The sequence below is a fragment of the Vibrio sp. Vb0667 genome (assembly GCF_033391095.1).
This window is the reverse complement of sequence record NZ_JAWPOL010000019.1, coordinates 1-57,671: the sequence shown is the minus strand read 5'-3', so window position 1 is coordinate 57,671 and position 57,671 is coordinate 1. Positions and strand designations below refer to the sequence as shown.

The 57,671-nt window shown below is 45.6% G+C and carries 48 protein-coding genes (1 of these 48 running past the window's edge); 23 read left to right on the top strand and 25 right to left on the bottom strand.

What is annotated here, in order from left to right; translation table 11 throughout:
• The 7 genes from R8269_RS16430 to R8269_RS16400 form a co-directional block, all read left to right on the top strand.
• Positions 1-1,176, top strand: the 3' portion of a protein-coding gene (locus tag R8269_RS16430; RefSeq protein ID WP_054730548.1) for an acyl-homoserine-lactone synthase. 9 nt of this gene lie to the left of the window's left edge; only the last 1,176 of its 1,185 coding nucleotides appear in the window; its start codon lies off the left edge, out of view; its stop codon occupies positions 1,174-1,176.
• On the top strand, positions 1,169-3,709 hold the full coding sequence (locus R8269_RS16425; RefSeq protein ID WP_115386165.1) for a hybrid sensor histidine kinase/response regulator: 2,541 nt from the start codon (positions 1,169-1,171) through the stop codon (positions 3,707-3,709). Before R8269_RS16430 ends, R8269_RS16425 begins: the two co-directional genes overlap by 8 nt.
• Positions 3,710-3,820: 111 nt before the next feature.
• Positions 3,821-4,063, top strand: a complete 243-nt coding sequence (locus R8269_RS16420; protein ID WP_017634694.1) for a hypothetical protein — start codon at positions 3,821-3,823, stop codon at positions 4,061-4,063.
• Positions 4,064-4,261: 198 nt separating this feature from the next.
• Positions 4,262-4,825, top strand: a complete 564-nt coding sequence (locus tag R8269_RS16415) for a septation protein A (RefSeq protein ID WP_005376769.1) — start codon at positions 4,262-4,264, stop codon at positions 4,823-4,825.
• A gap of 225 nt (positions 4,826-5,050) precedes the next feature.
• Complete coding sequence (gene yciA / locus R8269_RS16410; protein ID WP_005376768.1) at positions 5,051-5,446, top strand: acyl-CoA thioester hydrolase YciA; 396 nt, start codon at positions 5,051-5,053, stop codon at positions 5,444-5,446.
• Between the two features lie 115 nt (positions 5,447-5,561).
• Positions 5,562-5,858, top strand: coding sequence for a YciI family protein (locus tag R8269_RS16405; protein ID WP_017634695.1), 297 nt, complete (start codon positions 5,562-5,564; stop codon positions 5,856-5,858).
• A 3-nt stretch (positions 5,859-5,861) separates the two neighbouring features.
• Complete coding sequence (locus tag R8269_RS16400; RefSeq protein ID WP_054574761.1) at positions 5,862-6,254, top strand: GspS/AspS pilotin family protein; 393 nt, start codon at positions 5,862-5,864, stop codon at positions 6,252-6,254.
• Between the two features lie 133 nt (positions 6,255-6,387).
• Here R8269_RS16400 and metE read toward each other — a convergent pair whose 3' ends face one another.
• Positions 6,388-8,670, bottom strand: a complete 2,283-nt coding sequence (metE, locus tag R8269_RS16395) for a 5-methyltetrahydropteroyltriglutamate--homocysteine S-methyltransferase (RefSeq protein ID WP_213896695.1) — start codon at positions 8,668-8,670, stop codon at positions 6,388-6,390.
• 281 nt (positions 8,671-8,951) lie between these two features.
• Between metE and metR the strand changes: the two genes are divergently transcribed.
• Positions 8,952-9,863 carry an HTH-type transcriptional regulator MetR gene (metR, locus tag R8269_RS16390; protein ID WP_065274681.1) on the top strand — a complete coding sequence of 304 codons (912 nt, stop codon included), beginning with the start codon at positions 8,952-8,954 and terminating at the stop codon, positions 9,861-9,863.
• A gap of 21 nt (positions 9,864-9,884) precedes the next feature.
• On the opposite strand, the gene R8269_RS16385 is transcribed toward metR, so the two are convergent.
• From R8269_RS16385 to R8269_RS16375, 3 genes are all read right to left on the bottom strand, one after another.
• A complete protein-coding gene (locus R8269_RS16385) occupies positions 9,885-10,085 on the bottom strand; it encodes a DUF4250 domain-containing protein (RefSeq protein ID WP_005376762.1) in 201 nt (66 codons plus the stop codon).
• 152 nt (positions 10,086-10,237) lie between these two features.
• Complete coding sequence (locus R8269_RS16380) at positions 10,238-10,948, bottom strand: hypothetical protein (RefSeq protein WP_064354144.1); 711 nt, start codon at positions 10,946-10,948, stop codon at positions 10,238-10,240.
• Between the two features lie 86 nt (positions 10,949-11,034).
• Complete coding sequence (locus tag R8269_RS16375) at positions 11,035-13,491, bottom strand: EAL domain-containing protein (protein WP_206970718.1); 2,457 nt, start codon at positions 13,489-13,491, stop codon at positions 11,035-11,037.
• 425 nt (positions 13,492-13,916) lie between these two features.
• Between R8269_RS16375 and R8269_RS16370 the strand changes: the two genes are divergently transcribed.
• From R8269_RS16370 to R8269_RS16355, 4 genes are all read left to right on the top strand, one after another.
• Positions 13,917-16,250, top strand: a complete 2,334-nt coding sequence (locus tag R8269_RS16370; RefSeq protein ID WP_258476828.1) for a YgiQ family radical SAM protein — start codon at positions 13,917-13,919, stop codon at positions 16,248-16,250.
• A 262-nt stretch (positions 16,251-16,512) separates the two neighbouring features.
• Complete coding sequence (locus R8269_RS16365) at positions 16,513-20,019, top strand: T6SS effector BTH_I2691 family protein (RefSeq protein WP_318222595.1); 3,507 nt, start codon at positions 16,513-16,515, stop codon at positions 20,017-20,019.
• Positions 20,020-20,022: 3 nt separating this feature from the next.
• A complete protein-coding gene (locus R8269_RS16360) occupies positions 20,023-20,970 on the top strand; it encodes a hypothetical protein (RefSeq protein ID WP_138940436.1) in 948 nt (315 codons plus the stop codon).
• A gap of 3 nt (positions 20,971-20,973) precedes the next feature.
• On the top strand, positions 20,974-21,918 hold the full coding sequence (locus R8269_RS16355) for a hypothetical protein (RefSeq protein ID WP_206953372.1): 945 nt from the start codon (positions 20,974-20,976) through the stop codon (positions 21,916-21,918).
• 127 nt (positions 21,919-22,045) lie between these two features.
• Here R8269_RS16355 and R8269_RS16350 read toward each other — a convergent pair whose 3' ends face one another.
• The 3 genes from R8269_RS16350 to R8269_RS16340 are packed head-to-tail and all read right to left on the bottom strand — an operon-like array spanning position 22,046 to position 24,922.
• On the bottom strand, positions 22,046-22,468 hold the full coding sequence (locus R8269_RS16350; RefSeq protein WP_033905699.1) for a GtrA family protein: 423 nt from the start codon (positions 22,466-22,468) through the stop codon (positions 22,046-22,048).
• 4 nt (positions 22,469-22,472) lie between these two features.
• Positions 22,473-23,879, bottom strand: coding sequence for an ArnT family glycosyltransferase (locus R8269_RS16345; protein WP_033905700.1), 1,407 nt, complete (start codon positions 23,877-23,879; stop codon positions 22,473-22,475).
• 2 nt (positions 23,880-23,881) lie between these two features.
• Complete coding sequence (locus R8269_RS16340) at positions 23,882-24,922, bottom strand: glycosyltransferase family 2 protein (protein ID WP_258476830.1); 1,041 nt, start codon at positions 24,920-24,922, stop codon at positions 23,882-23,884.
• A gap of 152 nt (positions 24,923-25,074) precedes the next feature.
• On the opposite strand from R8269_RS16340, the gene R8269_RS16335 reads away from it, so the two are divergent.
• The 3 genes from R8269_RS16335 (at position 25,075) to R8269_RS16325 (ending at position 28,039) form a co-directional block, all read left to right on the top strand.
• Positions 25,075-25,752 carry a response regulator transcription factor gene (locus R8269_RS16335; protein WP_005389368.1) on the top strand — a complete coding sequence of 226 codons (678 nt, stop codon included), beginning with the start codon at positions 25,075-25,077 and terminating at the stop codon, positions 25,750-25,752.
• Positions 25,749-27,035 (top strand): sensor histidine kinase, encoded by a 1,287-nt coding sequence (locus R8269_RS16330; RefSeq protein ID WP_258476831.1) that lies wholly within the window; start codon positions 25,749-25,751, stop codon positions 27,033-27,035. Before R8269_RS16335 ends, R8269_RS16330 begins: the two co-directional genes overlap by 4 nt.
• Before the next feature lie 107 nt (positions 27,036-27,142).
• Positions 27,143-28,039 (top strand): 1-aminocyclopropane-1-carboxylate deaminase/D-cysteine desulfhydrase, encoded by an 897-nt coding sequence (locus R8269_RS16325; protein ID WP_206970722.1) that lies wholly within the window; start codon positions 27,143-27,145, stop codon positions 28,037-28,039.
• A 39-nt stretch (positions 28,040-28,078) separates the two neighbouring features.
• On the opposite strand, the gene R8269_RS16320 is transcribed toward R8269_RS16325, so the two are convergent.
• Positions 28,079-28,621, bottom strand: a complete 543-nt coding sequence (locus R8269_RS16320; RefSeq protein WP_005457944.1) for a hydrolase — start codon at positions 28,619-28,621, stop codon at positions 28,079-28,081.
• A gap of 150 nt (positions 28,622-28,771) precedes the next feature.
• Complete coding sequence (locus tag R8269_RS16315; RefSeq protein ID WP_017634710.1) at positions 28,772-29,632, bottom strand: LysR family transcriptional regulator; 861 nt, start codon at positions 29,630-29,632, stop codon at positions 28,772-28,774.
• Between the two features lie 99 nt (positions 29,633-29,731).
• Here R8269_RS16315 and R8269_RS16310 point away from each other — a divergent pair, with 99 nt between their 5' ends.
• Both R8269_RS16310 and R8269_RS16305 read left to right on the top strand, forming a co-directional pair.
• Positions 29,732-30,796 (top strand): HlyD family secretion protein, encoded by a 1,065-nt coding sequence (locus R8269_RS16310; protein ID WP_005376744.1) that lies wholly within the window; start codon positions 29,732-29,734, stop codon positions 30,794-30,796.
• A 9-nt stretch (positions 30,797-30,805) separates the two neighbouring features.
• Positions 30,806-31,825 (top strand): DUF2955 domain-containing protein, encoded by a 1,020-nt coding sequence (locus R8269_RS16305; protein ID WP_025767250.1) that lies wholly within the window; start codon positions 30,806-30,808, stop codon positions 31,823-31,825.
• A gap of 1,004 nt (positions 31,826-32,829) precedes the next feature.
• Here the strand turns inward: R8269_RS16305 and R8269_RS16300 are convergent.
• Both R8269_RS16300 and R8269_RS16295 read right to left on the bottom strand, forming a co-directional pair.
• Positions 32,830-33,858: a methionine synthase gene (locus R8269_RS16300; RefSeq protein ID WP_031780992.1), complete on the bottom strand. Its 1,029-nt coding sequence runs from the start codon at positions 33,856-33,858 to the stop codon at positions 32,830-32,832.
• Positions 33,859-33,888: 30 nt separating this feature from the next.
• Positions 33,889-34,863, bottom strand: coding sequence for a DUF1852 domain-containing protein (locus R8269_RS16295; protein WP_017636059.1), 975 nt, complete (start codon positions 34,861-34,863; stop codon positions 33,889-33,891).
• Between the two features lie 1,099 nt (positions 34,864-35,962).
• Here R8269_RS16295 and R8269_RS16290 point away from each other — a divergent pair.
• Both R8269_RS16290 and R8269_RS16285 read left to right on the top strand, forming a co-directional pair.
• The gene (locus R8269_RS16290; protein WP_005376731.1) at positions 35,963-36,880 is read left to right on the top strand and encodes a leukocidin family pore-forming toxin; all 918 of its coding nucleotides are present in this window, start codon (positions 35,963-35,965) and stop codon (positions 36,878-36,880) included.
• 75 nt (positions 36,881-36,955) lie between these two features.
• The gene (locus R8269_RS16285) at positions 36,956-37,639 is read left to right on the top strand and encodes a topoisomerase I (RefSeq protein ID WP_213872655.1); all 684 of its coding nucleotides are present in this window, start codon (positions 36,956-36,958) and stop codon (positions 37,637-37,639) included.
• A gap of 65 nt (positions 37,640-37,704) precedes the next feature.
• Here R8269_RS16285 and R8269_RS16280 read toward each other — a convergent pair whose 3' ends face one another.
• The 14 genes from R8269_RS16280 to R8269_RS16215 all read right to left on the bottom strand — a co-directional run bounded on the left by R8269_RS16280 (position 37,705) and on the right by R8269_RS16215 (position 51,790).
• Positions 37,705-38,409, bottom strand: a complete 705-nt coding sequence (locus tag R8269_RS16280) for an ABC transporter ATP-binding protein (RefSeq protein ID WP_025767247.1) — start codon at positions 38,407-38,409, stop codon at positions 37,705-37,707.
• A 22-nt stretch (positions 38,410-38,431) separates the two neighbouring features.
• The gene (locus R8269_RS16275) at positions 38,432-39,715 is read right to left on the bottom strand and encodes an ABC transporter permease (protein WP_215810334.1); all 1,284 of its coding nucleotides are present in this window, start codon (positions 39,713-39,715) and stop codon (positions 38,432-38,434) included.
• Positions 39,716-39,717: 2 nt separating this feature from the next.
• Positions 39,718-40,932 carry an ABC transporter permease gene (locus R8269_RS16270; RefSeq protein ID WP_215810321.1) on the bottom strand — a complete coding sequence of 405 codons (1,215 nt, stop codon included), beginning with the start codon at positions 40,930-40,932 and terminating at the stop codon, positions 39,718-39,720.
• Positions 40,929-42,200, bottom strand: a complete 1,272-nt coding sequence (locus R8269_RS16265; RefSeq protein WP_215810320.1) for a TolC family protein — start codon at positions 42,198-42,200, stop codon at positions 40,929-40,931. Before R8269_RS16265 ends, R8269_RS16270 begins: the two co-directional genes overlap by 4 nt.
• The gene (locus R8269_RS16260) at positions 42,193-43,326 is read right to left on the bottom strand and encodes an efflux RND transporter periplasmic adaptor subunit (protein WP_005385784.1); all 1,134 of its coding nucleotides are present in this window, start codon (positions 43,324-43,326) and stop codon (positions 42,193-42,195) included. The genes R8269_RS16265 and R8269_RS16260 overlap by 8 nt, the downstream gene beginning before the upstream one ends.
• Before the next feature lie 222 nt (positions 43,327-43,548).
• Complete coding sequence (locus R8269_RS16255) at positions 43,549-44,115, bottom strand: GNAT family N-acetyltransferase (protein WP_213892487.1); 567 nt, start codon at positions 44,113-44,115, stop codon at positions 43,549-43,551.
• A 3-nt stretch (positions 44,116-44,118) separates the two neighbouring features.
• Positions 44,119-44,544, bottom strand: a complete 426-nt coding sequence (locus tag R8269_RS16250) for a GNAT family N-acetyltransferase (protein ID WP_053349639.1) — start codon at positions 44,542-44,544, stop codon at positions 44,119-44,121.
• Between the two features lie 19 nt (positions 44,545-44,563).
• On the bottom strand, positions 44,564-45,319 hold the full coding sequence (locus R8269_RS16245) for a class I SAM-dependent methyltransferase (RefSeq protein WP_054866271.1): 756 nt from the start codon (positions 45,317-45,319) through the stop codon (positions 44,564-44,566).
• Between the two features lie 25 nt (positions 45,320-45,344).
• Positions 45,345-45,977 carry a class I SAM-dependent DNA methyltransferase gene (locus tag R8269_RS16240; protein WP_213892489.1) on the bottom strand — a complete coding sequence of 211 codons (633 nt, stop codon included), beginning with the start codon at positions 45,975-45,977 and terminating at the stop codon, positions 45,345-45,347.
• Between the two features lie 160 nt (positions 45,978-46,137).
• Positions 46,138-46,653, bottom strand: a complete 516-nt coding sequence (locus R8269_RS16235) for a protein disulfide oxidoreductase (RefSeq protein ID WP_213892491.1) — start codon at positions 46,651-46,653, stop codon at positions 46,138-46,140.
• On the bottom strand, positions 46,650-48,761 hold the full coding sequence (locus R8269_RS16230) for a protein-disulfide reductase DsbD family protein (RefSeq protein ID WP_206970732.1): 2,112 nt from the start codon (positions 48,759-48,761) through the stop codon (positions 46,650-46,652). The genes R8269_RS16235 and R8269_RS16230 overlap by 4 nt, the downstream gene beginning before the upstream one ends.
• 64 nt (positions 48,762-48,825) lie before the next feature.
• Positions 48,826-49,224: a hypothetical protein gene (locus tag R8269_RS16225; RefSeq protein WP_206970733.1), complete on the bottom strand. Its 399-nt coding sequence runs from the start codon at positions 49,222-49,224 to the stop codon at positions 48,826-48,828.
• Positions 49,225-49,326: 102 nt separating this feature from the next.
• Positions 49,327-49,929 (bottom strand): response regulator transcription factor, encoded by a 603-nt coding sequence (locus tag R8269_RS16220; RefSeq protein ID WP_213892493.1) that lies wholly within the window; start codon positions 49,927-49,929, stop codon positions 49,327-49,329.
• A gap of 25 nt (positions 49,930-49,954) precedes the next feature.
• The gene (locus tag R8269_RS16215) at positions 49,955-51,790 is read right to left on the bottom strand and encodes a sensor histidine kinase (RefSeq protein WP_225473350.1); all 1,836 of its coding nucleotides are present in this window, start codon (positions 51,788-51,790) and stop codon (positions 49,955-49,957) included.
• A gap of 180 nt (positions 51,791-51,970) precedes the next feature.
• Here R8269_RS16215 and dsrO point away from each other — a divergent pair, with 180 nt between their 5' ends.
• The 4 genes from dsrO to R8269_RS16195 form a co-directional block, all read left to right on the top strand.
• Positions 51,971-52,738, top strand: coding sequence for a sulfate reduction electron transfer complex DsrMKJOP subunit DsrO (dsrO, locus tag R8269_RS16210; protein WP_191116004.1), 768 nt, complete (start codon positions 51,971-51,973; stop codon positions 52,736-52,738).
• Positions 52,735-53,865, top strand: a complete 1,131-nt coding sequence (gene nrfD, locus R8269_RS16205) for an NrfD/PsrC family molybdoenzyme membrane anchor subunit (RefSeq protein ID WP_215810318.1) — start codon at positions 52,735-52,737, stop codon at positions 53,863-53,865. Before dsrO ends, nrfD begins: the two co-directional genes overlap by 4 nt.
• Positions 53,866-53,882: 17 nt before the next feature.
• Positions 53,883-56,975, top strand: coding sequence for a tetrathionate reductase subunit A (locus tag R8269_RS16200; RefSeq protein WP_318222594.1), 3,093 nt, complete (start codon positions 53,883-53,885; stop codon positions 56,973-56,975).
• Between the two features lie 277 nt (positions 56,976-57,252).
• A partial coding sequence (locus R8269_RS16195) for a c-type cytochrome (protein WP_412079957.1) occupies positions 57,253-57,671 on the top strand: 419 nt, incomplete at its 3' end.

The following is a 57,671-nucleotide window of genomic DNA, read 5'->3' as shown; positions in this document are numbered from 1 at the left end:
GAGCAATCTTTGGAATATCTCACCAAAATAAATTTGCCGATCGAATCAAAGCAGCAGGCCCTGGTTGACTCAGTTATTCTTACCCTAACGAAACAAAAACGAGATGCTCTTTTTCAACAGGTTGCTCTGTATCGAATAAAACTGCTTAAATCTCTCTTTCCTAAACACGCATCAAAAAGTCTTTCTGCACTATTTGAGTTAATGGATTATCGAGATTTAGTGCAACAGTATCCGACAGGTTTCTCCAAAGAGATTCGTTTACTTGAACAACTTGCCGCAGATTGTTACCCGCATTGGATGGTTTTCTGGTGTCAATGCGAGATCGAAGCAATCAAGCAAAAATATCCTTCAAACGAAGCTGCGATTCCTACTCCGCTTCCGTTTGACGACCACAGCTATACTAGCGTGTTAATTGAAGATATCGCAGATTGCGATCTTGAGGTAATGCTGCCAAATCATGCAGCGTTAATGCCGATTTCCGAAGCGATCACACTGAGTAATCTTGAGCTTTTCGTCCAAACTGAACAATGGTTTGAAATCTTGCCTCTTTTATCACTCTCGCAAAAAGGGCAGCACTTTGCCCTCTTGCTCAAATCGTCATCTTCACCAATCATGGTCTCCTCCGCTTTAGTGCAAAGCTGGCATCAACGAAATAACTGGCTCAGTTACTCACCACAGTTTAGTAACGAACAATGGCAGTTTTGCTTTCCTAATCATGGGTACAGTGTTCTCAATCAACTGGGTATTTTGGAGTGTCGTGCTCTAACTCATGAGCACACTCTTATTGAGTTTGATGCTCAGTTTCAATCTCGTGTAAAGAACAGTGAAGCGGTTTGCGAAGTACTGCGTCTTACGGTGGGAGGCAACATTCAACAAAAGCTGTATTTTTTGTATCTGGCGCAAAAAACTATGATGAGCGAGCTCTATAAAGCAGGCTATAAGCTCGGCTTTACCATTATTGAGCAAGTATTTATGTTAAATTTCTATCAATCTATTGATTTAAGTGCCTACTTTCACTCAGGATACCGCGACATTAACGGTGACGGTACCAAGACATACCGCGGTTTCTGGAATTTAGGTATGATGGTTGAAGCATTTCAAGACATACAATTTCGCGACTACAAACATTGCGTACGAACAAAAAGAATGGATAAAAAGGTGAATGAGCATGCTTGATGTTCATTTGCACGGTCTCTTTTACCCAAAAGCAATGGCATTGTACGCGACTGTACTAATAGTATTCGCTTGGCTACTGTATTACTGCTATCGCCTAAAACAGAAGAGTGAATCAATCTTAGGCTCGCATCACGCGCCTTACATCGCTTATTCCAGCTGTATCATTGTTTGGATAAGCAGCAACGCCTATTTCCATACCGATTTATTGCCAGAATTAGGCTCTGTTGGTGGCATTTTTATGGCTAAGTTAGCGAACTTAGCGTCTTTTTTCGCCTTTGCGTTTGCATTCTATTTTTCTTGCCAGTTAACCGCAGATGTTAAAAAAACAGCGGTCAAAGCCTGGCAAAAAGTCGTCTTTGTCGCACTAGCAACGTATTCACTGTACATCAACTTAGTACCGAATCTTACTGTCGAAAATGTCACCATTAGTGGTCCAAGCCAGTTCGTCATTAAATTTGGCCCACATACCTCATATTTTTTCATTAGTTTGCTAGCTTTCGTGGTACTAACGCTGCTTAACTTGATTGCCATGCGCGCTAACAGCAGCAAGCTCACGTTAGCAAAAAGCAACTATATGATCGCTGGCATTTTGGTATTCATGTTATCTACGGCAGTGATACACCTTGGAATGACGTATTTCCTTGGCGACTTCTCCCTAACTTGGTTACCACCAGCACTTTCAATCAGCGAAATGTTGTTTGTGGGCTATGCCCTACTTACCTCTCGCTTCTACAGCGCTAAATATCTCACGTACTTAACGGTAAGCGCGCTCTTAGTCTGCGCCATTTTTGTTCTGCCGCTAGGGGCGATATTTATTCCTATCTCTGAAGATAACCAATGGCTTGTTGCGGTACCTTTATGCGCGCTTATCGGTATCAGTTGGCACTTGCTTTTTAAGCGAGTCAGTCGTTTCGCTTCATATTTTATTTATGGGAAACGACACACTCCCGTTCAGCAAATCCTTGGGTTAGAGGAAGAGTTTAAACGCTCAATAGATGATGCTATGCGTCAGTTGGCATCCTTACTTAACATACCAAACAACAAGCTACAGCTAGTCACTAGCAATTACACAGAAACGTTTTACGAAGAGTACCTGCCGTCAAGCAAGTCAGTTCTCGTGCTTGATGAGTTGTCTGAAGAAATTGATTATGCCTCCTCTTCTAAAGGGTCGATGAGAAAGCTCTACGAGCGTATGCGCTCAAGCAATACTGCGCTCGTTATGCCTCTCTTCGGTCGTGGAAAATCTGTTACTCACTTGCTGATTTCTTCACATAAAATAGATAATAAGCTGTTTTCTAATGAAGAAATCTCAGCTCTGCAAACGTTATTAGTTCGCATCCAGAGCACCATTGAAGCCGATAGAAAGGTACGCCAAAGCCGTGCGCTGGCTAACTCCATTGCACATGAAATGCGTAACCCTCTCGCTCAAGTACAATTACAATTTGAAGCTTTAAAACAGCATATAGAGTCAAACGCCTCACTGGATATGCTAAAAAGAGAAATTGATAAAGGTGAAGCCGCTATACAACGCGGTCGACAACTTATCGATATTATTTTACGAGAAGTTAGCGACAGCTCACCAGAGCATGAGCCTTTAGCTCTCACTTCCATACATAAAGCCATCGACCAAGCAGTAAGCCGTTATGGTTTTGAAAACGATCAAATAATTGAGAGAATTAACCTGCCACAGGCACACGATTTTGTCGCGAAGTTAAATGAGACCCTGTTTAACTTTGTCATTTTCAATTTGATTCGTAACGCTATCTACTATTTTGATTCTTATCCCGACAGTCAAATTGAGATTCGTACCCAGGCGGGGGCTTACGAAAACATTCTGATCTTCCGAGATAGTGGGCCAGGTATAGATCGCAGTATCTTACACAAGATATTTGATGACTTTTTCTCGTATCAAAAAAGCGGAGGCAGTGGCTTAGGTTTGGGCTATTGCCAACGTGTTATGCGCTCCTTCGGAGGACGAATAGAGTGCCAGTCTGAATTGAGCGAGTTCACAGAATTCTACTTGTATTTCCCAGTCGTACCAAACGCACCAAAACCAGAGACATTGAGAGCACCGGACTTTGATAACTGGAAAGCAACTCCATCACATTCTGAAAATCATTCAGCTCAACACGTACAAGTATGTAAAGATGCACCAACAGTGCTCATTGTTGATGACAAAGAGGTGCAACGCACCTTGGTACAGATGTATTTAAAAAGATTGGGAGTCAACAGCTTACAAGCAAATAATGGAGCCTCTGCGGTAGAACTATTCCACTCTCACAAGATTGATCTCGTTCTTATGGATGTCCAAATGCCGGTAATGAATGGATTTGACGCCAGCCAACGGATTAAGCAAATCACATCCTCCGTTCCAATCATTGCCTTATCTGGTGAGTCTGGAGCTAGAGAGTTGGAGCTAATTTCGACACTCATGGATGACAGGCTCGAAAAGCCCACCACGTTAAATGCACTTCAAGTCGTCATCCAAAGATGGTTACAGAACGAGAATTTTGCACCTTCCAACACTTTTTAATTTGCAAATATAGAATTGGCACTAGATGTGCATTATTGGAGTAAATCGAATTATCCAGAAGGTCAAGCAGGCTGCAAATGAGTAGCGTATGAGCTTGATAAGGAGATCGCCATGTTACTTCATCGACATACATACTACGGCTTGATTCATCATGGAATCAAAACACTGTTACTTGATCGCTTAGGCCACTATACAGAAGAAGAGTATCATCAATATCTGACCCTGATGACTGGTAAATCCACTTGCTTCACGATGTCTCTCGAAGAGCTAGAAGCAACGGTCGATAACTTACTGCGGGAAGGCTATTTAGAAGATGTAAAAACGCTTATTTCCCAATATCAACGTGTGGCTTAAGGTTTAAAACTCTCAACTCTATTGCCGCTTCACGCGGCAATTTTTATTCCTTCCATTTGCTGTTTCGACGTGGAAGAAGCTTGCGGGCTGTACGATATACTAAGCGTTACTATTCTTACCTTAACTTCCTCAGTATTCACATCTTGTCAGATTCCGTTAGACTGTCTTCAATTCAACAATTAGGTAGATTTTGCCATCATGAAGCAGATCCTAGACTTTATACCACTCATCGTTTTCTTCGCTTTATACAAGCTGTACGACATCTACGTGGCGACAGGTGCACTGATCGTAGCAACAGCCATTCAGCTTGTCGTCACCTATGCGCTGTATAAGAAAGTCGAAAAGATGCAGCTAATAACATTTGTTATCGTCACTATCTTCGGCGGCATGACCCTTTTCTTCCACGACGACAATTTTATAAAGTGGAAAGTCACCATCATTTACGCGATTCTGGCGATTGGCTTAGCAGTGAGCCACGCATTGGGAAAATCAGCCATCAAAGGTATGCTAGGCAAGGAAATTACGTTACCTGACGCTGTTTGGGCAAAGATTAACTGGGCTTGGGTTGGCTTCTTCTCATTCTTCGCTGGCCTAAACATTTATATTGCTTACGAATTGCCGTTGGATGTTTGGGTTAACTTCAAAGTATTTGGAATGTTGATCGCGACATTTGCTTACATGATTGCGACTGGCTTTTACATTTATAAACACATGCCAAAAGAACAAAAAAATAACTCATCCGATGTGTCCACTGATGATTAAAAACTCAGTTTTGCTATAATCCGCGACTTCACAGCGACCTTAGGGTCGCTGTTTTGCTCCATGTATCAGTAAACCGCTCAAACAACGTACCGTTTTCAGACCATTCTTGCTGCTGTAAACCAACTTTCTCTGGTCCGGTATCTGCGGTTTTTTAAGGACCTTTGGTTCTAGGTATTTACTATGTTGGCGCTTAGTTTGAGCGCCTTTAAGATTTAGGATGTCACAATGAGTCAAGAAATTAGCTCTCCGAAAGGTCAAATGCTGCTTCGTACCCTTGCAATGCCTGCAGATACAAACGCCAATGGCGATATTTTTGGCGGTTGGATAATGTCTCAGCTCGACTTAGCAGGCGCGATTCTGGCAAAAGAGATCTCTTGTGGTCGCGTTGTCACCGTTTCGGTATCAAGCATTACGTTCAAAAAACCTGTTGGTGTGGGCGATGTCGTATGCTGCTACGGCGAATGCACTAAGATCGGCCGCACATCCATGAGTGTCGATTTGGAAGTATGGGTCAAACCCGTCAAAGCTCACGGTGTTGGCGAACGCTTCATGGTTTGTGATGCGACCTTCAACTACGTAGCCATTGACAGTGAAGGTAAACCACGTCCGGTTCAGAATTAGTCAACCTACAACGCTAACAGTTAGAAAGGACCTCACATTTTCTGTTGTTCACTTGTGAGAGACACAAAAAAGGCGTTAAATTAACACTTTACCCTACCAATTAAGGAACTATGCTATGTGGTATGTCATCTTTTCACAGGACGTTGAGAACTCGTTGGAAAAACGCATGAGCGTTCGCCCACAACACTTGGGTCGCTTACAAAAGCTACAAGACGAAGGTCGCCTTCTTACAGCTGGTCCGATGCCTGCGATAGATTCTGACAATCCTGGTGAAGCTGGATTTACGGGCTCAACTGTCATCGCTGAATTCGCCTCTCTAGAGGATGCTAAAGCGTGGGCAGAAGCCGATCCTTATGTAGCGGCTGGTGTTTACGATCATGTAATCGTGAAACCGTTCAAAAAAGTGTTTTAATTTATGAAAAAATTACTGTGTCTTTTCTTGGTATTTGGTGCTCTGGCTGGCTGTTCATCAACCGATGATAATCAGCGCCAACTTGAGCTTATGGCATCAAACCGAGCAGGAGTCTTGTCTGCGGGCCTCCCTTTAGAGTACGGTCCACTGCAAATAATGCGTGTCTCATCCAACAAAAATGTTGTAGAGATGATGATGATTTATAACGATAGCGCACTCGGTGCAAAGCCGTTAAATCAAGTACTGAATACCAGTATCTATACCTACTGCAGCAACCCAGAAGTTCGCAAGCAAATTGATATGGGCTTGATGTATCGTATTAAGGTACGTAATTCTCGCGGTCAGTTGATGGCAGATGAGTTGGTTTCCGCACAGACTTGTACTCAGGTGAAGTAGCTACAGTAATTTTTGTTGCTTTCGGCATGAGACGATGATTCGCTATTATTGGATAATCTGAAAACGAAAGTTAACAATTAAGAATAGAAAAACGGAGACCACAGTCTCCGTTTTTATTTGCTGTAACGATGTGTTACGCCAGCTCAGCACGGAGCTTCTTCGCCGCTGAAACCAGATTTGCCAATGCGGCTTCTGTCTCCTTCCAGTTTCGTGTTTTCAGACCACAATCTGGGTTTACCCACAAACGTTGAGCCGGAATTTTTTCTGCCGCTTTCTTGATTAAACCTTCAATCCATTCTTCCGTAGGAATGTTTGGTGAGTGAATGTCATAAACACCAGGGCCAATTTCGTTCGGGTAATTGAACTCTTCAAATGCTTTCAGCAGCTCCATATTTGAGCGAGATGTTTCAATGGTAATGACGTCCGCATCGAGTGCCGCAACCGAATCAATGATTTCATTGAACTCGCTGTAACACATATGAGTGTGAATCTGAGTTTCTGGTTTTGCACTTGCCGCAGAGACCTTAAAGGCATTTACGGCCCATTCTAAGTACGCTTTGTGATCGCGTTTTTTGAGTGGTAAACCTTCTCGAATGGCTGGCTCATCAATTTGAATGATATTGATGCCTGCATCTTGCAGGTCAGACACCTCATCACGCAGTGCCAAAGCAAGTTGCTGCGCAATTTCTTGACGTGTGATGTCTTCACGTGGGAACGTCCAACACAAAATCGTAACTGGTCCAGTCAACATGCCTTTCATCTGTTTGCTGGTTAGCGACTGGGCGTACGTCGACCATTCAACCGTGATCGGTTTTTCACGTTCAATGTCAGCAACTACAATGGCAGGTTTCACACAGCGAGAGCCATAACTCTGTACCCAACCAAATTTGGTCGTTTGAAAACCCGCCAAGTTCTCAGCGAAGTATTCCACCATGTCGTTACGCTCTGCTTCACCATGAACAAGCACATCTAGGTCGAGCGCCTCTTGACGTTTTACTGCGTCAGCAATATGTCCTTTAAGTGCTTGGATATATTCAGACTCAGATAATTGACCTGTACGATAAGCACTGCGCTGAACACGAATTTCACCCGTTTGAGGGAAAGAACCGATTGTCGTGGTTGGCAACAGAGGCAAGCCCAATACTTCAGCTTGATGCGCAGCACGCTCCGCGTAAGGTGCGCTGCGCTCGGCAAGTGACGCAGTAATACTGTTTAAACGTGCTTGAACTTGTGGCTTATTCACATGCGTTGCCGTTTTACGTGCTTTGATTGGCTGGCTGTAGGTATCACAAGCGAGAATCGCATCTTGATCACCATCGAGTGCGCGGCCAAGCAAGGCGACTTCTGTTACTTTTTGTTTTGCGAACGCAAACCAGCTTTTCACTTCCTCACTGAGTTCTGTTTCCTGTTCCAGATCAACCGGGCTATGTAGCAAAGAGCATGAGCTCGCAACCCAAAGGTTGTCGCCCAGTTTTTCTTTTACTGGCTGTAGACGTTCAAGTTGGGCACTTAAATCCGAACGCCACACGTTACGACCGTTGACCACGCCAGCAGACAGCACCCACCCCTCCGGTAGTTTGGCAACCACGTCGTCAAGCTGCTGAGGCGCGGCAGATAAATCGATATGTAAACCATCCACTGGTAGCTTTACAATTTTGTCTAGCGTATCGCTTATAGAGTCAAAGTACGTCGTTAGCAGCACTTTTACATCGCTTCGAATCACTTGGTACGCTAGCTTGAACGCATCAGCCCATTTGCTTTCTAGCTCCAGAGACAAAATTGGCTCATCAATCTGAACCCACTCAACACCTTGACTTGCTAGCTTTGCCAAAATAGCTTGGTAAGCAGTAAGTAAGCGTGGTAGCAGGGTTAAGCGGTCAAACCCTTCTTCGACCTCTTTGCCCAAGTAAAGGTAACTGACTGGACCAAGCAAAACAGGCTTCACTTGGTGGCCAGCTTGAAGCGCTTCGTTGACTTCTTCAAACAGTTGCGGCCAGCTCACTTCAAACGTATCGTCCTTGCTGAACTCAGGGACAATGTAATGGTAGTTTGTGTTGAACCATTTGGTCATATCCGATGCCGCATCGCCCGCACAGCTGCAACCCGCCTGAGATTGACCGCGACCCACTTTAAACAACGTATCCAGGTTAGGGAAACCATCAGCGTGACGCTTTGGCACATGACCTAATAGCAACGTGGTCGTCAGTACATGATCGTACCAAGCGAAGTCGCCAGCGGTGGCAAAACTCAGACCAGCATCCGTTTGTGTTTGCCAGTTTTTGGCGCGTAGATCTGCCCCAACCTTTTTAAGCTCAGCTTGATCAATTTCTCCTCGCCAGTATTTCTCCTGAGCGAATTTTAATTCTCTTTTTTCACCAATGCGTGGATAACCTAATATGTGAGTCGTTGTCGCCATGTCCCTATTCCTTTCTCAATTTTGTTCAATTTGTTTGGATCAGAGCATCTCTCGGTAAAGAATAAGATGTCTGGATGGCTAAACTATCGCTCTCATCTGATATTAGAACAACGTCCATTTATTCAACTTGTTTATTAAAAAAATTCATCATGAAGCGACATGATTCGCAAATAAAAACAACAAATAGACGTCTAGACGTTTACATATCCATTTTTTGTCGTTAAGTTATTTACACGATTGCTATTCTGTTCATAGCGAGCAACAAAGGATGAAAGGAATTCATGATAGAGCTAAAACATTTGCGGACACTCACTTCGCTTCGAGACACTGGCTCTCTAACGGCGACAGCGACCGCTTTGCATCTCACTCAGTCGGCACTGTCTCATCAGATCAAAGATTTGGAGGCGCGAATTGGAGGGCAACTGTTCCTGAGAAAGACTCGTCCGGTGAAGTTCACTTCAGAGGGAGAAATCCTATTGCGTCTTGCAGAAGATATCCTTCCGAAACTCGCAAGAGCAGAAAATGATTTAGCGAGCTTGAAAGAGGACGTCAATGGCCGATTACATATGGCCATTGAATGTCACTCTTGCTTCCAATGGCTAATGCCTGCACTTAGGGAGTACCAACTTGCTTGGCCTAGCGTAACATTGGACTTTTCCTCTGGTTTTGGCTTTGAACCACTCCCAGCTCTATTGGCAGGCGAACTCGATCTCGTTATTACTTCCGATATCCAACCTCGATCTGAAGTCCACTACGAGCCTCTATTCGACTTTGAAATGCGTTTAATTACCGCAACCAACCACCCATTGGCGGAAAAAGACATTATTGATCCGCAAGATCTCGCAGATCAAACCATGCTCTCTTATCCGGTTCAAAAACAAAGGCTAGACGTCGTAAAACACTTTCTTCAGCCAGCAGGAATAGAACCTGCGAAATGGAAGCAAGCCGACAACACTCTCATGTTAGTTCAGATGGTCTCTGCTGGATTAGGGGTGGCGGCACTACCCAATTGGGCGATTTCTGAATTTTCTCGCCAAGGTCTTATTACCAGTAAACCTTTCGGCCAAGGCTTATGGCGTCGCTTGTTTGCTGCAACGCGTCACTCAGAGAAAGAAAAGCGTTACTTACAAGCTTTTTTCGCAACCGCGAGGCTACAATGTAAAAGCCACCTTGACGGAATCAAGGTGGCTTAAAAGATTTGGGTTATGAAAGGCTTAGCGTTGATATGCTTTAAATTGGTTAGTCAATGGATCGTACTGATAACCGAGCATATCAAGCTTGCCGACTACAGACTCTACATCCATCTCATACACTGATACTAACTCGTCAAAACTGTCGCACTCTAAACGTAGCTTTTCGTTGACGATACCTAGCAAAATAGTGCTGTCCAGATTACCTACATTGCTTAAATCCATCGCGACTCTCCTCTTCGACAAGGTATATAAACAAGCGTAGTAGTAATCACGCGAATTTAAAGTGAGTGAGATCTAAAACGTGATCACCTTATACCCAAGCATCAAGAAAGCACTTGGATATAAGCCGTCTAACTTTGTCTTTAGAGTAGAGGTCAAGCCGCGAGAGAGAATAAACCTTGCAGGCTCGTCATCGACGCGAGTGCTAGCAACAAAGCTACGCTCAGTTGCACCTTTTCTGGTTTCTTATGCGTAAAAATATGCCAACACCACACGATAATTGAAGAAATTAGCATAGCTAAAGACAGCAAGATTGGCTGTGTTGCAGCGTTCAGTGCAGCTTCATTTAACTGGTAAGAAGCAAACAACGTTGCGATGACTAATAGCATTCCAGACACAATGCCAGTAACTGGTAAAATGCGGTGAAATGCCTGTAATCTGCTGCGAGCTATCGTAAGTAGCAATTGAGAAAATGACGCCCCAAGGAAAAATATCATTAGCGCCATCGCTATCGATGCTGGCCAGCTTGATTGCTCAAATACCTGAATACTTACATACGCAAAGGCCAAACCATTCGCTAAATGCATCGCCCATAGTGGCCCTTTTTCACGCGTTTTCTTGGTTTGAACCTGAGAATAGAAGTAGAAAATAGCAAACACGATCATAAATGCTTCAATGCGAAGTGACGCAACAGCGAGCCACAATACAGCTACTGCTGGCAACATTTTATGAAGACGTCCTCGCTGACCAGGACAAATATCGCCCTTGATTAGAAGCAAAGTCAGTAGCGCTTGTGCGCCAAATAGCATCGGAGGGAAAGTAACCAGCAATTGTTGAATCATGTTGAATGCACGCTCAAAAGTCATTTTGGGGGGCGATAATATCAAATCAACTATCGCCAAACCACCGAAAGTCGGCCCCCAAATGAGCTAAAACGGTAAGACAATTTTATTCACAGAGAAGCAAGATACTTCAACGCGTCTTCCTGCGTTAAAACTCCACGGTACTCTTCTTTGGTATTACACAATACCCAAGGGAAACGAATGCCGGTTTTAACCAACTCTCGAATAACAGAGACAGGTAAATCCTCATCAACCAACACAAATTCGGTGCTCATTATCTGATTAACAGGACGTTTCCAAATTCGGCTTTCTCGTTCAGTTTCTCGCTCTGTGCCCATCGAAGGTGTTAGGTGTAAATTCACCGTCTCTTTCGTAATTAACCCAACACAACGATTTTCATTGAGAACAACTAAAGGCGAGCTTGGATTCAAATTCATGTACTCCACTGCCAAGGAGAGCGGTTCTCCAGGGTCCATAGACCTGACTTGTTCATGGCTCAAAGATTGCAACACATCACTTTGCTTAGGCTCAATCGCGATGTCAGAGAACAGATGCTCATAACTGTCCGCTTTATCCATCAAATCGACAGGCACGGCAGCAGAAAATAGAAAGCCCTGCATGTAATCGACACCGATTTCTGCCAATACTTGAAGTTCTTGCTTAGATTCCACGCCTTCAGCAACCACTTTTACATTCATTTGCTGTGCAAGCTCGGTGACCATTTTCACAATGTTATAGCTGGTGCTCCCTTTATGAATGTTCTTGATGAATTTTCGGTCTATTTTCAGTAAATCAAACTGCCCTTTTTCTAGATAAGAAAAAGAAGAATACCCAGTACCGAAGTCATCAATCGCGATCTCAATGCCCTCTTTCCGCACTTCCTCTAGAGCTCGAGTATGCTCCTCATCTTGTTCAAAATACGCGGTTTCTGTTAGCTCGATAGTTACTCGCTTAGGGTCTACACCACTGGCTTTAATCAAATCATGCGACCGCTGAAGGATCTGAAGAGAATCCAATTTCGTATTGAGGGAGCGATTGATGGTCACGCCCACTTCCTCGCCATAAATTTCTTGTAAGCGCGGAAAGTGCTTCAACGCAGCTTGGCAGACCACATCATCAAGTGCCGCTATGAGTTCTAGATCTTCAATAATAGCGATCATCTTTTGCGTACAATACGCATCATTTTCATCATAGAAGCGTGCGAGAGCCTCGAACTTAACCACTCTTCCGGTTTGAACGTCGATAATCGGTTGAAAGTAAACGTCCACTAGCCCACTCTCTATTTGCGCCTCCAAAAACGCCTCGAGATGTTGGCGCTTCACTAATTCAGAGTGAAGTTCACTGTCGTAAAAGTTGAAATAGCTGCCTTCACCGGAAATAGAGGACAACATCGCTTGCGCTGCATGTGCTAGCGCTTGTCTTGGTCGGTTCGTATCATAGCCAAGGATTGACACACCAGTTTGGCCTTTAACGATAGTGGCATGCATTTTTGTGCCCATTTCATTTCTAAGCTCATTAAAGAACCCTTTCATGGCAATTTGGATCAAACGAACCGGGCTCAACCATTGACAATGAGGGGTCTGCAAGCATACGACAAACACATCCCGAGATAACTGCCCCGCAATACTGGTGTAGCGACTTCGCATAATAAAATCTGCAAAACCTAATTGCTGTTCAAGCAAGTATCTCTCCGAAAACTTGGGTCTGAGTGTCATAACAATGTTGAGTTCTTTATTTCTGCTTTCATTCGCTAAGTTCGCTAATTGGAGTTCAAATTCTTTCCTCGTTGGTAAAAAGGCAGCCCAATCATGCTGTTGTTCACAACGATTTTTCATCCACAACAACGAAGCAGAAATATCCGTAGAAAATCCGAGATAGAGAATTCGTCCAGAATGAAACGTAAGTCGGTAAATACAAAGATGATGAGCTTGGTTGCTACCGTTTGCTGTTTTGCTCAGCAAGTTACCACACCAACATCCTTCATCATTAATTTGCTGCCACAGCTGATCATAAAACGCTTGGCTATGGTGAGAGGTACTGAAAATATGAGTTTTAAGCCCAACCAGATCTCGGTTTTGATAGCCCATTTGTAACTCAAAGGCACGGTTACAACCTAAGATGCGCGTATCTTCATCGGCAACTAAAACGCCTACATTTGGCAAATCAAAAATCGTTTCGAGAATTTTCGCTAACTCCTCGCAACCAGTGATTGTTAATTGCGGAATGATAGTGCCTTGGATAATGCGCTTATTGAGCCTTTCAAAACTAATAGTAACGTGCACTAAGTTAACGTTTTTTAGCATCATGCAACAAGAAAACCGCCCCCGTCCGCCAAAGAGTTCCACTTCTAGAATTCGTTGTTTTAGCGTTTCTTGTTGCCCCATCAGCATATGATCAAACAAGTTATTTAGGCTGGTTACTGGCGTACTTATCCCAAATGCCTTTGCCATTCCTTGCTGATCACATTCGAACTCGCGAGTATCAATATCGTAAGACCACTCTATAACAGGAGTTAGACTGGAAGTCGTTTGCATTTTTGGATGCACTGTTGTCGTAGATTCACTCATACCCTAGCCCCTTTTTTTGTAATTAGCCCAAGGCTCAAAATTCACAGTCAATTCGCGACATTCCAGTTGGGACCTGCCGATCCTCTTTATAGATGGATTGTGTCAACGATAAGCCTATCGACTTAGAACTATTTCCAGAGCAGCTCAGCCTTTTGCATTTAATATGCACTAATTTGATTATAGGCTTTACCCCATATAAGCACACCATTGCTTATGCTTTGTATTAAGATTGCGACATTTTTCATGAACCGATCTATAACCATGAGGCTTTCAAGGTGAAATTAGACAGAAAATCGCCGATAGAGCATTGATATTTTTACAAACCAAATAAAACTCGATGAACTAAGCTTGAATAGATGAGTTTGTTATAGATACCTGATAATCAAATCGCTATAATTCGCGCTCCCTGGAACAGAGAGCAAAATATGACCAATAACATCACTCCTATTCATGAGTACAAAAAATACTGGGCAGAGTGTTTTGGTACGGCACCTTTCTTGCCGACCAGTCGCAAAGAAATGGATGCCCTAGGATGGGATAGCTGTGACATTATCATTGTAACCGGTGACGCTTATGTGGATCACCCAAGCTTTGGTATGGCTATCATTGGCCGCCTGCTAGAAGCACAAGGTTTCCGTGTCGGTATCATTGCTCAACCAGAATGGCAAAATAAAGATGCGTTCATGCAACTTGGTAAGCCAAATCTGTTCTTCGGGATCACTGCGGGTAACATGGACTCCATGATCAACCGTTACACCGCGGATAAAAAGCTTCGTCACGATGACGCGTACACACCGAATAACGAAGGTGGTAAACGCCCAGACCGAGCAACGTTGGTTTACTCTCAACGTTGTCGTGAGGCATACAAAGAAGTACCTATTGTTTTAGGTGGTATCGAAGCTAGCCTACGCCGTGTGGCACACTACGATTACTGGTCAGATAAAGTTCGCCGTTCTGTACTGTTTGATGCAAAAGCAGACATCCTACTTTTTGGTAACGCAGAGCGCGCACTTGTCGAAGTAGCACATCGCATCGCAAACGGCGAAGACATCAGCACCATGACCAATATTCGTGGTACTGCCGTGAACTTGCCAGCGGCGCCAGAAGGCTACACGGTTATTGATTCTTCTCGCATTGAAAAACCTCGTAAAGAAGCGTTCGTACCAAAGAACCCATACGAAGTAGAAACTCAGTGTGAAACTAAAAAAGACGAGCCAGTTGCACAACCAATCACAATTCGCCCATCACGCCACGATGCTGCGAGGACTGCGGTCCGTTTACCTTCGTTTGAAAAGCTAAGAAACGATCGCATTCTTTATGCGCATGCAAGCCGTGTACTGCATTTAGAAACGAACCCGTACTCTGGTCGAGCGTTACTTCAAAGCCATGGTGATCGTGAACTTTGGGTAAACCAAGCTCCAATTCCATTGACGACCGAAGAGATGGACTTTGTGTTTGGCCTGCCTTACGCGCGTGTTCCTCATCCTATGTACGGCAAAGCAAAAATTCCTGCGTACGACATGATCAAGACGTCTGTGAACATCATGCGTGGTTGCTTTGGTGGCTGTTCTTTCTGTTCGATTACCGAGCATGAAGGTCGAATCATTCAAAACCGTTCGAAAGAGTCTATCATCAACGAGATTGAAGAAATTCGCGACAAAGTTCCGGGCTTTACCGGCACAATTTCCGATCTTGGTGGCCCGACTGCAAACATGTACCGCCTGGGCTGTAAAGATCCAAAAGCGGAAGCGAACTGTCGTCGTCCTTCTTGTGTATTCCCGGGCATCTGTAACAAGCTAAACACAGACCACAAACACACGATCGATTTATACCGCGAAGCGCGTAAAGTTGAAGGCGTGAAGAAAGTGATGGTTGCATCTGGCGTACGTTACGACCTTGCGATTGAATCACCAGAATACGTGAAAGAGCTCGTGACTCACCACGTAGGCGGTTACTTAAAGATTGCACCGGAACATACTGAGAAAGGTCCTCTTGATCTGATGATGAAGCCAGGCATGGGTACGTACGATCGCTTTAAAGAGATGTTCGAGAAATACAGTGCAGAAGCAGGCAAGAAGCAGTACTTAATCCCTTATTTTATCTCTGCGCACCCAGGCACAGAAGACGAAGACATGCTGAACCTTGCTCTGTGGCTGAAAAAGAACAACTTCGAATGTGACCAAGTACAAAACTTCTACCCTTCGCCAATGTGTAACGCAACGTCGATGTACTACTCAGAGACAAACCCTCTGAAACGCGTGAAGTACAAAAAACGTGAAGATGTACCTGTAGCAAAAGGTGAACGTCAACGTCGCCTGCATAAAGCGCTGTTGCGTTATCACGATCCAGCAAACTGGCCAATGATCCGTGAAGCCCTAGTCAGTATGGGTAAAAAACATTTGATCGGTGACAAACAAGGCTGTCTCGTTCCTGCAGAAGACATTGAAGCACAAACACCAGCGCAACGTCGTAAATCTGGTCGTCACGGGGCAAACCGCTTTGCAACCAAACATACCAAAAACCAACCAGGCTTCGGTGGTCATTTGAACAAACGTTCTGAAGGCGGTTCAAAAGATGGTAAACCATCTGGCAACCGTAACGGTTCGGGTAAAGCTACAGGTGGTCAACGCCCTGCAAGCAACGGCCAACGTCCTAGCGGCAACGGTGCAAACCGCCCTGCAGGTAGCAAGCCGCAAGGCCAAGGTCGCCCACAAGGACAAGGCAAACCAGCTGGTCAACGTAAACCAAAGCGTCGCTAACTCTTTAGCACTTAAATACTAGAAAGGGCTCCAGAGGTAACTCTGGAGCCCTTTTGTTTTGTCGGCTCATTGAGGCATCACTCACAACTCAAACTTTGATTCAATCAATACAAAAAATGGTAAACACCAACCAACTTATTGGAAAAACAAACAATTATTTGATTGACGCAAAACCATAAAAATCTAACTCATTGATTTTTAATCACTTTATTTTGGTGCGATATTTGCGTAACAGAGTAAAACTCTTAAACATGGGCTAACGATGAATAATCCACTTCCCCCAAAAACTTCTATGTTCTGGTATGACAACAGCTATACCTATGAGGAGGCCGTTCAGGCATTTGAAAGCGATGGTACACTGAAATCGCTGAATATCGTTCCAACCACGGAATCCGATGATCTTGCTGGCTCCCCCCCAGAGCGCAGTATGTTTTGGGAGGGAGAAACAAAAAAAATCGATCCGCCACCGCCGTCTGAACCAGAACCTCTCAATTTAAAAACTGAGAAAGAAGCAACGGAAGCATCACCTGCGCACTTTATCCCAGTCCGCTATGCCATCGATCAGCTAGAAACAGAAGAGACACAACCTTTTGGTTTGCCTGAAGAATGGAAAGGCCAAGGCCCAGCCAAACTCAATACCGTTGGTTACACCCTGCGTCAACTGCGCGACGGTTGGCTGTATGTCTATGATGCAATCAACAAAAGCTTAGACGAATACGAAATCAAAGGAACGCAATTCACGCTCTATAAGTTGGGAGAATCAGAAAGCCCAAAATCAGAGCAGCGTGGGACACCACAAGATGCAAAACCCTTCCTTACTTACATCAACGGAAGCGTACTATCGATTTGCTTCTCTGAGAACCGGTGGACATGGCACACGTTCATGCGCGTACTTAACAATCCGAGTAATCATATCGATCGCATGCAAACCATTGTTCTGTCCTCAAACGAGAATCAGCACAACATTGCACCAATAGATAAGTTAACCCAAGTCGCTGATATTGAATCTTCTGCCGTCGATGATGGTCGCTTTGCGGATTCTGGCATCGCCACCAAAGCAGATGAAGATGGTTCTGTCTTTAAACCTGTCGCAGTCAAAAGCGATTTAACCTCTGCGATTCCAGAAGAAGAATCAGGCTACTTCGTCGCGATAAAAGATTACGCCGCAGACATTCAAGATATGTCACTGCATTTTGTTGGTGCCGCAAGCCCTTACCGCCTTTTCACTGACCAGTTTTCAAACCAGTGGAACTTGATGCAGACCGCCATGCAACTGTGTATGTTTGGTGCAAGTGACGAGATAGACATGCCAGCTAGCGTTAAGCGTAACGGCGAAGAGCTGTCGTTTTATACCGACATGGCTGACTATTATGACTCTTCTCACCAACTTGATTTGGCAGAGCAGAACAAAAGCTCAGTTCAGTCCGGCTATCCTGCTAAATTTTCCGCTGGAGCGATTGAATCACACCAACATACCCAAAGTGACATTGCTAAAGCGATACAGGACAAATATCGAATTTCTGCGAGCCGTTTTGGTAAATACGAACAATGGATAGCGACTGAACGCTGGCGTCAGCAGCTCAACTGGAAGCAAATGCTGAGCGAGATGCAAGAGCTGTCAGAACAAAAAGAAACCATGCTAGCCCAAGTGGTTTCGGTCAAACGCGACTTTATCGCAGTAATGGAGTCCTTAACACCTCATCATCTTGAGAGAACCTTCGACCTATACAGCGAAGACACGCAGTACAGCTTGTATCAACTGCACAAGCAAGCGGTTGAGTCATTTACTTTGGTGATGCAAGAAGAAGACCGCCAATGGGCAGAAAGCCAATGGGAGAAACCAACCAGTTTACTAGCTCTCTATGCCTCTGGGTTTAGTCGTAGTTTATTTAAAGTGATGGAGAAGAATATTACTGAGGCGCAGAATGAACAGTCGATCGTCTCAGACAATCCTGAACCTGATAATCAGTTGATGGACCAGATATCTGATACCAGCAACCGCGTGAATATGTACTCTAAGATCATGGACTTTGTTTCCAACCCAAACACTGCGGAAACAGCCTTTCTCAAAGATATCGCCAAAGGTTTCCAAGAGCTGGATATTATTTTTAAATCTGCAATAGGTGCGCTTGCAAAAGGCGTTGTAGAGTTTGGTGTTAGCATGACCTCACAAGTATCAATTTCGCTGATGCCTGTTTTCGCTAAACCTCTGAACCGTCATAGCTATTATTTATTTGCCGTTATTGCAGAACATATGGCACACAATATGCCCGTAACAATAAAAGAAGGTTACGCTCACGATTTTAAAAAATGGAAAACACGCGTAAGTGATTATCTGATTAAGCTCGAAAAAAACGATGCAATCATTGCTGACTTCCAGAAAAATAACCGCAAAGCTGACTCTAAATACACAACAGCTTTAAAAAATAAAAAGACTATTAAGAAGGCTCTCGCTGTAGCTACATTGGAGTACCCGCAGTACATTGAGTTACCTGATGATCTACCTCAAAGAACCATCGAGCTTAGAACGCGGATCGTGATGAATAAGCTCAATGATTTGAATAAACTGTTCGAGAATGCCGGTGGTCTAGGCTTTCTGGCATTAGTATTTAACTGCATCGCGCTTGGTGATGCCATGAGCAGTATCCAAGACACTGGATTAATGTCCTCAGATGAATTTTTGGATATCCAACAAAAGCTTTTTTATACAGTCAACGCTTGGACGGGTATTCGCACCGGTAAACTTTGGGACAACGTAAGAGTAGATAAAACGCTACGAGCACGTTCTTTATCTGCCCTAAAAGAAATGGCGAAACGTGATACCACAATACCTATTTCTTCTTTGAGTGATCTTAAAATTTTCAACAAATGGCTTGCGGTAACAGGAATAATAGGTGCTTTAGCTTCAGGGATAGAAGCTTACCGGTCGTTACAACAACTTGATAGTTTGAATGGCACTGCAAAAATTGCGGGATACTTCAACTTTTCTTCTTTAGTTGGACTTACAGCAGTAGGGACCTTTCAAGCTGTAGGAGGAATAACTGGCGTATGGTCAGCAAACGTTCTTTTCGGTGGGCCAATCATGTTTGTCATTATGGGGCTAACTGCAATTTACCTTTTGAGCAACTATGTAATGAGCAAGTTCAAACAAGACGATTTTCAAAAATGGTTAGATAAATTACCGTGGGGATATAATTCCGCCAGAGCACAATGGAGTCAGTCTCCAGATCTGTTAGAACGAGAAAAACACAACTCTTCATTAGTACAAAAGGCACTATTTGATTTACAAACCATCATAGATAAACCATCAATCTACCAAGTGCCAATGATGCGGGTTGTTCCCAATTCATCAACGCAATACCCATCAGCAATGCAGGAGCTGTTTGGTATTGAGTTGCATATCCAAGTTCCTACCAAAATAGCAAGAGATGGAATTAAACTTCGGACAAATACTTCTGTAACTAAGGGAGAATTGATATCAGGAACTTGGTACACCGGAGTAGATCTAGAAACCTTGAATAGCCCGATGAACTCCGCAAACTCTCAAAGCGTGTATAAATTGAGTTTACCTATGAAAGACTCAGCTGACTATCTAGCATTTGAGATAGAATACATCCTCGATGATGAAAACGAATTAAGCCGTAAGTACTGGTTCCAAAATAATGCAAAACAGCGTGCAACTTATACGGCGATTTCAGACAATACTAAACAAGCAACGATCAGAAGTTCATTAACTTCAGATACTAGTGAACTTAGCTTACAGGAGTAACCCTTGGCTTATTTACCTTTTTACATCACGCCAGACGAGTTTTCGGCTTATCAAGAAGAACAAGAGCAACAAATTCTAAAAGGGAAAGAGCTCACAACCTGGCACAAGCACGATATTGAAGAGCCTTTTCGATACTTATACTTATCAATTGCTATAGCCGCAGTCAGCCCGTTATTTTTCCTGACCTACTTTCTCCACGATAGTAGTCAGATGCTCTTGACCTACATATTATCAGGCTTAACGATAATCATGTCCGGTGTTTCTTATCTTACATTTGGTTTAGACAATCGTTATGACTACACCATATCCGAGCAAGGCATGGTCTTGAGAAAGAGACGTGATCTCCCTACTTGGGTGAACTCAGCAGCGCAAGTGATGGGTTGGTTTGGAGCAGTAGTCTGCGTATTTATGGTAATCGCAGTAGGACCAATGGCTCTAGTCGGTGCTGGTGGATTTATTTTAGTTTCATTTCGCATGCTGAAGCGCCAACCTGAAGAAGAAACTGAAGTACGAGTGGGGCTTCGCAAAGATTCATTGTTTGCTCAATACAACAAACAGCGAAAACTCATTGTGATTTATCACAAATTTGACGACTGCTATTTCTTTGACATTGAGCATAAAGAAGTCAGTCGAAACCAAACTCGTGGTCGAAGTTATATATTTTGCAAAACTGAATCAGAAGTGAATTACTTGTTGAAGTTGTTAGTTAACAAGTGGAACATCGAATGCTCTGAAGAAAACAATATTAAACAGCTTTTCAATACAGACCTAATGTACGAAAAACTTCAAGATGTTCCAGTAAGAGGAACTAAATATCTACTAAGCGAAGTAGATAGCCTGAGAAATAAGAATGCCACATTACCCGAACTAAAATACTTGCGTGGTGACTTATGGCTAAGCGAAGCGGAAATCGACCAGCGCAAAGCAGAACTGAATACAACCAAGGAGTAACCCTTGGCATATTCACCATTTTACGTCACCCCAGAAGAATTAGCAGTTTATCAAGAAGCGCAAGAGCAAGAAATACTCGCAGGCGATAATGTCAGAACATGGCACAAGTATGATGTAGAGGAACCATTTCGCTATTACTTTAAACTTTTTGCGCTTCCCTTTGTGATCGCCCCATTCCTATTAACTTTGTTTATACACACGAGTGACACGGTTGGCGTAACTATTTTTTCTTTTATTTTATCGGTGATGGTGTCTGGTGCCTTTTACCTTACGATTGGCCTCGACTATCGCTATGACTATATTTTTTCTGACAAAGGCTTTGTGATGAAGAAACGTCGCAACATGCCTAAGTGGGTGAATACCGCCACGCAAGCCGTTGGCTGGATAGGTGCAGTGGTATGTGTGGTGATGGTAGCGATGGTTGGCCCGATGGCGTTAGTAGGTGCAGGTGCTTTTATATTAGTCTCCTTTAAAATGCTTAAACGCCAACCAGATGAACCAACAGAAGTGAGAATCGGAGAGCGTGAGGATTGGCTGTTTGCGGACTACAATAAAAAAAGGAAAGTGATCCAGTTCTATTTTAAGCATGACATATGCAGATATCGAGATACTGCTCATAAGACTATCTTTCGCTCACAAGATAGATCAGATTGTTATGTTTTCTTTAAAACTGAAGCGGATTTAGAATCCATGGTCACACAACTGTCAGAGGTCTACAAACTGGATTGTAAAGAGGTCGATGATCATAAAAAGCTGTTTGAAGCAAAGCCAGAATCAAGGCTCTTTAGTATTCCAGTTTGTAGTAGAGAATATCAAACCGAAGAGGTATTTGATTTAAGGGCGTCAAATGCCCCACTTCCTGAGCGTGAATACCTTTACAACGGCAAGTGGCAAACGGAATCTGAAATCGAACAATCAAAATCTGAACTAACGGCAGCCAAGGTATAAACCTTGGCTTATTTACCTTTTTACATCCCCCATGAAAAGCTTTAGGTTTACTCTGATGTACAAAAAGAAAAATTGGTTCAAATAACGAATTTTTAACTCGAGGATAGGAGAGTAAGCCCGAACCTTTCTATCCTCTACTAAACACCCATTTTGCACTGAGCAAATAATTGCTCACCATGCCTGCCAATATGCCTAAGCTCAAAGCCAAATAGACCATCAACCCTTGCGTTCCTAGGGCGAGCGTTACGCCTTTGAACACAATAAAGTTCGGCAAAGCACTGATACAGGCACTCGCCATAAATTTTTGCCATTGAGCGAAAGGGTTGGTTTTTTCTGCTTGAGAGAAAGTCAGCCAGCGATTGCCAAGCCAAGTCGTGGTTGCTGCAAACAAAAATGCTATCCCACGAGCCAGCATCAGATCCAGACCAAACCAATGGAACAACACAGAAAAGATAAGGGTGTCGACCATAAAGCCGACACCACCTACTAGAGCAAACCTTGTTAACGAAGCAAACCTTTCCAGCGAAGCAAATTTTGGTAATTTGCGCATTCCGTTACCCAACCACACAAGTGTAGAGTGAGCGTTTCGATTTTGCTGTGAACTCATTGGTACAACTCAACGCATTTTCATGAATCATGCTATCCACTTGCTGCGATTTACCAATCAGGTGGAATTTCTTCAGATTGTTTAAGTCATTCTTATCTTCAAGCTTTTTCGCCTGACCATGACTATAGAACTGACCTGAGAACGGGCGCTTACCAATGTAGAAGACCGGAGCGTTGTCATTAATTTGCGCGAAGATGATGCGATCGCTGCGGCTATCTGCTTTGCCCATATTCAAAACCAACATCGCAATCATAAGCAGGGCTGGCAACACCGCTGCCGTTCCGGTCAGCCATTTGAAATCGTGTTTATCCACCAGCATTGCAATCAAGATACCCAATGCAGGCACACCCGGTAGCACGTAAGCAGGCAAAATATTCCCAGCCATGGTGAACAAGATCATTGGTGAAATCAGCCAACACATCAGGAAGCTAAATAGACCTTGATGATCCGTTTCAATGGCTTTGAGTACCTTACGACGTTTCCATGCCAAGATAGGCAATACAATTGACCAAGGCGCAGCCGATTGCAGCCAGAATACCCAGATCATCCCACGTGGTTGATCATGAGCAGAGCCATACAGGTCCCCTTCCCAACCGCTGACAACAAAACGCTTAAAGTGCTCGCCAACAATAAAGTAATCAATAAATCCAGGCGTCGCCATTTCAGCCATGATGTACCAAGGTAGAGCAATCGCCAGCATGAGCGCCACCCCCAACACAATTGGAAAACGCTGCCACAAGGCTTTGAAGGCACCGAAGAAACCATGCTGAATCACAAGCCAAGGAAACACTGCGATGCCCATGATCACGATCGCCACCGGACCTTTTGCTAACAGCCCGCAAGCCAAGCCAAAGAAACCGAGATAACCCCACAATCGGCTGTGTTTGTCTTTGCCAAGCCAGCAGTAGTAAAAGCCGACCATCGCCATGGTCATTGCCAATGTCAGTGCCATGTCTGTCATCACTGCACCCGCCGCAATTGAAAAGATGCCACACGTCGCCAATACCAACGCTGCGATGACTGCGTTAAAGCCAGCGCGATGCGCCATGGCTGCAACAAAAATAATAGTCGCGACACCCGCCAACCAATGAGGCGCGCGCACTGCGAATTCATTCAATCCAAACAACTCAATGCCGTAAGCACTCATCCACGTGAACAGGGGTGGCTTCCCCCAAAAAGGCACGCCATAATCAAACTGTGGGGTAAGCCAATTGCCTGTTTCCACCATTAAGCGCGCCATTTCGCCGTAGCGGGCTTCGGTGGTGTCCATCAAAGGGTAAGCGGCAAGTGAAATAAGACGGAGTAAAAGAGCAAACGCCAACAACAACCACAGATGGGTTTTATTAATACTCATGATTACGCGGTTTCTCCCAGTTTAAACTTCATGGTTTGGATGGATTGATGTTTTGCAGGCTGCTCGTAAACAGACTGAACAAGATAAAGAGGACGTTGCTTGGTCTCGATAAAAATGCGGCCAATGTATTCGCCCAAAAGGCCAATCGACAGCAGTTGCACACCGCCCAATGCAAGTTGGACGACCATCATGGATGGGTAGCCAGTGACAGGCCCACCAAATACAACAGTTTTCATCACTATGAATGCGCCATAGATAAAGGCACTGAACGCCACCAATGCACCGGCAAGTGTCGCTAAACGCAAAGGACGAATGGAAAACGAGGTAATGCCGTCCATTGCAAGGCCAATCAGCTTGAGGTAGTTCCATTTGGTTTCACCACAGAAACGAGCGTCACGCTCAAACTGAACCGTCACTTGCTTGAAACCCGGCCAAGAAAAAATACCTTTCATGTATCGGTTACGTTCTGGCAGCGCATTGATGTGTTTGACCACTTTTGCGCTCAGTAGACGGAAATCGCCCACATTCTCAGGCACATCCAATTTCGCCATGCTATTCAGCACTTTGTAAAAGCAAGCGGCCGAGAAGCGTTTGAACCAAGTTTCGCCGTGGCGTTCACTGCGCTGCATGTTCACCACGTCATACCCTTCACGCCATTTTGATACCATTTGCGGGATTAACTCCGGCGGGTCTTGCAAGTCAGCATCAATCACTATCACCGCTTCACCTTGGCAGTGTTCCAGCCCCGCACTCATGGCGGACTCTTTGCCGAAGTTACGGCTTAGTGCAATACAACGAACGTCGCTAGAAGATTGAGAAAAGTTTTGCGCGATCATTAGGCTGTCGTCTTTGCTACCGTCGTCGACATAGACGATTTCGCAGCGTTCTGGCATTTCATCCAAAACGGCGGCTAAACGACGATGAAATTCAGGCAAGACTTCTTGCTCGTTAAAGAATGGCACCACAACAGACAAAACTGTTTTAGGCTCAGTGTGTTGGCTCACCTTTGAAAAGGTTGCAGCGTGAATGTTGAAGGTTGACATGCTACTCTTCCACTAAATCCGATGAATGAATCCAGTCTACAAACATCAATGTGAAAGAGATGTTGTTGACATCTTTTTCACGTTCTTAGTGAATAATGTTCGGTTAAGACGAAGTCTTATTTTCGAAAACCCGCCCACTTGGAGAGAAATACATGAAACGCGTACTTTTAGTCGAAGATAATCGAGAAATCGCAGGCATGCTGTTCGATTATTTTGAGTGTGCAGGTATGGAACTCGATTATGCAGACAACGGCGAGCTCGGCCTGAAACTGGCGATGGAAAACACCTTCGACATCATCTTGCTCGATCTCATGCTGCCACGCATGGATGGCCTGACCATGTGTAATAAACTTCGCGACGCGGGCAACAACACACCGGTACTTATGCTGACTGCACTCGATAGCCGTGACGATATGCTCAAAGGCTTCCAACACGGCGCCGATGACTATCTGACCAAACCTTTCGATCTGGATATTCTAGAAGCGCGCATGATGGCACTGATCCGCCGTTACCGTGGCACTGTCGCATCGAGCAAGTTGGAATACGGTGAAGTGTCTATCGACCAAAAAACGCGTAAAGCTTATCGCCAAGATAAACTGTTGGCGCTAAACCCTACCACTTACACCATTCTGGAAATGCTTGTGAAAAGCGCGCCAGACGTAGTGACACGCGAAGAAATTGCCTTCCAACTTTGGCAAGAGAACGAGCCGAACAACGACGTTCTGCGCAGCCACATTTACCAACTTCGCAACCAACTTGATAAGCCATTTGAACAACATGTGCTTATCACCGTGCCGAAAGTTGGCTTCCGCTTGGAGACAGGTGCATGATCAATCGCTTACTTGCTAGCACGCAAAGCACACAAAGTATGACAGGGCGACTCGCTCTGTTTTTCTCTTTTGTGTCGGTCGTGATTGGCATCTTCTGCTTTTTGTTGATTACCGGCTCCCTGCTTTGGTCTGAAGACCGCGTGGGCGAGCGTCGTATTATGGTCGACAAAAAAGAAGCAATTGAACATTTCCAGTCCCACCCAGAGCAAGGCAGTATTCAGCTTGACCTGCTCACCACTGCATACAACGACATCTCATTGGTTGCCGAGCGCTATCAAAAATACCTGATTGGTCAAAAGCACTTTCTTGATGAAGTAGAAGACGGTAAATACTCGCGCATGGTTTACATGAGCACTTACACCTACAAAGGCGTTGAACATCCCGTTATTCTGGTTTCCTTGATTGATGAAATCGAGATCACCTCAGAGGAATTCATTCTCGCCGTCGCTATGGTGCTGTCCATTGTCGCCGTGCTGGTGTTCCTGTTTGGTAGCCTCCTGCTGCGCTTATCACAACGCTTGATTGAACCCGTCAATGCGCTTAAAACTCAACTCGACCATCATCAAGGCGATGCTACGCAAACTTTTAGCGTGCCAGAGGGCTCGGCCAAAGAGTTCCAAACCCTCGCGGATGAGTTGAATGAGTATCGCCACAAAATCAACCAAGTCATCAAGCGTGAGCAAGCCTTTGCACGATACGCAAGCCATGAACTGCGTACACCGTTAACCGTAATGAAAGGCTCAAGCAGTTTACTGGCAAGAAGTGCGAACACGGATTTCCAGACCCGCCAGGTGAACCGAATTCAAGATGCAACGCAGCAGATGTCGACTATGGTGGATGCCCTACTCGGCTTAGTGCGTTACGAGCGTAATGCAGATGATTCACCAGTGCGCAGCATCACCGAAGAAGAACTCATCCAAATCATCTTCCAAAGCCAAGCTCAGGCGGATGAGAAAGCACTCAGCTTTGATGTACAGATCGACGGAAACCCAAAAACGCGCGCTACCAATGCTGTGTTGACCATTATTCTTGGCAACCTGATTCGCAACGGCATCGCCGCGACACCATCGGGATCAATTCATATCAGCATCGGGGAAAACACCATCTCGGTACGTGATGAAGGCGAAGGCTTTTCGACCATTCCACATTCTGATGGGCACGGATTGGGTTTGATGATTGTGGATGATTTATGCCAGCGTTATGGCTGGCAATTTAAGATTGGTACACATCCAGAAGGTGGTTGTGAGGCGGTGATTGACCTTACGTCAGAGCATCAGGAATAACCGAAATGGTTGTACTGAAACCCAGACTTTTTATCTGGGTTTAATGGCGTTACACTACGCGCCCTTTTTAACGGCAAGGTCGCGTGGTTGGACACGTCAGCAGTAGCATGAAACTCTCTGAAAGCCCGATAACTCAACACAACTTCAACGGTCATACGTTTTTCCTTAAGCGTGATGACATGCTGCATTCTCACTTTTCTGGGAACAAGGCACGTAAGTTTATGGCGTTGATGGAAACGCAGAACAGCGACATCAAAACCCTCATCAGTTATGGCTCTGCTCAATCCAACGCGATGTATTCGCTTGCCGCTCTGGCGCAAATCAAAGGCTGGAACTTCGAATTCTACGTTCAACACATTCCTTCTTGGCTTAAAGACTCCCCTATCGGCAACTATCGTGGTGCGCTTGATTTGGGTATGAAAATCACCGCCATGCAAGACATCGGTAGCGAACTCCACCCTAGTGAATACGTCCACCAGGTACAAAGATTAGATGAGTCGACATTGCTTATTCCAGAGGGTGGACGTTCCCACCTCGCTGAAGCTGGCATCAAACAGTTAGCACGAGAAATTCTTGATTGGACGCGATTGAGAGGTAAAGAACAGTTTACCGTCGCCCTGCCATCAGGCACTGGCACGACCGCTTTATATCTTCATAAACATTTAAGCCCACACGGCATAGAAGTGCTAACTTGCCCTTGCGTAGGCGATGCAGATTACTTAACTGAGCAGTTCAACCAGCTCGGTGAAAACAGCCACCCAACCATTTTAACCGTGCGCAACAAACACCATTTTGGTCGCTTGTACGAAGAAGATTACATCACATGGAAAGCACTCTTTGAGCAAACCGACCTCGAATTTGACCTGTTATACGACCCGTATATGTGGCAATGCCTCACCCCTTGGTTGGAAGAGAACACAGATAAAACGGTGATTTATATTCACCAAGGCGGGTTACTTGGCAACGAGTCGATGTTGCCAAGATATCAACGAGAATTTGAATAGCGTGTTCAAATAAAGTTGTTGCTGATTACAGTGATTCCACTATTTGATGAGCGCCAGAATTTCTTTGAATTCAGGTGCTCGGCAATCTTCGACCATTTCATACAAGCACATTTCTAACCCAGTGAGCACCACACCGTTAGCGGTTAACTTCGCAAGAGCGAGCGCTTTATTGGCAGCGGTTCGGGAAGAGACACAATCCGTGACTAATTCAACGCGATAACCGGACTGGCGCAGAGAAACCGCGGTTTGATAGACGCAAATGTGGGATTCAATACCGCAAACCAACCAGGTATCAACTTTCGCGTTCTCCACCGCGACCTTAAACGTCGCCTCTTTGCAACCATCAAACGTGTACTTGGTAATAGGTAAATGCGTGCTTTCAAGCACTTCACGAATCGGCTCCGCGGTTGGGCCCAACCTTTCTGGATTCTGTTCTAGCCACAGAATAGGCAAATCTAGTGCTTTGGCGCCCTTTACCAGTTTCGTGATATTTTCAATCAGTGCGTCGCTTTCATGCATTAATGTAGCGAGTTTGCCCTGAACATCCACCACAATCAGGCCCGTGTTTCCTTTCGATAACATTTCCATCTCCTATCTTGTGCGACCACAAACCATACTCAACAAGTTGAGCAAAAGTTAATGTATCAGAACCCTTTCATGTTAGAGCAATAAAACCTAGAAAGATGACCTTCGCTCACACATTTGCCCTTAGGTAAGAGTGGTTTGAACTGACTATTTAAATTTCTCTCGAATTAGTTCAATCAAGGCTTTGACTTTATTGGGCAGAAATAAGGCCGAGGGATAAATCAGAGTAAGATGCTGCTTCGGATGCGCGAATTGAGGCAGCACCTCGACCAACAAACCGTCTCTCAGTGCAGGCTTGGAATGAATTTGAGGAATAAACGCGATGCCGTTTCCTGCTATCGCCATCGAGCGCAGCAAGTTGAGGTCATCCGAACGCAACGCCACATGCAGATCTGAATCGAGCAAATCGGCATTGTAACGATTAGTTAAAAGGCGATGCTGCTTAAGATCTTCCACCGTTTTTACTGGCGGATGCGATTCTAGATAGGCTTTTGACGCAACAAAGTGACTACGATAAGGCAAAAGACTGAACTGCACATAGCTGTCATCGGTGACTTTGACCACGCTCGGAAGAAGCTGTAAATCAAACGATTGACGCTTGAGATCGACACTCTCTTGATGGTTTTCAATCTCGACCGAAATCTCCGGATACCGCGTTGTGTACTCGGTGATGATCGCGTTAAACGCGGCAGAGCTCATCAATGCGGAAGGAATGGCTAAACGCACCTTGCCCGTCAGCTCTTGTTGATATTCGTGCATGGCATTTAAACCTTGCTGAATATGGTCAATAGGCTGCCCCACCAACTCAAACAAGCGTTTCCCGTGCTCCGTCAACTCAATGCTGCGTGTTGTGCGAATCAAAAGCTGTACCCCGAGCGATTTCTCTAATTCTTGCAGACGACGACTCACTTTTGAGCGTTGTAGTTGATTCGCCTCTGCCGCTGCACTTATACCGCCGTGAACCACCGTCTGAGTGAATAGGTAAATATCATCAAAATTAACGTTCATTGTCCTATTTTTAGGTCATTTATGTTCGTATTATCATTCTACTGAATTGTGAGTGACTTCTCTATAATCCGCTATCCAACATGTTTAACGGAACTTGTAATGACGGCTGACCAAAAATTCAAACACTGGATGCGAACTTTGATTGTCCTGTTCATCGTACTATTTTTGTACATTATCATTGCTGACCGCCACGCCCCCTTAACGACCGAAGGACGAGTGCAAGGATACGTTGTCCAAGTCGCACCCGAGGTATCTGGTAAAGTGACCGACGTTCTCATCGAGAATAACCAGTCCGTTCAAAAAGGCGATGTGTTGTTTACGATTGATGATCGTAAATACAAGATAGCGCTTGAACAGGCGGAGCTGTCTCTGCAATCCGCTTATGAAAAAGAAGCAACGCTGTATTCTCAACGCGAAGCCGCTCTTGCCAATATTGCCCGCGCACAAGCGACATTTGATAATGCACACCGCGAGTACAACCGCTTACTGACACTATCGAAGCAGAAAGTCATCTCTCAATCGACACTCGATAATGCCTTTGCCCAAAATCAGGTATCACGTGCAGCGCTTAAAGCGGAACGACAAAACTTAAAAGTCATTGAGGCGCAATTAGGCGATCAAAAAGGTCAAAGCACCGCCGTTCGAATTGCCAAAAACGGCATCGAAAAGGCGCAACTTGATTTGGCAAATACCGCGGTACTCGCTCCCAGTGATGGTGTCGTGACCAACCTGCAACTAGAAGTTGGCACGATGGCAAACACCAACATGCCATTGCTGACGTTTGTACCAACAGGATCACTCTGGGTAGCCGCTGATTTTCGTGAAAAGTCCGTCGCGAACGTAGACAAGACTTTCCACGCCTTGGTCACATTTGATGCCAACCCAGGTTCGGTGTACGACTTTGATTTAGCTAGCCGCGATTACGGTGTAGCAGCCGCACAACAAACGCCTAATGGCGCACTGACCAAAGTGGAAGTGAACAACCGCTGGGTACGTGATGCGCAGCGTACACGAGTGAACCTAACCAGCAGCGAAGAGTTACCACCAGCACTGTTTGTCGGCTCTCGCGCTACCATTGTTTTGTACCCAGACAACAGCATTTTCTGGCAGTTGATGGCGCAAGCACAGATTCACCTCGCAAGCTGGTTCCACTTCATTTACTAGGCGGCGACAATGAAAACCTTACGAATTTGGTTCGGCTGCTCTTTAGGGCTCGCGCTAAGCATGATCTTCGGTTGGTCTTACGGATTTTTTGCCATCATGATGCCGCTGTTTATATTGGGCAGAATGGACAACTTTAATATTTCGGCTTTATTGATCGTGTTTTTCTCTGCGGTGTGGACAACCATACAAGCCACATTTTTGCTGGAATACTTGCAGTTTCATCCAACATTAATGACCGTTGCCGTCGGAATCATGATGCTGTTCAAGTGCATTGCAATGATGAACCAGAAAACCTATTTGTTTGGTTACATGGGGCTGTTGGTGGGTTCAATTGTGTTGAATTTTGCCAGCTATAACTTCATGGATATTGAAGAGTTCAACGTCAACATGTGGGTGATGGCGTTCAGCAATATTTTTGTTTGCGCATTCGCGTATTGGTTGTTCCCGGAGCCAAAATCCCCCGCCGAGCACATTGAGATGTCGACCCCAGTAAAAAGCGATATTGACTACATCAGCCAAGTTGCTATGGGTTGGGTAGTGGCGATGGCGGCATTTATCGTATTCCAAGTAGCGGACTTATATGACTCGCTGTCCGCACAAGCTTCCATTTTGATCATCCTAACCCCAATGACTTTAGCGGGCTCGCTCGCCATGGCAAAAATTCGCATCATCGGCACCGCACTAGGCTGCATCGCAGGGATGGCTGTTCAGCTGATATTGGGCAGTTGGTATGGGCATGGGCTACTCTTTTGGCTCGCCTTTACCATTGCAATGGGGCCATTCTGCTTGTGGCTCACCAAAGGGCAAATTAAAGCGGCTATCGCGTTTTCTGCCATGTCTGCCCTATCGGTTCCGCTGACGACCTCATTGGTGCCAGAACAAAAAGACGCGTTCTTTTCGATCTTGTACCGTTTCAGCTCGATTTTCGTCGCGGTTCTGCTCACCGCGATGGTGATGTGGGTGGTGCATCACTGGATTCGTGTGATGTTGCTAAAGCATCCTGAGATTAAGAGCGTGGAGTTGAATTAAATCTGGCCGAGGCTGGAAACGGGAAATGTATGCCGATCACTTTACTGTGAGCGGCATTTTTATTTAAAACGGTCACCCTGAACAACGAGGGACGAGGTGATTCAGGAGCTACCCACCGAGTGCTGTGAAGTTCTAAGGTTATCGCCATTTTCCAGTGAGTTGTTAGTATATTCCTAGTCTCGTTTAGACTCGCTGGAATGACCCAACTTTGGATACAAACCAAATAGTTGTGTACATGAGTAACGTATATCTCAACAACCGTCATCCTGAACAGCGAGGGACGAGCGTGATTCAGGATCTACCCACCGAGTGCTTTGAAGTGCGAAAGTTATCGTCATTTCCTAGCGAGCTGTAACCCGATTCCTAGTCTCGTTTAAACTCGCTGGAATGACGCTATCTTGAAACTGCTCTAATAACTAGGGTTGTGGCGAGCAATATATCTTCCAACATCCGTCACCCTGAACAACGAGGGACGAGGTGATTCAGGAGCTACCCACCGAGTGCTTTGAAGTGCGAAAGTTATAGCTATTTCCTAGCGAGCTGTAATCCGATTCCTATTCTCGTCTAGACTCGCTGGAATGACCCTCTCTTGGAGCAGATCCAATACCTAGGGTTGTGGCGAGCAATATATCTTCCAACATCCGTCATCCTGAACAGCGAGGGACGAGCGTGATTCAGGAGCTACCCACCGAGTGCTTTGAAGTGCGAAAGTTATCGTCATTTCCTAGCGAGCTGTAATCAGATTCCTAGTCTCGTCTAGACTCGCTGGAATAACCCAAATTTGAATACAAGCCAAATAGTTGGGTATGTGAGTAACATATCTCCCAACATCCGTCATCCTGAACAGCGAGGGACGAGCGTGATTCAGGAGCTACCCACCGGGTGCTTTGAGGTTCGTAGACTATCGCTATTTCCCAGCGAGTTGTAATCAGACTCCTAGCCTCGTTTAAACTCGCTGGAATGACTCTAACTTTAGTTCATGGTGCGGAGCCTAAGTATTAATATCAACCCACCAACTCTTTACGAATGATCTCAGCACCCGCACTTAACGCATTGAGCTTAGCGGTCGATACTTCACGAGACAAAGGTGCCATACCGCAGTTGGTACATGGGTAAAGCTTGTCGGCATCAACGTACTTCAACGCCTCTCGCAGTGTGTTCGCCACTTCTTCTGGCGTTTCAATTTCGTTGGTAGCGACGTCAATCGCACCAACCATCACCTTCTTACCGCGAATCAACTCAAGTAACTCAATAGGCACTCGTGAGTTATGACACTCAAGCGAGATAATATCGATATTTGACTGCTGCAATTTAGGGAATACTTCTTCATATTGTCGCCATTCAGTGCCTAGCGTTTGCTTCCAATCTGTGTTCGCTTTGATGCCGTAGCCATAGCAGATATGCACCGCCGTTTCACATTTCAGCCCTTCAATCGCACGCTCTAAACACGCAATACCCCATTCGTTCACATCATCGAAGAACACATTGAACGCAGGTTCATCGAATTGAATAATGTCGACACCCGCCGCTTCAAGCTCTTTCGCTTCTTGGTTGAGGATCTTTGCAAATTCCCAAGCCAGCTTTTCACGGCTACCGTAATGATCATCATAAAGTGTGTCGATCATCGTCATAGGGCCTGGCAGCGCCCATTTGATAGGTTGCTTAGTTTGCTGACGCAAGAACTTGGCATCTTCAACAAACACGGGCTTTGTGCGGCTTACTGGACCAACCACAGTCGGAACACTTGCTTCATAACGGTTGCGAATGGTCACCGTTTTACGGTTTTCAAAATCTACGCCGCTTAAATGCTCAATAAAGGTCGTCACAAAATGTTGCCGAGTTTGCTCGCCATCACTGACGATATCAACGCCTGCCAGTTCTTGTTCTTGCAAAGCGACACGTAGCGCATCGCGTTTGCCATCAATCAGTTCTTCACCTTGCAGTTTCCACGGTGACCAAAGTTTTTCTGGTTCGGCCAGCCAAGAAGGTTTCGGTAAGCTGCCAGCCGTTGAAGTCGGTAATAGTGTTTTCATCGTCATTCCTTTCTAGATTCTCGTTATCTTTTACGCGTAATTTGCAGACCATTGTTCAAGCACAGATTGATAAGGTTTGATGAAATGCTCCTCGGCAAATTTCCCTTGTTCAATCGCCAGTTGGCTGCGCTCTTCTCGGTCGTAAACGATTTGAGTTAGCGAGTGGTCTAGGTTTTTTAAGTTTGGCTGGTAGCAATTACCGGCAACCGCGTTGGCATTGTAAATCTCAGGTCGGTAAATCTTCTGGAATGTCTCCATCGTGCTAATCGTACTGATAAGCTCTAGGTTTGAATAATCGTTCAACAAGTCACCGAAGAAGTAGAATGCCAATGGTGCAACACTGTTTGGCGGCATAAAGTAGCGCACCTGTAAGCCCATCTTTTTGAAGTACTGCTCCGTCAACGAAGATTCGTTCGGCTGATATTCAAAGCCCAAAACAGGATGTTGGTTTTCGGTGCGTCGATATACCTTGTTGTCCGATACGCTCAGACAAATCACTGGCAGCTTTTTGAAATGCTGTTTGTAAGACTCAGAATTAACGAAAGCTTTGAACAGTTTGCCATGCAAATCACCGAAGTTCGCTGGGATACTGAACTGTGGCTGGTTTTTGTTGTGGTCCAACAGCAAAACGCTAAAGTCGTAATCACGCACGTATGAAGAGAAGTTGTTGCCCACAATGCCTTCGATACGCTCGTTAGTGTTGTGGTCAACAATGTTAGTTTTGAGCACTTCAATCGATGGGAATGCTTCTCCACTACCTTGGATATCCATATCAACAGAGATGATTTCAAGTTCAACTGAGTAGCGGTCACCTTGCGCGTTATCCCAATATGCCAACGCATTAAAACGATTATCGATCATTCGGAGCGCATTGCGCAGATTCTCTCGGCGGTAGTTTCCGCGAGCCAGATTAGCAAAGTTGGTAGTGATTCGCGTGTTGTCTGATGGTTGGTAATTCTCATCAAAGCGAATGCTTTTGATAGCAAATGTGAAATCGTTATTCATCGTGAGTTGGTATCCTATTTCCTTAGATAAAGCAGACTTTTCCTAACTCTGTGCATGGGGACATTTTTTGTTTTTTGGTTTTCCCAATCGTTAGGTTGCACAGCACTTACGACGAACGGTTCGTACAAAAAACGACCGTCGCAGTGCCTAACACCAGAGCAGTCCTTTTTTTATACTTGCTTCACGAGTTGAGTAATATTGGTATTGTTTCACATTGAACATGAAGGAAATTCATAGTGGCAGTTCCAACCCTGAGAGAGCTATCGTAGATACTGTTTTTCATTGACACCAATACACGTAACTTGGCGAGCATATTGCCAATATGTGTAATTAAGAAACGGATAAGAGATTAGCAGTACGTAAACCAGTTTAAGCCGAGAAAACGCATTGTATAAACAAGACGCCAACTAGAATATAGGACAGCGTAACTTAAATAGCACGTTTCACATCCCATCGTTTATTCAAGCATTCGTTTAATTAGAAGTACGTTACATTTTATATTCTCGAAACATGATTATTTAATTATCTTATTTATTTCTTTTTCTATCTTTATCATCTTAAACGTAAAGTTTAATTTCCTGCTGTAAAAGCACATATAACTTCATACACGAACATGACAACTTCATTGACGGACTTTATCACTCAACTATTACATTAAGCTCTAAAAAAATAATAACAAAAAACATAAACCACTGTTTTAATTTGAATTGAACTCATAAACCCGAGATAACCACATAACGATACTTTACTTAGTTTGGTATAACAAAAACCCTAAAAATAACATGGCTAACATTTATAAAATTCACTTTTATCAATAAAAAAGCTCAATATAACATTAGAAAGTTAAAATTAAGCAATAACTTAAAAAGGCAAGACTTAATAACCAAATTCTTATTTATTATAGTTGAGAGGTAAATTTAAAAACTATGAGACATTAATCCCACGAATCTATCCTTTTTCTTTTTTTAATAAAAAACAAGATGCACTATTTCACCGCTCATTTATTGAGCTTGAATTTATAACCTGTCCATAATTATAAAGTGCCCATCAAGATAGTTTAAAACAAAAGTCTTTATGGGCTGACTAATAGGAAACAATAATGGAAAAACAGCATCTTTCCGCGAGTATTATCGCACTCGCTTTACTTGGTTCTTTAGCACCAGCACATGCTGAAGATACATTGAAATCTTACACTTCGACGTTGCTTCAGCTTGATGATGGTGATGCACGCTCGAAAAAAATCCGCTTAATTTATTCTTTAGAAAATGTCTGGAACCAATCTTTGCTACCAAATGGCGCTAAAGAAGCCAAGTTGATCCTAAATGGCGGTTCTGGCTTCGACATGACTAATGTTCCAAACAAAGAACAAATCTATGGTTTTGCCACTGGGGGAGATTACCGTTACACCGTTCCAACGGCTTTTAAGCTGGCACTGAGCTATTTAAATGGCGCCCCTTTACGCCACATGAGCCATGCTCCCGAAAACACCATTGCAACGGCATCTGTCAGTGAGTCTCTAGATTTTAACCTTGGATTTAGTGCTTCTACTTCTCCAAATATTAGTGGGGGAATCTCCTGGAGCAACCGTGTAACGTACGACCAGCCAGAGTTTCAAACGGTTGCCGATTTTAACCAAGCTAACGAAAGCATTAATTGGTTAATTGAAAACAAGACTATCCGCCATAATACGCCAGCTAAAGACTGGTTATTGTATCGTTGGACCAGTTGTGACATGGGTAATTTGATTGATTACAATGAGTTACCTGTCGTTATGCGTTCAGATTTTAAACCACAAGTCGGCGTCGTATATAGAAAAAATGACATTCAAGATGGCCTAGATACATCAGAGGTCAAGCTGGTTGCTGGTTGGCGAAAAACCAATTACTACTTTGGTCGCGACTGGTGTAGCTGGTATACCACTCCAGAAAATACCTGGAAGAAAAATCGTGATAGCAGTCAATGGACAGAGACTAGCCGAGCCGTAACTATCTCTTGGAATGACGATCTCTACCACTAACTTATTAGCCTGCGGCCACGGAATAAATAAGTGGCCGCCGTATTTACTAATGAAATAAACGGTAAGACATGACACATGACAAGTAACAAAAAACTCTTGACTGGATCGGCGCTAGCACTTGGTGCAGTACTCGCCATATTTCTGATTAATTCAAATAACAAGAATGCCCAGACCGAACCTGTTGCAAGCCTTGATGAGCAAATCAAGACAGAAGACGCTGCGACAATAAGTGTAACGCCTCCTGAGAGCGATGCTGCTCAAGAGGTTGTTACCGCTCCAACACCACTAAGTCGCAATGATGATACTTCCGACGTCATTCCAGCTACACCTTGGATATCTGCCCCATTAAATGAACTGAGCAATGAACTGTACGATTTTATTGAAGCTGAACAGGTAAGTTACATCAGTACGACCGACTATCCATTCGACGAGAAAAAGCAAAAACAATTGCGAACATTAGCTAAGCAAGGGGTTCCTATCTTGTTTGACAATACGGAGTCATCCTATTTGGATAGCTACGGTGTCAGCGAAACCAAAGTCGTATCAGAGTATTTTGGTACGGCGTCTGAAGGTGATGTCATCATCGCTACCGGAGTACAGAATGCAGATGGCAGCATTCATTATCTAGTTTTGCCTTTGAAGAGCAAAGATCTCAACGATAACAGTAAATTGATTGAGGACACTAAGCTCGCAATCACTCTACTTAAAGAACAAAAGCATGACTTGATAAAAGAGAGACAAAACGAACATCGCGAATAAAAGTAAAGGGAGATAGCCTCTGTATCGCTATTTCCCTTAAAACTCAGTTCTCAATTAAGAAAAGCTCATTTCTCCCTACTTACCGGCACCCTATCCGAAATCACCTTGCCGTCTTTGATGGTGATGATGCGTTTAGTGCGCTCTGCCAGAGCGTTATCGTGCGTCACGATGATCAGCGTTCTACCTTCGGCGTGGAGTTGGTTGAACAAGGCTTCAATCTCTGCGCCGGATTTTGAATCCAATGCACCCGTTGGTTCATCTGCTAAGATGATTTGCGGATCGTTGACCAAGGCTCTTGCAATCGCGACCCTCTGTTTTTGACCACCAGAAAGCTGGTTTGGTTTATGGTCTAAACGATCCCCTAGCCCGACTTGCTCTAGCAATTTAGCTGCGCGCTGGCGACGTTCTTTGGCTTTGATACCAGAGTAAACCAACGGCAGTGCCACGTTATCAAGCGCCGTCGCGTATTCCAATAAGTTAAAGCTTTGGAAGACAAATCCGATCTTTTGGTTACGAATGCCAGCCAGCTCATTCGCACTTAAACTTGCGACGTTTTGGCCGCCAAGTTGGTACTTGCCATCGGTGGGCTTGTCTAAACAGCCGAGCATGTTCATCAACGTTGATTTGCCTGAACCGGACGGGCCAAGAATCGAAAGAAACTCGCCTTGATTAATGGTTAAGTCAACGCCGTCTAGCGCGCGAACTTCCGCCTCCCCGCTTGAGTAGTATTTACAGATGTTGGTCAGCTCAACAAGCGGCTTGTTCGACATGTTCTTTCCAGAGTTATTGTTGTTATTCACTTTGTAGCGCCTCCAACGGGCTGACTTTTGCGGCTCGGTTTGCAGGTAACCATGCAGATGCCACACCAATGATCACTAAGGTGAGGATGACAATCGCGACAACGACCCACGACAACTCAGGGACAGGTTTACCTAGTTGTTCATAAAAAGCATTGCCCTCTAAAGGAATGGAACTGATGGCAGACACCAGCGCGTACGTAACGGCTAACCCAAACGCCCCCCCCATCATCATTGTCAATAAAGACTGCACTAAATAGTGCATGCGAATAGCCGTTGGTGTTGCACCGACTGCCATGCGCACACCGATATCACGCGTAGATCGCTTTACGGTGGCATACATCACATTGGCGATGCCAACACCAGCAACAGCTAACGTCACGAAGCCGATAATGCCAAGGAAACTCTGCAAACCTATCAGAAACTGCTGCATACTCTTTTGCTTAAGGAACATATCATCGACTTGGACGACCTGTTCATCACTGACACTTGCCCCGTGTTTACGGGCAATCACTTGCCTGATCGTCTTTGCTAAGGCTTCTCGGTCTACATCCGCTTGTGGCTGCACATTGATGCCACCAATTTCACCGTTGACATGAAATCGCTTCCACGTCGCTAACGGCACAAAGCTAGAATAGTTGATAAGATCCCCCAGTTCTATTTGGGAGCTGTTTTTCTCCAATACGCCCACAACAGTGAACTCCTCATTGCCGATTTTTACCTTTTTCCCCACAGGGTTGACTTGCAATGTGACTGTCGCAAACCAACTAAAGTCCTCATTAGGGTTGAATAAGTCGGCTGCCAGTTCATAACCCAGTACAACGACTTTGCGCGTCTCTTTTTGATCGAGTGGGTTTAACCATCGTCCCCCCGCCATCGGCACCAAATTGGTCATGGATTGAAACTCGCTCGTGACCGCTAACGGCTCTTGCCACGAGCTTCTGTCACCAACGGTGATGCGCTCTTTCCACTTCGCCGTTGGCGCAACGCTTTTTACATCGGGTAACGCTCGAACAACCTCTGAATCGTCCATTTTTAGTGTCAGAAACTTACCTTGGTGAAAAGCACCGTGGTCGACGGTGGCCATCCCTCCGGTCAAATAAATCAAGTTGCCGTTACCATTTTGTGCGGTTTTCAATACGCCCTGACGAATACCCTCACCTACCGCCAACATAGCAGCGATACAAAGGGTCGCCCACGCTACTGCTAGAATGGTCAAACCCAGTCTCAGCTTTTCTGCGGCCATTTCTTGGAAAATTTGTCTCATCGGTAACAACATGGCTAAGCCCTCGCACTCAAAGCAATGACTGGCGTGAGACGTGATGCTCGCCTTGCTGGGAAATACGATGCCATCAATGCCAAGATAAGCGTCACAAGTAAAGACCAAGCAATGGAATCTGGCGTGGTCACAGGCAAACCAATCCATTCCGGTAATCCCATGCTGCTTAGGACAGATACCACGGCATACGAAAACATCAGACCTAATGCCGTGCCCACAGCTACCAAAATAAGCCCCTCAAGAATAAACTGACTGAGTATGGATTTTTGAGTCGCCCCGATCGCCAAACGCACACCGATTTCACGCGTGCGCTCAGTGACGGATAAAAACATGATGTTGGCAACACCAAGCGCACCGACCGCCATGGTCATCGCACCGCTCGCTCCGAGAAAAATCTGAATGCCACGCAAAATTCCACTGATGACCGCCGCACCTTCACTAAAATCGGGTACTTCGACCGCATCTTTATCACTTGGGTCAAAATGAAGCTGCTTGGCGAAAAAGTTCACAATATTTTGTCGAAATGACGATGCATCCATCCCTTCTCTCGGCTTCATCAATACCATCCAAGGTTTCGCATCCCACAAATCGCGGTACGTTGTTTGAGGAATGAAAACCGTGCGGCTATCGCCGAATGAAATGCCAGTGTCCTCACCAACGGTTATCCCAATCACCAAAAACGGAATGCCGTTGACTTTGAGCCTATCCCCGATTTGGATTCCGCCCATTTGCGCAATTTGATCGCCTAACACTGCCACGCGAGTGTGGTTGTCCATATCACTTGGTGACAGGTTTCTCGAACCGGATTGCAGCTTGCGTTGCATTAAAGGAAAGTAAGACGTATCAATACCGCTGACCGTACTCGATAAATTCTGTCCTTTGAGATTGGTGATATTCGCATCCCATTTGGCGTAAACGCTCGACGCCTGTTGCACAAAGCCTGACTGTTTGATCATGTCGACTTTTTCTTGTGGAATATCAATTTGTCGCCTTGAAGGTAACCCTTGCCACGGTTTACTGGTACTCGACGGAAACACCACTTGCACATTGTTGATCATAAATGAAAACGACTGAGTCTGATGGCGATAAAAGCCTTCGCCAAGTGCGATTAACACCACCACAGAGATCACGCCCCAAGCAATCGCGATAATGGCTAGAACGCTCTTCATGCGGTGCGCCATCAACGTTTGCCAAGTTTGTTGCAATAGGCTGCTCATGAATGAAAAGCCCGAGAGATCAACGCCATGGTATCGTCATCGAGTTTCCCTGCGGTTTGCAGTAAGCCGATTCTCTTACGCCAGTAGCTGTACAAGTTGGTTTGCAGACTGTTTTTCGCCTCAAACAAGCTGTTGTGTGCGCTGATAACTTCCGACACTTCAAGCAGGCCAGCGTCGTAAAGTTTCTCTTTGCTTTGCAACACTCTGGCGCGCGACTCAACCAGCTCGTTCGCTATCAAAACTTGATTCCAGTTGATATCGACCTGCGTAAACTGCTGAATAACTCGTTTCTGAATATCAATTTCCACTCTATGCATATCTTGCTTGGCGCTTAAAATGTTCAACGATGCTTCGTCCACTTTCGCTCGCACTGCACCATTGAGGTCAATCGGCAAACTCAAACTAATCCCAGCGTTAAACTCGCCGTTTGAACGATTGTCACCATCGCTGTAGCCCACACTGCCTTTGACGGTCGGGTAGTATCCACCTTTAGCTGAATCTTTCGCGAACTCGCTCGCTTTCACCATCTGCGCCGCCACCAACAGCTCTGGACTGCTGTCTTTCGCCAGTTTTAGCCATTGCTCCTGAGAGTCCACCAGCATCGGCGGCTGAATCAAAGAATCCGTTCGAATTTGGTCGACACTCTCCGGCATTTGATTGATTAACGCCGCAAGCTCTGCTTTTTTCACTTCGAGATCGGCTTTTGCATTGAGGATACTTGCTTGCTCAGAGACTTGATTCGCTCGCATCTCTTCAACATCAACCGACTTCACTTTGCCTGCTCGATAGCGTTTCTCGATGATGTTGAGAAGTTCCTTCCCCTCCTCCAGCTTGGACTGCGCCAATTTGAGGTCGCCCTGTGCGCTTGCCACATCTAGGTAAGCGGTGAGCAACGTCTGCGCAAGCTCGTTATGCGATTGAGATAGCTCTAACTGTGCTTTGAGATAATTGGCATTCGCTTGATCCAGTTCCGACCACAAACTGCTATCCCAAATAGTTTGAGATAAGGTAGCGCCGTAACTGTTGGAATGGCTTGAGGACTCATTCCAATCCGCTGACGCACTGGCACTTAAACCCGGCAATAACGCACTGCGGCTACTCTGTACGCCAACCTCGCCAAGCTGGACGCCGATTTTCGCTTTTTCGTAATTTGGATCGTTCTGCTTTGCTTGTTGCCAAGCTTGTTCAATAGAAATTGCGTAGGTCGGCAAACTGAGCGTGGCAGCCAACAATGCAAAGGCGATTGTTGATCGTTGCAGCTTAACCATGCGCCGCTCCCATCATACTGTTGTCGATAACCTCTTCATCAAGCTCCACGCCGTCAAGCACTTCGACATTGATGCCATCTGACAGACCGAGTTTCACAGGTTGTTTATGAAACCCTTGTTCTGAGCTGTCGGGGATCAGAACATTCGGTGCGTCACCATCAAATTGCAGAGCGCGCTCCGGTAGCGTGAGCACGTTTTCAGAAGTCTTCAGAATGATTTGAGCCGTCGATGAAAAACCAGAACGAAGCAACACATCTTGTGGGATCTTGAGTTCTCCCACTTCAACCTCAAAACCGTTATCAAAACTTTTAGCCGAAGCGTTGCCTTCTGGTGAGTTAAGGTTCTCAGATTGAATCGCCACTTTGGTTAGCACACCAGAAATCGCCACATCAGGATAAGGCGCAACCGTCAACATAACGGGCATTCCCGGAGACAACTGCGCAGCATCATGCTCACTGACGCTACCTTTAAAAATCAGACTGTTCATGTCGGCCAATGACATCATTTCAGTCGCGGCTTGGCTTGATTGAGTCGAGATGATCGGCTCTCCGACCTCAACTTTCTGGTTGAGTACCGTGCCATCAATTGGCGCGTAGATCGTCGACGTTAAACGCGCATCACCGATAGACGCCTCACCACTGCGGATGAGTTCGAGATTCTGGCGCTTTTGCAATACGTCCGCTTGCGCAGATTTGACTGCCGAGCGCGCACTTACGTATTCGTCGTAGTTACTTGGAATAATGTCCTGCTTGACCAAGCTTTCTAAGTTGGACAGTTTTTGTTTGGCGGATTCCAGATCGGCTTCACTACGCATGAGTTCTGCCGATGCATCCGTTAATGCTTGGGGGGTTGGGTTTGGACGCACTTTGATCAGCGGCTGGCCTTGCTTCACCTTTTCACCAACTTTCGCATAAATTTCACCGACGATACCGTCGATTTGTGACTTGATAGACACGGAGTGTGCAGGGACAATTTTACCAACAGCCACCGCTTGTTTTTCAATCGTGCCTTTTTCCACAATCAATGTAGGCAGCAATTCTGGTTGAGCGGCAGATTGGAGATAGAAATACGTACCACCGCCGAGCAGCGCAATGCTCACAGCGGAGACAAGCCAACGTTTCGTCATTATTTATTCCAACAATTATTGGGTAGTCTAATGACTACTCCTAAAACACAAAGTTGAAGGAATAATATCCTGCTTTAATAGCGGTATGGTTGTCACAGTTGGTATGGTTTTGTCAGTCGCCTCTGACAATCAAAGACTAAAAAAATCTCGAGGAATCATTCAGCAAAGGCGCTGTCTACGATGGCTACTGACAAGCTCTGTAACCGCTCGTTTCAACCGCTATCAATTTAATTCTGAACAATGTGCAAAATGGCGCTGTTCGATATCCTCCAATCGCATATCCATACAGTCTTGCGCCTCACGTCCTAGAGCAGGAAAAACTGCATGCGCTTTTAAAATGCCTTGGCTGATAAAGCCGCATTTCTCCAACACACGGATACTCGCGTGGTTGCCAATATGCGGGGCGGTGCGAATGCGCGTTATACCCAAGCTTTGCAGGTAGACAACGCCAAGTTTGCAGGCTTGGGTTGCATAGCCTTTTCCCCGATAGCGAGCAGAAATACCAAAATGGATTTCACTGCTGTCTTGCTCAGGTATCAGCACCAGACAACCAACAGGAGTTTGAGAAGTGAGTTCTTCAATAGCGAAGACTAATAGATTGGGAGACTTTTGATCATATTGAGCACGCCATCTTTCGATAGCTTCAAGGGTTTGATTAACATTTTGGTGGACTTGGCGATTGAGGAAGCGGCATGCTTTCTCATCGCCTAAATAGTTTTCAAACAGGGGAGCAGCGTCTGTTGTTTTGAGGTATCTGATTGCCACTTGTTGAGATTCAACTCTCATCATGATTTAGCTCTGATAAACATTCGGTTTCCAGATTTGCATGAAGTTTTCTACTGGAGCAATAGGAGTGAACCCAAACTGTTCGTACAACCCATGAGCATCGCGGGTTGCAAGCATCATACGGCGTAAGCCTTGTAGTTCTGGATGAGCAACAATTTCTGATATCAACAACTTACTGATGCCTTTACCACGGTGTACCTCCACAACAAACACATCGGCAAGGTACGCAAACGTGGTACGATCGGTAATTAACCGAGCAAAAGCAACGAGTTGATTTTCATCATCCAAAACCGCGAAACAGAACGAATGGCGCAATGACTTCTCAAAGCGTTCTCTTGGAATACCCTTTCCCCAATAACTGTTTGAAATGAACTGGTAGATAACGTCTAAATCCATGTCATCTAACGACATAGTAATTCGAAATCCTTGCATTGTATCCCTCAACATTGATTTATATTTTCTCAGCCACACAGACAAGCGAGTTGGCATTCGCCTCAAATACTTGCGCTGACCAAGATTGGTACTTCTCTATGATTCTGAATCCCGCTTGTTCAAGGAAACCCTCTATGTCTTCTAGCGGACGATATTTTAAATCAATGCTGGAATGCTCAATCGTTCCACTTTCAAAATGGCGCTCTTTGTTCAAATACATGATGGACGTTTGCAAGTCATACTCGGCCTTCATACCGAAATAATTCACTTCACCATAGGTTGGAGAAACATAGGTTTGCCACAGCGCCATCTCATGATCCAATTCTAGATTTTCTGGCGTTGGTAACCGCGTATCGAAAACAAATCGCCCACCTTTTTCGAGGTGTCTTGATATTGAGCTCAGTGCACCTGCTAGCATCTCGTCACTTAAAAAGGCTTGGAATGCATTCCCTGTCATTATGGCTAGGTCAAACTTCTTACCTAACGAAAACTGGGTTGCGTCGAGATGAAGAAAACGCAAGTTACTCCTGCTTTTGGCTTTGTCCTTTGCGTGTTTGAGCATCCCTTCAGAAATATCAATGCCAATGGCTTCGTTGAGTTGCTCAGAGACTGGAATCGTGACAATACCGGAACCACAACAAACATCCAATACACTTCGAGCATTGGTTTCTTCTATTAACCTTGTGATGAAAGCAATGTCGTGATGGTAATGCTGGTCGTATTGAGCATCGTATTCAATTCCAGACCCGAACTCGGTTAAATCTTGTGTTTTCAAAAACAATCCTTGTTTGTTACTTATTTCAGCGGTGTGACTTTTTCAGCTCTAGCATCAAGTATCGACACACATAACCAACACCAGATACGTAACCAATCACGTTTTCTAGTGAAACCACTTCCAACCCCGCTTGCTGACAGAGTTGCTCAACTTCACTTTCGGTATATGCCTTATGCACGACCGATCCACTATAAGTATTTCGAGGCAAATCTTGTCCATCCGGATCGTGGTATTGAAAGCTGATAAAACATCGTCCATTCGCAGTTAGCTTATGCGAAATACACTCCAAAAGTTGTTGAGGCTCTGCTAGAAACTCAGTAAAACCAAGTGCGGTGATAAGGTCGAAGGTTTGCTCAAACAAAGGGGAAAATGGCTCATCGAGGTTATGAACCGCGACGCTGTGATAGAGGTTAGTTTGGCGCGCTTTATTAACCATTTTGGACGAGATGTCTAAGCCATGGATGGCGAGTTCTGGATAGTGACTTTTTACGACATGGCCGATACTGCCAGTCGCACAGGCTAGGTCGAGAACCGAGCCTTGCTCGATGGGAAAGGTTTTTAACTTCTCAGAAATCCAACGTGGACCGACGTAGTGACTGCCATCCACCAACTTTTGATAGCGATCCGACACATCATCATACATTTTTGCTACGTTCATCGTTTCCTCCTGATAACCAGAACGATGCTCGAATGTAACACGCAATAAGCATCTAGACACTTATTGGTTAACTAGTCCTTTATGGAATGTGACCGACTGGTTGTTTAGGACAACAAAAAAATCCGATACTCTATATTTTGAATATCGGATTTTTATTGCGTTATCGAGCTAACCAAATTCTCGTTAATATTCCTATCGGAGTAGTAACGCCAGTTGTGACGGAGGAAATTTCACCATTTCTTAAAACATAAATGGTTGGGGTCACGCTAATTTTCCATTCGCGCATAATATCGCTTGAAGGATCGTTTATGTTTTCGAAACGATATTCTTTTGCCCTCATAAACTGCGCCACACGCTCATTCGGTCCCGACGAGCCAGAAACGCCAACTACGGTGTAGTCATCACTCAGCCAGCTCACGCTTGGGCTTACAAATTTACAAGCGGGACACCAAGTCGCCCAAAAATAAACAACGACAGGTTGTTCATAACTTTGCGCGATTGCATCGAAATATTCACCATCGCTCAATACGGAGCTCAATGGTGGTGCCTCCTGTTTAGGAATATCTTTGGTGCGATACCAATCCATCGCGATGGAAATGACGGTGACAATGAGCACCATCTGTACGATTTGAACGAGCCAATATCGGAATGTTCTACGCTGCTTTGTCGAACTCATTGAATGGATCCTCCACTCGCTTGTTTCACCGCGCTTAAAACAACATCATCAGTCAGAATCACAGGTAACGGGATACCTTGTCGCGCTGCCGGGCCATAGACGATGTTAAACGGCACACCGTAACGCCCATGAGCTCGTAAAAAGTCAGTTACCGAGCCGTCCGGATGTGTCCAATCCCCTTTTAACGTCGCTACATTAGGGCTTTGCAGCAATGAGTAGACAGGATCTTGCCAGAGCACACCGATCTTGTTCGCTTTACACGTGACACACCAATCCGCAGTGACATCCACAAACACCACTCGCCCATTATTGACGTGATCTTCAATCGCCGAGTTAGAAAGCTTCTGCCACGCTAAGTCCTCAGGAAGCGGTGTCGCCCATTGGTCGGCAGTGACACTACCAAGTAACAGGCCACCAGCAATTAAGATAAGCGATGCAGAGCCGGATAGCACGAGTGCTTTATCGCCATGAACACGTTTAACGCGAATCATCAGAACAATAAACGCGACTAAACCGGCGAAAATGACCCAAAACACTGGGAGGTGATTGGCCATCAAAGACAGTAGCCAAACGCTGGTGGCCAACATCATCACACCAAATACGTTTTTGACCACGTTCATCCACTGACCCGGCTTCGGCAATTTAAGCGCAATACTTGGGAAAATTGCCACCATAATCCAAGGCAACGCCATCCCCAACGCTAAGGCGGTGAAAATAGCAAACAGCGTAACCACATCGGCACCCAAGGCAAACGCCACGGCCGTTCCTAGAAAAGGCGCGGAGCAAGGCGTCGCAAGCAATGTGGCAAACATACCTTGAACATAGTGACCAACTAGGGAGTTATCACCTTTCGAGGCCAGCCATGTATTGGTACCCGATGATAGACGGACTTCAAACAGCCCCAGCATATTGGCCCCAAACAAAGTGGTGACCAACACCATCAAACCTAAGAACCAAGGGCTTTGAAATTGCACGCCCCAGCCAATGGCATTACCTGTTAGCTTAAGCACCAAAATAAAATTAGCGAGAATCCAGAACGACGTTAATATACCAAGTGACGAGGCAACAAACTGAGCGCGAATTTGACGACGCTCGATACCTTGAGCGGCAACAATACTACTTAGCTTCATCCCCAAAACCGGAAGAACGCAAGGCATAATGTTAAGAATTAAACCGCCGAGCAACGCGAATAGAAAAACACTCGTTAGAGACGTGCTCGGCAACGGTTCAACTATTGCCTCAGCAGTTGCTTGAGTGGTTTCTTCTGCTAGTAAATTGGTGTCTTTGATGGTCACAAACAGCGACTGACCATCTAACTCCACATCGCCCAGCCAAGTATCAACGATATAGCTCGCGGTGACGATGTTTCCTTCTTGATGCATTCCTTCAAGCTTGAAGCTATAGTCTCGCGTTGCTTCATCGACACCATCCACCAGCACTTGTGGTTGTTGCCAACCCTGACTGTTCTGTAGCTTGATTTGTAGTTTCGATTGGTTCGCATCCCAACTCGCCTGAGTAACATCAATAAACGGCGATGGCTGCGGCACGTTACTCACTGCTTGAGCGTAACTGAACATCACGCCTTCATCGACTGTTAGATCAGAAGGCAAGAACGTCAATTGAATTTGATAGTCGGTCAGCACACAAATCGTCGTACAAGAAGAAAGTGTCAGTACCGCATCAATCGTGACAGGTCTGGACATGTCTTCGACGTGCAGCGTCATGGGGAACAAAGTATCGCCTTTATACCCAAGAGTCTCGATACCTAATAGTTCGAATTTTTGTGGGTGCGGCCATTGCCAATCCACTTTGGATAAATTTTGTGAATTTTGCCAATCAATAGATGGTGCTACGCCGCCCTCACCAGGTGAACGCCAGTAAGTTTTCCAGTCTCCGGTTAACTTGACATCCAAATAACCTGTAAGTGTTTTGGCTTGCGGATCTTGTTGACCAGTGAGCACAAAGCGCGTTTGCACTGGAGGATGTTGTGGGTTGGTTAGCCAACCTGTATCAGTAGTTTGAGCTGAAATACTCAGAGAGAGCAAACTCAAAGCAAGCGTCATAAAAAACATGAACGCAAACTGAGTCAGTTTAGTAATTTGATTCATAGTGATTCCTAGTTAAAAGACAAAGGTGCTAAATAACTGACGCTAGTGGTCAGAAAGCACGCTTTTATTCTCGGAACACACAGAAAGTCAGATGGACTCGATACTTACGGCCTATCGGTTCCGTCCAATGTTGCGCACCAATATAGGCACTGCACAACCAAATTGCCGAAGCAAAAAGACCGACAAACAGAACAACAATAAATACATCGAGTTGATGTTGAGAAAACTGAATTAACTTTTCAGACAATTCGCACTTGCTGGTTTCTTTAGTATCAATCGACTTGACGCTCGAACGCTCATCAGCAAATGAAACCGCGGGCGATTCCGTCTCATATTTCATAGAGCATGACGATGCAAAACCTGAATTTTGCATCAGACACACAACCACCACCCAGCCAATAATCGCTAGTAGCCATTTTGCCCGCTTATGTGGCGTGTGATGTCGTTTAGTCAACAAACTCATAAGAATTCAGATAAAGTAAGAACGAAGAAGATAATACGCGAGTCGTCATAAAGCTCAAGTTGTATCCTCTAAATAGCCTTAAGAGGCTTCACTCGGTAAGCTTTAATCTAGCTTGCCATAAATATATGCCAACTCTGCAACGGTTTTTGCCGAGAACTTCTTCAATAGATTAGCTCGGTGTACTTCAACCGTTCGCATTGCTATGCAAAGTTCGTCAGCAATACGAATGTTGCGCTTTCCTTCAATGATCAAACGTAAAATGTCTTTTTCTCTAGGTGTGAGCGATTCATAAGCCGATTTAGCTACTGCCATATCGAGGTTTGTGGCAGACTGCGCCTGTCCCTGCAAAATAGCTCGTGCCAGTTCATCGCCTTTGACTGGTTTTTGGAAGAAATTGACCGCCCCAGCTTGTAATGCATCGACCGCCATCGGGACATCACCATGCCCTGTCAGATAAATAACGGCCAACGGGCTGTTGGCTTGATTTAAAATTTGGTGCACTTGCTGACCACGAAGGTTGGGCATTCGACTATCAAGGATCACGCATCCGGCCTGATGAATGTTCACTTTATCGAGAAAAGATTGCCCATCAGCAAAAGTCGTCACGTTGAAGTCATGCTCTTCCAACATAAAAGCGAGCGAGTCACGCACCGATTCATCATCATCGACTACAAAAACAGGTAGCTGCTTTTCACCGCTGCTCATTGAGTGCTCCTATGCCTAGTTCAGATTAGTTTTGATATGGAAACACAAGCTCAACCAAACAACCATGTGGTGCTATCGAGCTGATGACAAACTCGCCACCATGCATTTCCATCACATCGCGACAAATGGCTAACCCCAGCCCAAGCCCTTCTTCTTTGCTACTCACAAACGCTTGAGTCGGATTCTCTTGCTGCAACCCTGTACCATTGTCTAACACTCGAATAGAGAGTTGACTGATTTGGTAATCGCAATGCAGGGCAATTTTACCTTGATAACCTGATGAGTGATATTTCTCTTGGAACAAAGTACACGCATCAATCGCGTTGCTGATCACATTAACTAAAACCTGTTGTACGCCAACTGCATCGACAAGTAATGGACGAATGTTCCCTTCTGTACTGGCCACAATAGAAATGTTTTGCTTCTGCATTCGAAAATGGAGTAACTCAATCGTGTCATCAATGAGTACTTGAAGATCGCACGACGTTTTGTCGACACTGCGCTTACGAATCAACGTTCTTAATCGCTGAATAATTGCATCGGCTCTTTCAACTTGGCCCTGTATTTTCTCAAGTACAGGGACAATATCTTCATGAGGGCGCTTTTTGGCCAAGCGAAGTAAACCGCCTTCACTATAGTTGCGAATGGCTGCCAGTGGCTGATTGAGTTCATGAGCAAGACTAGTGCCGATTTCTCCGACAATCGCGACCCTTTGTGAATGTTCTAACTGTTCACTTTTCTCTTTTAATCGTAACGATGTCTGCTCCAACGCTTGCTTACTCTTGCTAAATCGATACTCAAGCCAAAAGTGGTACGCGTTCAACACAATCACAAACATGAACAGCGCCCATGCCCATTCTTGATGACTACGCAGCCAGCGTAGAGCCTCACTCCACCAAGGTTGTTGCAACGGATGGAGATCCAACGCCTGATAAAGTTTGTCGATGCTCAGCAAGCTGACGGGGGACGTCCAACCTGACGCGCCTGCCGCAATAACCGCAGGGTGTTCAGGTGGCATCGCTAACAATACTTGCGCAATCTGTTTGGCGATCTGAGCTGAGCCGCGCTCTGTTTTGGCAAATGACCAGTTAGGATAAAGCGGTGTGGAAACAGCGCATAACGAGCGCTCGTTCGGCTGTTGATTTAAAACTCGGTAATTACTCGGTTGTAAAAGCCCTTCACTTAGCATCTGTTCCAATAAACAAGCAGGGACAACGGCCGCTTCCACATTGCCATCACGTAATTGATACAGGTTGGCATCAATAGGAAAACCAAGATAGCGGACATCAGAAAAGAAATCGTTTGGATTAAGCCCCATTTTGACTATTTGATAGCGCATCGTTAGATAACCACCAAACGCTTTTTCTGATACCGCCGCAACAGGACGTCCTGAGACATCTTGCACCGTTTGATAACTTGAATTGGCTCGAACCACAAGCGCCGAACCAATGCCGTAATTCGAGTTTTGTGGTGCTCTGCTGGTTAGCGTTGCCATCCACGACAGCGCGTATTGCCTGCCCAACCGCACTGCCTGACCTGGGTTGGTTAAGATGAAATCCATGGTCTGAAACTTCACCGCTTCGCCCATTTCATCCAAGTTAAGGGGATGAAGGACAAAATGCACATCGGAAATTTGCTGATTGAGCCAATCAATGGTCGGTTGCCATCTCTGCTCAGCATAAAGATGGCCGCGTATCGCTAACACGCCCACTTCGACTTTTTGCTTGGCCTGTGGCTGCTCTGCTTTTTGCTCTTGCATTCCTTGCAGATCTGCTTGTTCAGAAACTGCGCCCTGAGCCAAAGATGCAAAGGCAACTAAGCAAAGAACCCAAAACTGAAGCAACCGTGGCGTTTTGTTCATGATGAGTAGAATCGTTCCTTCGAAAGTAATGGAGCAAGAATAACAGCTACCCTTGGTAAACCACATTTGTTTTAGATCAAGTTTGATCTGGGTATGTGGAAATCCACAATATAAGCCTCGCAGTGCATTTCTCACAATGGAATCAGTCAATTCAAATACAACAAAAAAAGCAGGTGAGTTATGGATTCCACCAAACGTCGCTTTCTCAGCGCGGTCACAGCCGGAGCCGCGTTAATTCCAGTCGCTGGCATTGGCACGGCAACTGCGGGAAACATTATTCGAAATAACCAGTCCGCTGACCGAAAAGGACAAGTCGGGAAGCGTTATGCCATGGTGATAGATTTGCGTAAATGTGTCGGATGCCAGGCTTGCACTGTGGGTTGCAGCATCGAGAACCAAGCGCCAATCGGTCAGTTCCGAACCACCGTAAAGCAATACGAAGTTACGTTAGATGATGGCTCTACAGCCACGCGAGAAGCAAAAGCCTTTATGCTACCGCGCCTGTGTAACCACTGCGACAACCCACCTTGCGTGGCAGTGTGTCCGGTTCAAGCAACCTTTCAGCGCAAAGATGGCATTGTCATGGTGGATAACAGCCGCTGCGTCGCCTGCGCGTACTGCGTACAAGCTTGCCCTTACGATGCTCGCTTTATCAATGAAGACACCCTCACCGCAGATAAATGTACCTTCTGTGCTCACCGTCTAGAACAAGGTCTATTGCCTGCCTGCGTGGAAACCTGTGTTGGCGGTGCACGTGTAATTGGTGATTTGAATGATCCATCAAGCGAAGTCCGCCGCTTAATTGCGAAGCACCAAGACGACATCAAAGTGCTAAAACCCAACGAAGAGACCAAGCCACACGTGTTTTACATCGGCATGGATGAACGCTTTACCAGCCATATCGACGGGCAGCCAGCTATTTACGACCCACAAGGAGAGCACGCATGAACATCACCGAAGTGTTAGTCCAACCTCAAGCGATGGCTTGGCTCCCGTGGGCGGTACAGTATTTCTTCTACATCGGTTCGGCTTATGCGGCTGCTATTTTATTCCTAATCGCCCTATTATTTGAAAAACACACCAGCCACAGACTGCGCGCTGCGCTTGTGCTGACGCTGGCCATCGGCGCCATCGTGGGACCATTAGCGTTAACTGGTGATTTACACCAACCGGGACGCGCATGGCATTTTTACGCACACATCACTCCGTGGTCATGGATGTCTCTAGGCTCGCTGTTCCTGCCTGTTTTTTCTACGCTGGCGGTTGCGACAGCATGGCTGTATCTGCGTCAGGATCTTATCGCACTGCGAAATCAACCGGGAAAAGTACTACCTCTGTTATCTAAGTTATCGCTCGGTGAGTGGACAATTTCTCACAAAGTGATGCTCACAATATCTGCAATCACCGTGTTATCAGGCTTAACCATCGCCCTTTATACTGGAGCTGAAATTGCAGTCGTTAAATCGCGCTCTTTATGGCACCAACCCGCGTCACCAATTCTTTGGTTTGTCACTGCATTTATGGGCGCTGTCGGATTTTCTCTGCTGATTTGGTTACTGCTGCCTAGTCAGTCAAAGACGCTGACATCTGGCGATACTAATTTACTGAAAAAATCAGTGGTTACCAGCGGTGTATTAACGCTGATACTGCTACCGATTTGGGCATCCAACAATTCCGCATTTTCGCTCTATTCTAGCGAACAATGGATGCACAACATTGCCCTGCTCACTTTTGTCGTTTTAGGTTGTGTTTTGCTCGCTTTCATCTTCTTGCGCGATACCCAAAAGTCCACATCAGCCAGATTTCGTCACGTCATAGGGCTCGGTTTTGTGTCTGCTGCCGCACTGGCAAGTGCATGGCTGATTCGCTGGTTCACCATCATGGAAGTGCAAACCATCGCCAAGTTCGATGCAGGGCTGTATCCATACCAACTCACTATGGATGGAAATGGCTGGATAGGCATTATCGGCATGCTCGGATTATGGCTTGCTCTGGCACTGCTCGGCTCAGAGCTGGTTCAGCCAAAACAAGATATCGAAGCAAACGCATCATCACTCACCTTAACTGAACGCTAATCAAAGAGGATTTCATTATGGATAACAAACGCCGTCAGTTTTTGAAATCAGGCCTTGCAGTCGGTGGGCTTGGCGCATTTGCTGCAGGTTACGCCACCACAACCAAGCACATGGTAGAAGGTGCGCTGGAAGGCACTGCTGGGCAAAAGACCCGCGATATTCACCACGGCAATTCCCTCGAACCAGAATACGCCGTCAATAACCAAGGTAATCTGATCCCAAATCCAAACCAGCGTGTTGCACCATCGATGTGTTTTGGTTGCTGGTCACTGTGCGGATTGCGTGTACGCATTGATAACCGCAATGACGAGATCTTGCGTATCAGTGGCAACCCATATCACCCGCTGTCTCATCAGCAACACATTCCTTTCGAAACGCCAGTCAAAGATGCTTATTTGAGCTTGGCAGGAGAAGCGGGCCTTGACGGCCGTTCGACCGCCTGTGCAAGAGGAAACGGGATGCTAGAAATTCGCAACAGCCCGTACCGCATTACTCAGCCGCTGAAACGAGTTGGCAAACGCGGCGAAGGAAAATGGATTCCGATCAGCTACGAGCAATTGATAAAAGAAGTCGTTGAAGGTGGTGATTTATTTGGTGAAGGCCATGTTGATGGCTTACGCGATATTCGCGATTTAACAACGCCCGTTGATCCTGAAAACCCAGAATATGGACCGAAAGCCAACCAATTGTTAATGACCAACGCAGGTAACGAAGGCCGAGACGACATATTCAAACGCTTCGCGTTCAACAGCTATGGTACGCGTAACTTTGGGCATCATGGCTCTTACTGCGGCTATGCATTTCGTGCTGGCAGCGGCGCATTTATGAACGATTTAGATAAGAACGCACACTTAAAGCCAGACTTTGATAATGCGGAATACATCATCTTCATCGGTATGTCGCCAGCTCAAGCGGGTAACCCTTTTAAGCGTCAGGCGCGCCAACTCGCCAATGCGCGAACAGAAGGCAGCTTGGAATACACCATCATCACACCAAGTTTGCTGGCGGGTTCATCGAGCTTGGCAGCAGGTGACAATAACCGCTGGATACCAATCAAACCGGGCACCGACTCTGCCCTCGTGCTTGGCATGATCCAATGGATCATCGAAAACCAACGCTACAACAAAACCTTCTTGGCGCAGCCGGGGGCAAACGCGATGAAACGAGCCGGCACCGCGCACTGGTGTAATGCTACGCATCTCGTGATAAGCGATAATCAGCACCCGAGAAACGGCACGTTTTTACGCGCGTCCGACTTGAATCTGCCATTCGAGGGCGAAGTGTTGTCTGACTCCGACCCGTACGTCATCGTGGATGAGCAAAGCGGCGAATTTGGTGTTCATACCCAAGCTGAGGAAGCGGCACTGTTTGTCGATAAAACGGTTTCGCTTGCATCGGGCGAAGTGCGCGTAAAATCGTCTCTACAAAGACTCAAAGAAGAGGCGTTCAAATACAGTCTTGAGTTCTACAGCCAACAATGTGAAATCCCTGTCGAACAAGTTGTTGAACTAGCAAAGCGCTTCACCAGTCACGGAACAAAAGCGGTGGTCGATACCCACGGTGGCAACATGCACACCAATGGGTTCTATAACTCGTTTACCATCATGATGCTCAATGCGTTGATTGGTAACATAAATATGAAAGGCGGCGCGATGGCCAAAGCGGGTGGCTACCCAACTTCCGCTGCGGGTCCTCGTTACGACTTCACCAAATTTGCTGGCAAAGTCGGCCCGAAAGGCGTCTTTTTGTCGCGCAGTAAATTCCCCTACCACAAAACCAGCGAATACAAACGTCGCGTTGAGGCAGGTGAATCACCTTACCCAACTCGCGCCCCTTGGTATCCGTTTGCCGCGCCACTGCTGACAGAGCACCTATCTGCGGCTATTGATGGGTATCCATACCGCGTTAAAGCGTGGATCAACCACATGGCGAACCCGATGTATGGTGTACCCGGATTGAAAACGCTGCTGGAAGACAAGCTTAAAGATCCAAAACAACTCGGTTTGATTGTGTCTGTTGATGCGTTCATTAACGAAACCACCGCGTTGTCGGATTATATTGTACCTGACACGGTCACCTACGAAAGCTGGGGTATGGCAACGCCTTGGCACGACGTTCCGGTGAAAACCGTCACCGCTCGTTGGCCGATTGTGGAAGCGCGAACAGAGAAAACCGCCGATGGTCGTTCGATTTGCTTAGAAAACTTTTTGATTGATGTCGCCAAGAAAATGCAACTAGGCGGCTTTGGTGACAACGCGATTCAAGATGCGCAAGGGAATTGGCACGCTCTCCACAGCGCTGAAGATTTCTACTTACGTTCCGCGGCAAACTTGGCTTATGTGAAAGGCGGGGTGCCTGAAGTTTCGGCAGAAGACATTGCGTGGTCCGGCCTAGAGCGTTTAATGCCAGCCATGCAGAAGACGCTGACAGCGGATGAGATGAAACGTGTGGCGTTTATTTTTGCTCGCGGTGGACGTTTTGAAAATGCAACCGAAGCGTATCAAGGTGAGCAAATGAAGCACAAATGGACACGACCTGTCGCGATATGGAATGAACGTGTCGGCAGCGCAAGAAACACCATGACCGGTGATTTCTACACGGGTTGCCCAACATGGCATCCACAAAAACTGGCCGATGGCACATCAATGGAAGACCAGTTCCCAAGCTCAGAATGGCCTTTCAGCCTGACGAACTTTAAATCCAACATTCACAGTGCGGTATCCAATCTATCGCCAAGGTTGAACTCGATTAAAGGCGTAAACCCAGTGTACATCCATCCAATCGATGCCGAGTGCGCAGGCATTAAAACGGGTGATGAGTTTGTTATCGAGACACCATCTGCAAGCACCAAAGCACTTGCGATGATAGTCAGCGGGATTCGCCCTGGCACACTCGGATTTGAACATGGGTTTGGCCATACCGAGCTAGGACAACGCTCGCACTGGATCGGCGATAAGCAACAACCCGTAAAAACGCGCAGCCAAGATGGCGTCAATATTAACGACATTGGCTTAATTGACCCTACTCGAGAAGGCAAAGGCGTGTTGTTGGATTGGGTCGTGGGCGCGGCGGCACGTCAGTCCCTGCCGGCCAAAATCCGCAAAGCGTAACGCCGCACGTTAAGACGTCTCTACCACTTAGAGCTGCCGATTTGTGCAGCTCTTCACCACTTTGTTTTTATCGCTTATAGAACAACCAATAAAAACAAATACGGCCATTTACACTTATTAAATATGTGGAAATCCACAATACCTTTCATTATTGACAAGGCCGACAATATTGTCCAAGTGACTACCAAGTAGCACTTAGACATATTAATAAAAATTAAAGTGAGTCAGCATGTCAAAAATTCTTCCAGTGGTGGTGGCCTGTTTGTTAGCAACCACTATGGGCGCAAGCGCCTCGTCTATTCCGGAAAAAGCCAGCGTATGTAGCGGTTGTCACGGCCAAGATGGCATGGGACAGCCAAATATCGCGCCGATGATCGCTGGTTTAAACGCGAATTATCTCAACACTCAAATCGAACTATTCCTTAGTGGCGAACGCCAAAATGTGGTCATGCAAGGCATGGCGAAGGAACTCAGCGATCCCGCAGACCGTAAGGAAGTTATGGAGTACTTTGCTAACCTCCCGAGCTATGAGTTCACGAATCCAGAACAACGCGGCGACCAAGCTGATATTCGTAACCCGTATCGTAAATTAATTTTCCAAGGCGATTGGGATAGAAATATTCCAGCTTGCGCAACTTGTCATGGAGCCAGCGGTATGGGCGTCGACAAGTTCCCTCGCCTCGCAAGCCAACATGC

Excerpts from the sequence above, each read along its gene's own strand:
- R8269_RS16425 (WP_115386165.1), top strand. The coding sequence starts at position 1,169 with ATGCTTGATGTTCATTTGCACGGTCTCTTTTACCCAAAAGCAATGGCA.
- R8269_RS16420 (WP_017634694.1), top strand. The coding sequence starts at position 3,821 with ATGTTACTTCATCGACATACATACTACGGCTTGATTCATCATGGAATC.
- R8269_RS16415 (WP_005376769.1), top strand. The coding sequence starts at position 4,262 with ATGAAGCAGATCCTAGACTTTATACCACTCATCGTTTTCTTCGCTTTA.
- yciA (WP_005376768.1), top strand. The coding sequence starts at position 5,051 with ATGAGTCAAGAAATTAGCTCTCCGAAAGGTCAAATGCTGCTTCGTACC.
- R8269_RS16405 (WP_017634695.1), top strand. The coding sequence starts at position 5,562 with ATGTGGTATGTCATCTTTTCACAGGACGTTGAGAACTCGTTGGAAAAA.
- R8269_RS16400 (WP_054574761.1), top strand. The coding sequence starts at position 5,862 with ATGAAAAAATTACTGTGTCTTTTCTTGGTATTTGGTGCTCTGGCTGGC.
- metE (WP_213896695.1), bottom strand. The coding sequence starts at position 8,670 with ATGGCGACAACGACTCACATATTAGGTTATCCACGCATTGGTGAAAAA.
- metR (WP_065274681.1), top strand. The coding sequence starts at position 8,952 with ATGATAGAGCTAAAACATTTGCGGACACTCACTTCGCTTCGAGACACT.
- R8269_RS16385 (WP_005376762.1), bottom strand. The coding sequence starts at position 10,085 with ATGGATTTAAGCAATGTAGGTAATCTGGACAGCACTATTTTGCTAGGT.
- R8269_RS16380 (WP_064354144.1), bottom strand. The coding sequence starts at position 10,948 with ATGACTTTTGAGCGTGCATTCAACATGATTCAACAATTGCTGGTTACT.
- R8269_RS16375 (WP_206970718.1), bottom strand. The coding sequence starts at position 13,491 with ATGAGTGAATCTACGACAACAGTGCATCCAAAAATGCAAACGACTTCC.
- R8269_RS16370 (WP_258476828.1), top strand. The coding sequence starts at position 13,917 with ATGACCAATAACATCACTCCTATTCATGAGTACAAAAAATACTGGGCA.
- R8269_RS16365 (WP_318222595.1), top strand. The coding sequence starts at position 16,513 with ATGAATAATCCACTTCCCCCAAAAACTTCTATGTTCTGGTATGACAAC.
- R8269_RS16350 (WP_033905699.1), bottom strand. The coding sequence starts at position 22,468 with ATGCGCAAATTACCAAAATTTGCTTCGCTGGAAAGGTTTGCTTCGTTA.
- R8269_RS16345 (WP_033905700.1), bottom strand. The coding sequence starts at position 23,879 with ATGAGTATTAATAAAACCCATCTGTGGTTGTTGTTGGCGTTTGCTCTT.
- R8269_RS16340 (WP_258476830.1), bottom strand. The coding sequence starts at position 24,922 with ATGTCAACCTTCAACATTCACGCTGCAACCTTTTCAAAGGTGAGCCAA.
- R8269_RS16335 (WP_005389368.1), top strand. The coding sequence starts at position 25,075 with ATGAAACGCGTACTTTTAGTCGAAGATAATCGAGAAATCGCAGGCATG.
- R8269_RS16330 (WP_258476831.1), top strand. The coding sequence starts at position 25,749 with ATGATCAATCGCTTACTTGCTAGCACGCAAAGCACACAAAGTATGACA.
- R8269_RS16325 (WP_206970722.1), top strand. The coding sequence starts at position 27,143 with ATGAAACTCTCTGAAAGCCCGATAACTCAACACAACTTCAACGGTCAT.
- R8269_RS16320 (WP_005457944.1), bottom strand. The coding sequence starts at position 28,621 with ATGTTATCGAAAGGAAACACGGGCCTGATTGTGGTGGATGTTCAGGGC.
- R8269_RS16315 (WP_017634710.1), bottom strand. The coding sequence starts at position 29,632 with ATGAACGTTAATTTTGATGATATTTACCTATTCACTCAGACGGTGGTT.
- R8269_RS16310 (WP_005376744.1), top strand. The coding sequence starts at position 29,732 with ATGACGGCTGACCAAAAATTCAAACACTGGATGCGAACTTTGATTGTC.
- R8269_RS16305 (WP_025767250.1), top strand. The coding sequence starts at position 30,806 with ATGAAAACCTTACGAATTTGGTTCGGCTGCTCTTTAGGGCTCGCGCTA.
- R8269_RS16300 (WP_031780992.1), bottom strand. The coding sequence starts at position 33,858 with ATGAAAACACTATTACCGACTTCAACGGCTGGCAGCTTACCGAAACCT.
- R8269_RS16295 (WP_017636059.1), bottom strand. The coding sequence starts at position 34,863 with ATGAATAACGATTTCACATTTGCTATCAAAAGCATTCGCTTTGATGAG.
- R8269_RS16290 (WP_005376731.1), top strand. The coding sequence starts at position 35,963 with ATGGAAAAACAGCATCTTTCCGCGAGTATTATCGCACTCGCTTTACTT.
- R8269_RS16285 (WP_213872655.1), top strand. The coding sequence starts at position 36,956 with ATGACAAGTAACAAAAAACTCTTGACTGGATCGGCGCTAGCACTTGGT.
- R8269_RS16280 (WP_025767247.1), bottom strand. The coding sequence starts at position 38,409 with ATGTCGAACAAGCCGCTTGTTGAGCTGACCAACATCTGTAAATACTAC.
- R8269_RS16275 (WP_215810334.1), bottom strand. The coding sequence starts at position 39,715 with ATGTTGTTACCGATGAGACAAATTTTCCAAGAAATGGCCGCAGAAAAG.
- R8269_RS16270 (WP_215810321.1), bottom strand. The coding sequence starts at position 40,932 with ATGAGCAGCCTATTGCAACAAACTTGGCAAACGTTGATGGCGCACCGC.
- R8269_RS16265 (WP_215810320.1), bottom strand. The coding sequence starts at position 42,200 with ATGGTTAAGCTGCAACGATCAACAATCGCCTTTGCATTGTTGGCTGCC.
- R8269_RS16260 (WP_005385784.1), bottom strand. The coding sequence starts at position 43,326 with ATGACGAAACGTTGGCTTGTCTCCGCTGTGAGCATTGCGCTGCTCGGC.
- R8269_RS16255 (WP_213892487.1), bottom strand. The coding sequence starts at position 44,115 with ATGATGAGAGTTGAATCTCAACAAGTGGCAATCAGATACCTCAAAACA.
- R8269_RS16250 (WP_053349639.1), bottom strand. The coding sequence starts at position 44,544 with ATGCAAGGATTTCGAATTACTATGTCGTTAGATGACATGGATTTAGAC.
- R8269_RS16240 (WP_213892489.1), bottom strand. The coding sequence starts at position 45,977 with ATGAACGTAGCAAAAATGTATGATGATGTGTCGGATCGCTATCAAAAG.
- R8269_RS16235 (WP_213892491.1), bottom strand. The coding sequence starts at position 46,653 with ATGAGTTCGACAAAGCAGCGTAGAACATTCCGATATTGGCTCGTTCAA.
- R8269_RS16230 (WP_206970732.1), bottom strand. The coding sequence starts at position 48,761 with ATGAATCAAATTACTAAACTGACTCAGTTTGCGTTCATGTTTTTTATG.
- R8269_RS16225 (WP_206970733.1), bottom strand. The coding sequence starts at position 49,224 with ATGAGTTTGTTGACTAAACGACATCACACGCCACATAAGCGGGCAAAA.
- R8269_RS16220 (WP_213892493.1), bottom strand. The coding sequence starts at position 49,929 with ATGAGCAGCGGTGAAAAGCAGCTACCTGTTTTTGTAGTCGATGATGAT.
- R8269_RS16215 (WP_225473350.1), bottom strand. The coding sequence starts at position 51,790 with ATGAACAAAACGCCACGGTTGCTTCAGTTTTGGGTTCTTTGCTTAGTT.
- dsrO (WP_191116004.1), top strand. The coding sequence starts at position 51,971 with ATGGATTCCACCAAACGTCGCTTTCTCAGCGCGGTCACAGCCGGAGCC.
- nrfD (WP_215810318.1), top strand. The coding sequence starts at position 52,735 with ATGAACATCACCGAAGTGTTAGTCCAACCTCAAGCGATGGCTTGGCTC.
- R8269_RS16200 (WP_318222594.1), top strand. The coding sequence starts at position 53,883 with ATGGATAACAAACGCCGTCAGTTTTTGAAATCAGGCCTTGCAGTCGGT.